Annotated in this window: 51 protein-coding genes, 3 tRNA genes and 1 pseudogene (1 of these 55 only partly in view); 24 read left to right on the top strand and 31 right to left on the bottom strand. The window is 70.3% G+C overall.

The window, feature by feature from the left end; genetic code table 11:
* Positions 1-451 (top strand): annotated as a pseudogene (locus AWC30_RS18065) (IS481 family transposase); the annotation flags it as partial.
* A gap of 45 nt (positions 452-496) precedes the next feature.
* Here the strand turns inward: AWC30_RS18065 and AWC30_RS09750 are convergent.
* Positions 497-582 (bottom strand) — tRNA-Leu (locus tag AWC30_RS09750).
* 236 nt (positions 583-818) lie between these two features.
* Here AWC30_RS09750 and AWC30_RS09755 point away from each other — a divergent pair.
* The 7 genes from AWC30_RS09755 to pknB all read left to right on the top strand — a co-directional run bounded on the left by AWC30_RS09755 (position 819) and on the right by pknB (position 10,590).
* The gene (locus AWC30_RS09755; protein WP_085110006.1) at positions 819-2,450 is read left to right on the top strand and encodes an FhaA domain-containing protein; all 1,632 of its coding nucleotides are present in this window, start codon (positions 819-821) and stop codon (positions 2,448-2,450) included.
* A 123-nt stretch (positions 2,451-2,573) separates the two neighbouring features.
* A complete protein-coding gene (locus AWC30_RS09760) occupies positions 2,574-3,041 on the top strand; it encodes an FHA domain-containing protein FhaB/FipA (RefSeq protein ID WP_085110007.1) in 468 nt (155 codons plus the stop codon).
* The gene (locus AWC30_RS09765; RefSeq protein WP_085110008.1) at positions 3,038-4,525 is read left to right on the top strand and encodes a PP2C family protein-serine/threonine phosphatase; all 1,488 of its coding nucleotides are present in this window, start codon (positions 3,038-3,040) and stop codon (positions 4,523-4,525) included. The genes AWC30_RS09760 and AWC30_RS09765 overlap by 4 nt, the downstream gene beginning before the upstream one ends.
* Positions 4,522-5,937: a peptidoglycan glycosyltransferase RodA gene (locus AWC30_RS09770; RefSeq protein ID WP_085110009.1), complete on the top strand. Its 1,416-nt coding sequence runs from the start codon at positions 4,522-4,524 to the stop codon at positions 5,935-5,937. The genes AWC30_RS09765 and AWC30_RS09770 overlap by 4 nt, the downstream gene beginning before the upstream one ends.
* Positions 5,934-7,409 (top strand): D,D-transpeptidase PbpA, encoded by a 1,476-nt coding sequence (gene pbpA / locus AWC30_RS09775; protein WP_085110010.1) that lies wholly within the window; start codon positions 5,934-5,936, stop codon positions 7,407-7,409. The genes AWC30_RS09770 and pbpA overlap by 4 nt, the downstream gene beginning before the upstream one ends.
* Positions 7,406-8,710 carry a serine/threonine-protein kinase gene (locus tag AWC30_RS09780; protein WP_085110011.1) on the top strand — a complete coding sequence of 435 codons (1,305 nt, stop codon included), beginning with the start codon at positions 7,406-7,408 and terminating at the stop codon, positions 8,708-8,710. The genes pbpA and AWC30_RS09780 overlap by 4 nt, the downstream gene beginning before the upstream one ends.
* Positions 8,707-10,590 (top strand): Stk1 family PASTA domain-containing Ser/Thr kinase, encoded by a 1,884-nt coding sequence (gene pknB, locus AWC30_RS09785; RefSeq protein ID WP_085110012.1) that lies wholly within the window; start codon positions 8,707-8,709, stop codon positions 10,588-10,590. The genes AWC30_RS09780 and pknB overlap by 4 nt, the downstream gene beginning before the upstream one ends.
* A 1-nt stretch (position 10,591) precedes the next feature.
* Here the strand turns inward: pknB and AWC30_RS09790 are convergent, their stop codons facing one another.
* Together AWC30_RS09790 and AWC30_RS09795 are read right to left on the bottom strand one after the other, a co-directional pair.
* Complete coding sequence (locus tag AWC30_RS09790; protein WP_085110013.1) at positions 10,592-11,245, bottom strand: aminodeoxychorismate/anthranilate synthase component II; 654 nt, start codon at positions 11,243-11,245, stop codon at positions 10,592-10,594.
* Between the two features lie 43 nt (positions 11,246-11,288).
* Positions 11,289-12,041, bottom strand: coding sequence for a DUF881 domain-containing protein (locus AWC30_RS09795; protein WP_085110014.1), 753 nt, complete (start codon positions 12,039-12,041; stop codon positions 11,289-11,291).
* Between the two features lie 94 nt (positions 12,042-12,135).
* Here AWC30_RS09795 and crgA point away from each other — a divergent pair, with 94 nt between their 5' ends.
* Together crgA and AWC30_RS09805 are read left to right on the top strand one after the other, a co-directional pair.
* Entirely contained in the window at positions 12,136-12,417 is a 282-nt protein-coding gene (gene crgA, locus AWC30_RS09800) for a cell division protein CrgA (RefSeq protein WP_085110015.1), read from the top strand.
* 118 nt (positions 12,418-12,535) lie between these two features.
* Positions 12,536-12,967 (top strand): PH domain-containing protein, encoded by a 432-nt coding sequence (locus AWC30_RS09805; protein WP_085110016.1) that lies wholly within the window; start codon positions 12,536-12,538, stop codon positions 12,965-12,967.
* Between the two features lie 48 nt (positions 12,968-13,015).
* On the opposite strand, the gene AWC30_RS09810 is transcribed toward AWC30_RS09805, so the two are convergent.
* Positions 13,016-13,546, bottom strand: a complete 531-nt coding sequence (locus AWC30_RS09810) for a peptidylprolyl isomerase (RefSeq protein ID WP_085110017.1) — start codon at positions 13,544-13,546, stop codon at positions 13,016-13,018.
* Between the two features lie 143 nt (positions 13,547-13,689).
* Here AWC30_RS09810 and cwsA point away from each other — a divergent pair, with 143 nt between their 5' ends.
* On the top strand, positions 13,690-14,118 hold the full coding sequence (cwsA, locus tag AWC30_RS09815; RefSeq protein ID WP_085110018.1) for a cell wall synthesis protein CwsA: 429 nt from the start codon (positions 13,690-13,692) through the stop codon (positions 14,116-14,118).
* 25 nt (positions 14,119-14,143) lie between these two features.
* On the opposite strand, the gene AWC30_RS09820 is transcribed toward cwsA, so the two are convergent.
* The 9 genes from AWC30_RS09820 to dnaA form a co-directional block, all read right to left on the bottom strand.
* Positions 14,144-14,216 (bottom strand) — tRNA-Ala (locus tag AWC30_RS09820).
* 156 nt (positions 14,217-14,372) lie between these two features.
* A tRNA-Ile gene (locus AWC30_RS09825) sits at positions 14,373-14,446 on the bottom strand.
* Positions 14,447-14,520: 74 nt separating this feature from the next.
* Complete coding sequence (locus tag AWC30_RS09830) at positions 14,521-15,324, bottom strand: DUF3566 domain-containing protein (RefSeq protein WP_085110019.1); 804 nt, start codon at positions 15,322-15,324, stop codon at positions 14,521-14,523.
* A 23-nt stretch (positions 15,325-15,347) separates the two neighbouring features.
* A complete protein-coding gene (gene gyrA / locus AWC30_RS09835) occupies positions 15,348-17,834 on the bottom strand; it encodes a DNA gyrase subunit A (protein ID WP_085110020.1) in 2,487 nt (828 codons plus the stop codon).
* Between the two features lie 46 nt (positions 17,835-17,880).
* Complete coding sequence (gyrB, locus tag AWC30_RS09840; RefSeq protein ID WP_085110021.1) at positions 17,881-19,911, bottom strand: DNA topoisomerase (ATP-hydrolyzing) subunit B; 2,031 nt, start codon at positions 19,909-19,911, stop codon at positions 17,881-17,883.
* 258 nt (positions 19,912-20,169) lie between these two features.
* Complete coding sequence (locus tag AWC30_RS09845) at positions 20,170-20,721, bottom strand: DUF721 family protein (RefSeq protein WP_264000540.1); 552 nt, start codon at positions 20,719-20,721, stop codon at positions 20,170-20,172.
* The gene (gene recF, locus AWC30_RS09850; RefSeq protein ID WP_085110022.1) at positions 20,718-21,875 is read right to left on the bottom strand and encodes a DNA replication/repair protein RecF; all 1,158 of its coding nucleotides are present in this window, start codon (positions 21,873-21,875) and stop codon (positions 20,718-20,720) included. The genes AWC30_RS09845 and recF overlap by 4 nt, the downstream gene beginning before the upstream one ends.
* Before the next feature lie 16 nt (positions 21,876-21,891).
* The gene (dnaN, locus tag AWC30_RS09855) at positions 21,892-23,091 is read right to left on the bottom strand and encodes a DNA polymerase III subunit beta (RefSeq protein WP_085110023.1); all 1,200 of its coding nucleotides are present in this window, start codon (positions 23,089-23,091) and stop codon (positions 21,892-21,894) included.
* A gap of 480 nt (positions 23,092-23,571) precedes the next feature.
* Positions 23,572-25,023, bottom strand: coding sequence for a chromosomal replication initiator protein DnaA (dnaA, locus tag AWC30_RS09860; RefSeq protein ID WP_085110024.1), 1,452 nt, complete (start codon positions 25,021-25,023; stop codon positions 23,572-23,574).
* Between the two features lie 558 nt (positions 25,024-25,581).
* Here dnaA and rpmH point away from each other — a divergent pair.
* The 9 genes from rpmH (at position 25,582) to AWC30_RS09905 (ending at position 31,730) form a co-directional block, all read left to right on the top strand.
* Complete coding sequence (rpmH, locus tag AWC30_RS09865) at positions 25,582-25,725, top strand: 50S ribosomal protein L34 (protein WP_019735309.1); 144 nt, start codon at positions 25,582-25,584, stop codon at positions 25,723-25,725.
* Positions 25,726-25,728: 3 nt separating this feature from the next.
* On the top strand, positions 25,729-26,082 hold the full coding sequence (gene rnpA, locus AWC30_RS09870; protein WP_085110025.1) for a ribonuclease P protein component: 354 nt from the start codon (positions 25,729-25,731) through the stop codon (positions 26,080-26,082).
* A gap of 65 nt (positions 26,083-26,147) precedes the next feature.
* Positions 26,148-26,414, top strand: a complete 267-nt coding sequence (gene yidD / locus AWC30_RS09875; protein ID WP_234808024.1) for a membrane protein insertion efficiency factor YidD — start codon at positions 26,148-26,150, stop codon at positions 26,412-26,414.
* Between the two features lie 43 nt (positions 26,415-26,457).
* Complete coding sequence (gene yidC / locus AWC30_RS09880) at positions 26,458-27,456, top strand: membrane protein insertase YidC (RefSeq protein ID WP_234808025.1); 999 nt, start codon at positions 26,458-26,460, stop codon at positions 27,454-27,456.
* A 49-nt stretch (positions 27,457-27,505) separates the two neighbouring features.
* Complete coding sequence (locus tag AWC30_RS09885) at positions 27,506-28,033, top strand: Jag family protein (RefSeq protein ID WP_085110027.1); 528 nt, start codon at positions 27,506-27,508, stop codon at positions 28,031-28,033.
* A gap of 72 nt (positions 28,034-28,105) precedes the next feature.
* A complete protein-coding gene (rsmG, locus tag AWC30_RS09890; RefSeq protein ID WP_085110028.1) occupies positions 28,106-28,801 on the top strand; it encodes a 16S rRNA (guanine(527)-N(7))-methyltransferase RsmG in 696 nt (231 codons plus the stop codon).
* The gene (locus tag AWC30_RS09895; RefSeq protein WP_372507271.1) at positions 28,690-29,790 is read left to right on the top strand and encodes a ParA family protein; all 1,101 of its coding nucleotides are present in this window, start codon (positions 28,690-28,692) and stop codon (positions 29,788-29,790) included. The genes rsmG and AWC30_RS09895 overlap by 112 nt, the downstream gene beginning before the upstream one ends.
* On the top strand, positions 29,787-30,779 hold the full coding sequence (locus AWC30_RS09900) for a ParB/RepB/Spo0J family partition protein (protein ID WP_085110030.1): 993 nt from the start codon (positions 29,787-29,789) through the stop codon (positions 30,777-30,779). The genes AWC30_RS09895 and AWC30_RS09900 overlap by 4 nt, the downstream gene beginning before the upstream one ends.
* A 240-nt stretch (positions 30,780-31,019) precedes the next feature.
* On the top strand, positions 31,020-31,730 hold the full coding sequence (locus AWC30_RS09905) for an acetyltransferase (protein ID WP_085110031.1): 711 nt from the start codon (positions 31,020-31,022) through the stop codon (positions 31,728-31,730).
* A gap of 8 nt (positions 31,731-31,738) precedes the next feature.
* Here AWC30_RS09905 and AWC30_RS09910 read toward each other — a convergent pair whose 3' ends face one another.
* The 7 genes from AWC30_RS09910 to AWC30_RS09940 all read right to left on the bottom strand — a co-directional run bounded on the left by AWC30_RS09910 (position 31,739) and on the right by AWC30_RS09940 (position 41,672).
* Positions 31,739-32,953, bottom strand: a complete 1,215-nt coding sequence (locus tag AWC30_RS09910) for an N-acetylmuramoyl-L-alanine amidase (RefSeq protein WP_085110032.1) — start codon at positions 32,951-32,953, stop codon at positions 31,739-31,741.
* A 170-nt stretch (positions 32,954-33,123) separates the two neighbouring features.
* On the bottom strand, positions 33,124-33,465 hold the full coding sequence (trxA, locus tag AWC30_RS09915; RefSeq protein ID WP_085110033.1) for a thioredoxin: 342 nt from the start codon (positions 33,463-33,465) through the stop codon (positions 33,124-33,126).
* Entirely contained in the window at positions 33,462-34,445 is a 984-nt protein-coding gene (gene trxB, locus AWC30_RS09920; RefSeq protein WP_085110034.1) for a thioredoxin-disulfide reductase, read from the bottom strand. Before trxB ends, trxA begins: the two co-directional genes overlap by 4 nt.
* 52 nt (positions 34,446-34,497) lie before the next feature.
* Positions 34,498-35,088 (bottom strand): RNA polymerase sigma factor SigM, encoded by a 591-nt coding sequence (sigM, locus tag AWC30_RS09925; RefSeq protein WP_085110035.1) that lies wholly within the window; start codon positions 35,086-35,088, stop codon positions 34,498-34,500.
* A gap of 64 nt (positions 35,089-35,152) precedes the next feature.
* Positions 35,153-38,509, bottom strand: coding sequence for a murein biosynthesis integral membrane protein MurJ (murJ, locus tag AWC30_RS09930; RefSeq protein ID WP_085110061.1), 3,357 nt, complete (start codon positions 38,507-38,509; stop codon positions 35,153-35,155).
* Positions 38,510-38,574: 65 nt separating this feature from the next.
* Complete coding sequence (locus AWC30_RS09935) at positions 38,575-40,938, bottom strand: DUF6049 family protein (RefSeq protein ID WP_085110036.1); 2,364 nt, start codon at positions 40,936-40,938, stop codon at positions 38,575-38,577.
* Entirely contained in the window at positions 40,935-41,672 is a 738-nt protein-coding gene (locus tag AWC30_RS09940; RefSeq protein WP_085110037.1) for an NUDIX hydrolase, read from the bottom strand. Before AWC30_RS09940 ends, AWC30_RS09935 begins: the two co-directional genes overlap by 4 nt.
* Positions 41,673-41,781: 109 nt before the next feature.
* Between AWC30_RS09940 and AWC30_RS09945 the strand changes: the two genes are divergently transcribed.
* Both AWC30_RS09945 and AWC30_RS09950 read left to right on the top strand, forming a co-directional pair.
* Complete coding sequence (locus tag AWC30_RS09945) at positions 41,782-43,221, top strand: CCA tRNA nucleotidyltransferase (RefSeq protein WP_085110038.1); 1,440 nt, start codon at positions 41,782-41,784, stop codon at positions 43,219-43,221.
* A 24-nt stretch (positions 43,222-43,245) separates the two neighbouring features.
* Entirely contained in the window at positions 43,246-43,755 is a 510-nt protein-coding gene (locus tag AWC30_RS09950) for a pullulanase (RefSeq protein WP_085110039.1), read from the top strand.
* 15 nt (positions 43,756-43,770) lie between these two features.
* On the opposite strand, the gene AWC30_RS09955 is transcribed toward AWC30_RS09950, so the two are convergent.
* The gene (locus AWC30_RS09955; RefSeq protein WP_085110040.1) at positions 43,771-44,544 is read right to left on the bottom strand and encodes a TIGR03084 family metal-binding protein; all 774 of its coding nucleotides are present in this window, start codon (positions 44,542-44,544) and stop codon (positions 43,771-43,773) included.
* A 9-nt stretch (positions 44,545-44,553) separates the two neighbouring features.
* Entirely contained in the window at positions 44,554-45,834 is a 1,281-nt protein-coding gene (locus AWC30_RS09960; RefSeq protein WP_109562010.1) for an MFS transporter, read from the bottom strand.
* Between the two features lie 122 nt (positions 45,835-45,956).
* On the opposite strand from AWC30_RS09960, the gene AWC30_RS09965 reads away from it, so the two are divergent.
* Positions 45,957-46,562, top strand: coding sequence for a YqgE/AlgH family protein (locus AWC30_RS09965; RefSeq protein ID WP_085110042.1), 606 nt, complete (start codon positions 45,957-45,959; stop codon positions 46,560-46,562).
* Here AWC30_RS09965 and AWC30_RS09970 read toward each other — a convergent pair.
* The 3 genes from AWC30_RS09970 to AWC30_RS09980 are packed head-to-tail and all read right to left on the bottom strand — an operon-like array spanning position 46,559 to position 48,877.
* A complete protein-coding gene (locus AWC30_RS09970; RefSeq protein ID WP_085110062.1) occupies positions 46,559-47,545 on the bottom strand; it encodes a bile acid:sodium symporter family protein in 987 nt (328 codons plus the stop codon). The two genes, AWC30_RS09965 and AWC30_RS09970, sit on opposite strands and share 4 nt — an antisense overlap.
* A gap of 8 nt (positions 47,546-47,553) precedes the next feature.
* On the bottom strand, positions 47,554-47,901 hold the full coding sequence (locus AWC30_RS09975) for a hypothetical protein (RefSeq protein ID WP_085110043.1): 348 nt from the start codon (positions 47,899-47,901) through the stop codon (positions 47,554-47,556).
* 25 nt (positions 47,902-47,926) lie between these two features.
* The gene (locus AWC30_RS09980; RefSeq protein WP_085110044.1) at positions 47,927-48,877 is read right to left on the bottom strand and encodes an LpqN/LpqT family lipoprotein; all 951 of its coding nucleotides are present in this window, start codon (positions 48,875-48,877) and stop codon (positions 47,927-47,929) included.
* Positions 48,878-49,080: 203 nt separating this feature from the next.
* On the opposite strand from AWC30_RS09980, the gene leuS reads away from it, so the two are divergent.
* Positions 49,081-51,954: a leucine--tRNA ligase gene (leuS, locus tag AWC30_RS09985; protein ID WP_085110045.1), complete on the top strand. Its 2,874-nt coding sequence runs from the start codon at positions 49,081-49,083 to the stop codon at positions 51,952-51,954.
* On the opposite strand, the gene AWC30_RS09990 is transcribed toward leuS, so the two are convergent.
* The 6 genes from AWC30_RS09990 to AWC30_RS10015 all read right to left on the bottom strand — a co-directional run.
* Positions 51,951-52,616 carry an SDR family oxidoreductase gene (locus AWC30_RS09990; RefSeq protein ID WP_085110046.1) on the bottom strand — a complete coding sequence of 222 codons (666 nt, stop codon included), beginning with the start codon at positions 52,614-52,616 and terminating at the stop codon, positions 51,951-51,953. The two genes, leuS and AWC30_RS09990, sit on opposite strands and share 4 nt — an antisense overlap.
* A gap of 10 nt (positions 52,617-52,626) precedes the next feature.
* Positions 52,627-53,142 (bottom strand): MarR family winged helix-turn-helix transcriptional regulator, encoded by a 516-nt coding sequence (locus AWC30_RS09995; protein ID WP_085110047.1) that lies wholly within the window; start codon positions 53,140-53,142, stop codon positions 52,627-52,629.
* Between the two features lie 35 nt (positions 53,143-53,177).
* Positions 53,178-53,912, bottom strand: a complete 735-nt coding sequence (locus AWC30_RS10000; protein WP_085110048.1) for an amino acid ABC transporter ATP-binding protein — start codon at positions 53,910-53,912, stop codon at positions 53,178-53,180.
* Positions 53,909-55,669: an ABC transporter substrate-binding protein/permease gene (locus AWC30_RS10005; protein WP_085110063.1), complete on the bottom strand. Its 1,761-nt coding sequence runs from the start codon at positions 55,667-55,669 to the stop codon at positions 53,909-53,911. The genes AWC30_RS10000 and AWC30_RS10005 overlap by 4 nt, the downstream gene beginning before the upstream one ends.
* Before the next feature lie 5 nt (positions 55,670-55,674).
* Positions 55,675-56,481: an LLM class F420-dependent oxidoreductase gene (locus AWC30_RS10010; protein WP_085110049.1), complete on the bottom strand. Its 807-nt coding sequence runs from the start codon at positions 56,479-56,481 to the stop codon at positions 55,675-55,677.
* 65 nt (positions 56,482-56,546) lie between these two features.
* Positions 56,547-57,384, bottom strand: the 3' portion of a protein-coding gene (locus AWC30_RS10015) for an inositol-3-phosphate synthase (RefSeq protein WP_085110050.1). Its footprint extends 257 nt past the window's final position; only the last 838 of its 1,095 coding nucleotides appear in the window; its start codon lies off the right edge, out of view; its stop codon occupies positions 56,547-56,549.

Raw genomic sequence — 57,384 nt, forward strand, 5'->3', positions numbered from 1 at the left:
AACGCTTCCACCAAACCCTCAAACGCTGGCTCGCCACCCCCCCCCCCCGGACACACTCGCCGAACTCCAATGCCTACTCGACGACTTCCGCACGATCTACAACACCCAACGCGGCCACCGCGCCCACCCCGGCCACCTCACCCCCCATCAGGCCTACACCGCCCGACCCAAAGCCACCCCCACCAACCAGCCCCACGCCGCCATCCGGCTACGCACCGACACCGTCGACCAATTCGGCAAACTCACCTTGCGCCACGCCAGCCGCCTCCACCACCTCGGCATCGGCCGCGCCCACGCCGGCACCGGCGTACTGATCCTCATCAGCGCCACCACCGTCACCGTCATCAGCAAAACCGGCCACCACATCCTGGCCAGCCACCACATCGACCCCGACCACAACTACTGGCCCAACAAACAGAAAAACCCCGACACAAGCCGGGGTGATCTGTAACCAATGACGCGACTCAGCTGTCACCGATGACGCGACTCATCACATTGGTGGGCGAAGGGGGACTTGAACCCCCACGTCCCGAAGGACACTGGCACCTGAAGCCAGCGCGTCTGCCATTCCGCCACTCGCCCGCGCGACCGGAGGAGACTATCACGGCTGCCCCGGTCGTCCCCAACCGTACCGGGCGCCGCCTCGTCACCCCTCGACACCGGCTGTGAACTGCGTCGATGTCATCCTCAGAGATATTTTGGTGCCGGGAACCCAGCAAATCCCGATACCATCTATCCAGGCGGCGTGGGAAACCCGACACGCCGTGGACGTGTCTGTGACGGCCGGGTTGGTATGGATTCAGTGAGGCGGACGGTGCATGAGCAGCCAGAAGGGGCTCGTTCAGCGCCTCGAGCGCAAGCTCGAGGCAACCGTGGATGACGCATTCGCCCGGGTCTTCGGCGGGTCGATCGTTCCCCAGGAGATCGAGGCTCTGCTGCGCCGCGAAGCCGCCGACGGTGTTCGCGCTCTACAGGGCAACCATCTTTTGGCGCCCAACGAATACATCATTACCCTCAGTGAGAACGATTACGCCAAGGTGAGCGCGGATTCGGACCGCACGTCGAATTCCTTCGCCCGGCACCTGGCCGAGCACATCGCTGAACAGGGGTGGCAAACGTATGGTGAGGTGGTTGTGCGCTTCGAGCAAGCCTCGAATCTGCACACCGGGCAGTTCCGCGCACGCGGTGCCGTCAACCCGGATGCCGCCGACCAACCGACCACTCGCGACGATGCCCCACCACAATCGGACCACGCGATTCCCGCAGAATCAGGAGTGCCACCAATGAGCGACAACCCGAGCTACCGCGGCGGCCCCGGGCAGGGGCACCCCGACGATTACTACGGTCGGCCGCAGGACGATCCGCGAGCCGGTCAGGACCCGCGTGGTCCCTACCCGCCCGAACACGGTGGCCCCGCCGGCCCGCCGCAGGGTGAGCCGGGTTACCCGCCGCAGGGTGGTTACCCGCCGTCGTATGAGCAGCGTCCGCCCGCGCACTACGGACCTGGTGGTCCCGGCGGCCCGGGTGGGCCCGGTGGCCCCGGCGGTCCGGGTGCTCCCGGCGGACCCGGTTTCGACCAGCAGGGCTACGCGCCCGGCGGCCCGGGCGGGCCCGGCGGCCAGCCCGGCTACAGCGACTACGGGCGCGGCCCGGCCCGCCACGACGACGGCGGCTACGGCGCACCGCCGGAACCGCAGCGGCCCGCCTACCCCGATCAGGGTCCGGGCGGCTACGGCCCGCCGCCGGAACAGCAGCGGCCCCCGTACCCGGACCAGGGCGGTGGCTACGGCCAGGGCTACCCGGGTCCGGGGGGACCGCCGTACGGCCAGCAGGAGTACGGCCAGCCGGACTACGGGCAGAGCCCGGGCCAGCCGGACTACGGCCAACCTGACTACGGCCAGCAGGGCCAACCCGACTACGGCCAGCCCGACTACGGGCAGGGCCAACCCGACTACGGCCAGAACTACGCCCAGGGCTACAGCCAACCCGACTACGGCCAGCAGGATTTCGGCCGCTACGACGCGCCCCCGGCCGCCGGCTACGACAGCCCGCCCGGCTACGACTATGCCGAGCAGCAGCCCGGCGGCGGTTACGACTACGGCGACTACGGCCAACAGGGCGGCTACGGCGACTACGGCCAGGGCGGCGGTTACCCGGGCGCCGGGCTGGCGGTCACGCTGCAGCTCGACGACGGCAGTGGCCGCACCTACCAGCTCCGCGAGGGCGCGAACGTGGTCGGCCGTGGCCAGGACGCGCAGTTCCGGCTGCCCGACACCGGGGTCTCACGCCGGCACCTGGAGATCCGCTGGGACGGGCAGGTCGCGCTGCTCTCGGACCTCAACTCGACCAACGGCACCACGGTGAACAACGCCCCGGTTCAGGAATGGCAGCTGGCCGACGGTGACGTCATCCGACTGGGTCACTCCGAGATCGTCGTCCGGATTCACTGAGATCACGTGGGGTCAAGCCGTGTGGCCTGACCCCGCCACGATCACCGTCCAAGTATCGTGACGTTGCTAGCGGGCTCCGCACCGCGGGCGCGATGGTCGGTGCATGGACGGAGAGGACGCCAGATGCAGGGATTGATGCTGCAGCTGACGCGTGCCGGTTTCCTGATGTTGCTGTGGGTGTTCATCTGGTCGGTGCTGCGGGTGCTGCGGGCGGACATCTACGCGCCCACCGGCGCGGTCATGATGCGCCGCGGGCTGACCATCCGCGGCACCCTGCTACCGTCCCGCCAGCAACGCAGCGTCGCGCGGCGGCTCATCGTGACCGACGGCGCCCTGGCCGGTGCGCGCATCACCCTCAGCGGCCAGCCGGTGCTCATCGGCCGCGCCGACGACTCCACCTTGGTCCTGACCGACGACTACGCCTCCACCCGGCATGCCCGACTGTCTCAGCGCGGCACGGAATGGTACGTCGAGGATTTAGGATCGACCAACGGTACTTATCTGGATAAGGCGAAGGTGACCACGGCGGTACGAGTTCCCCTGGGAACGCCGATACGAATCGGCAAGACGGTAATCGAGTTGCGCCCGTGACCCTGGTGCTGCGCTACGCCGCGCGCAGTGACGTCGGGCTGGTGCGCTCCAACAACGAGGATTCGGTGTACGCCGGGGCCCGACTGCTGGCGTTGGCCGACGGGATGGGCGGGCACGCCGCCGGGGAGGTCGCCTCCCAGCTGGTGATCGCCGCACTGGCGCCGCTGGACGACGACGAGCCCGGCGGCGACCTGCTGGGCAAGCTCGACGCCGCGGTCCGACAAGGCAACGCCGCCATCGCCGCCCACGTCGAAGCCGAACCCGAGCTCGACGGGATGGGCACCACCCTCACCGCGATCCTGTTCGCCGGCGACCGGATCGGGATGTGCCACATCGGCGACTCCCGCGGCTACCTGCTGCGCGACGGCGAACTGGGTCAGATCACCAAGGACGACACCTTCGTGCAGACCCTGGTCGACGAGGGCCGGATCAGTGCCGAGGACGCCCACAGCCATCCACAGCGGTCCCTGATCATGCGGGCCCTGACCGGCCACGAGGTTGAGCCGACACTGGTGATGCGCGAAGCCCGTGTCGGCGACCGCTACCTGCTCTGCTCCGACGGACTCTCCGATCCGGTCAGCACCGAGACCATCCTCGAGGCGCTACAGATCGCCGACGTCGAGGAGTGCGCCGACCGGCTCATCGAACTCGCGTTGCGCGGCGGCGGCCCGGACAACGTGACCGTCGTCGTCGCCGACGTCGTCGATACGGATTACGGCCAGACCCGCCCTATCTTGGCCGGCGCCGTCTCCGATGACAGTGACCGGCCTCGCCCCAACACCGCAGCCGGGCGCGCCTCGGCGATCAACCCGCGCCCCAACGTCGTCAAGCGTCGGCTGCCGCAGGTGGACGCCTTCGTCCACCAGCCGCGCTCCCGCACCCGGCTGATCCTGGCCATCGTGCTGGTGATCCTGGTGGCCCTGGCCGCGCTGGCGGTGGGCAAGATCGTCATCAACCGCAACTACTTCGTCACCGCCCACGACGGCAACGTGGCCATCATGCGCGGGGTGCCGGGCACGTTCCTGGGCCGCACCCTGCAGGAACCGTTCCGGCGGGTCTGCCTGGACGCCCGTAACGAACTCTCGCTGGTCGAGTGGACCCAGCCCGCCGAGGGGTCGCGCTGCCGGCCGATGACGCTCGACGACCTGCGACTGTCCGAACGCCAACAGGTCACCGACGGGCTGCCGGCCGGCACCTTCGACGACGCGGTCACCCAGCTGCACAAGCTCGCCGGTCCCGAGGCGCTGCTGCCGCTGTGCTCCACACTCACCACCAAACCCACCCCCACCCACTCCCCGCGCCAGTCCGCGCCGACCGAGTCCGACGCCGCCGAACCGACCACCAGCACGCCGCGCCCGACCCGCGAACCCGGCGACGGACCCAGCACCACCGCGCCCGCCACCCCGACCACCTCCACGCCCCCGGTGACGACCCGGCCCTCCGCTCCACCGACACCGGGAATTGACTGCCGGGACGCGGCATGACGACCCAGCCGCAGCCGGCCGTCACCCCAGCACCCGCACCGCCCCAGCCCGACCGGCGCAACGCCGAGCTGGGGTTGCTGTGTCTGGCCGCGGCCATCACCACCGTGGCGCTGCTGATCGTGGAGGTCGACCAGCACCGTGACCTCGGCTGGGAGATCGTCGGCTACGCCGGCGCCTACCTGGTGCTGTTCGGCGGGGCGCACCTGATGATCCGCCGCTACGCCGCCTACGCCGACCCGCTGCTGCTGCCGGTGGTCGCCCTGCTCAACGGGCTGGGTCTGGTGATGATCCACCGGCTGGACCTGGCCGGCCCACCCGACGGCGGCTCGCAACCCGGCGCCAGCCAGCAGGTGCTGTGGACGCTGGTCGGCGTCATCGCGTTCGCCCTGGTGCTGCTGGTGCTCGACGACCACCGCGAGCTGTCCCGCAACGGTTACCTCTGCGGACTGGCCGGACTGATCCTGCTGGTGATCCCGGCGCTGCTGCCGGCCCGGTTCTCCGAGGAGGGCGGCGCGAAGATCTGGATCCGTTTCCCCGGGTTCTCCATCCAGCCCGCGGAGTTCTCCAAGATCCTACTGCTGATCTTCTTCGCCGCCGTGCTGGTCGCCAAACGCGACCTGTTCACCAGCGCAGGCAAGCATGTCTTCGGGGTCAACCTGCCGCGGCCCCGCGACCTGGCACCGCTGCTGGTCGCCTGGGTCGTCTCGGTCGGGGTGATGGTGTTCGAGAAGGACCTGGGCACCTCGCTGCTGCTCTACACGTCGTTCCTGGTGATCGTCTACATCGCCACCCACCGGGTCAGCTGGGTGCTGATCGGGTTGGCGCTGTTCGTCGCGGGCAGCACCGTGGCCTACTTCGTCTTCGCGCACGTGCGGGTGCGGGTGCAGGCTTGGCTGGACCCGTTCGCCGACCCCGAGGGCACCGGCTACCAGATGGTGCAGTCGCTGTTCAGCTTCGCCACCGGCGGCATCTTCGGCGCCGGCTGGGGCAACGGCCAGCCCGACTACGTCCCGGCGGCATCCACCGACTTCATCATCGCCGCCTTCGGCGAGGAGCTCGGCCTGGTCGGTTTCGCCGCCCTGCTGATGCTGTACACGATCGTCATCATGCGGGGGCTGCGCACCGCGCTGGCCGTGCGCGACAGCTTCGGCAAGCTGCTGGCCGCCGGTCTGGCCGCCACCCTGGCAATCCAGCTGTTCATCGTCGTCGGCGGCGTCACCCGGCTGATCCCGCTGACCGGGCTGACCACGCCGTGGCTGTCCTACGGCGGCTCGTCACTGGTGGCCAACTACATCCTGCTGGCCCTGCTGCTGCGGATCTCCCACGCCGCCCGCCGGCCGCTGGTCGACCCGCCGCCGCAACAGACCACCCCGATCGCCGCCGCGGGCACCGAGGTGATCGAGCGGGTATGAACACCTCACTGCGTCGCGTCTCGATCGCCGTCCTGGCCCTGGTGGTGCTGTTGCTGATCAACGCCACCATCACCCAGGTCTTCTCCGCCGACAGCCTGCGCGCCGACCCGCGCAACCAGCGGATCCTGCTCGACGAGTACTCCCGTCAGCGCGGCCAGATCACCGCCGACGGCCAATTGCTGGCCTATTCGGAGGCGACCGACGGCAAGTTCCGCTTCCAGCGCGTTTACCCGCACCCGCAGGTATCCGCACCGATCACCGGGTTCTACTCGCTGCGCTACTCCAGCAGCGGCCTCGAGCGGGCCGAGGACTCGGTGCTCAACGGCTCCGACGAGCGGCTGTTCGCCCGCCGGCTGGCGGACTTCTTCACCGCCCGCGACCCGCGCGGTGGCAACGTCAACACCACCATCAAGCCGCGGGTGCAGCAGGCCGCCTGGGACGCGATGCAGCACGGCTGCGACCCGGCCTGCAAGGGCGCGGTCGTCGCACTCGAACCGGCCACCGGCCGCATCCTGGCGCTGGTGTCCTCGCCGTCCTACGACCCGAACCTGCTGGCCGCCCACGACCCCGAGGAACAGGTCCGCGCCTGGCAGCGACTACGGGACGACCCGGATGCGCCGCTGACCAACCGGGCGTTGTCCGAGACCTACCCGCCGGGTTCCACGTTCAAGGTGATCACCACCGCCGCCGCACTGACCGCCGGCGCCACCGACGACGACCAGCTCACCGCCGCGCCCCGGATCGAGCTGCCGGACAGCAGCGCCACGGTGGCCAACTTCGGTGAAGCCCGCTGCGGCGACCGGGACACGGTGTCGCTGCGGGAGGCCTTCGCGCGGTCCTGCAACACCGCGTTCGTCCAACTCGGGCTCGACACCGGCGAATCCGCCCTGCGCACCGCCGCCGAGTCGTTCGGCCTCGACGAAACCCCGGCCGCGATCCCGCTGCAGGTCGCCCAGTCCACGATCGGCCCGATTCCCGACGCCGCGGCGCTGGGGATCTCCAGTATCGGGCAGAAGGACGTGGCGCTGACGCCATTGCAGAACGCGCTGGTCGCTGCCACCATCGCCAATCAGGGGGTGATGATGCGGCCCTACCTGGTCGACAGCCTGCAGGGCCCGGATCTGGCGAACATCGCCGCGACCGCGCCCCAGACGCAACGGCGTGCGGTCTCTCCGCAGGTCGCCGCTAAGCTGACTGAACTGATGATCGGCGCCGAGTCATTGACCCAGCAGGAAGGAGCCCTTCCCGGCGTGCAGATCGCATCCAAGACCGGTACCGCCGAGCACGGGACCGACCCGCGTAACACCCCGCCGCACGCGTGGTACATCGCTTTCGCACCCGCTGAGAACCCGCGGGTGGCGGTCGCGGTGCTGGTGGAGGATGGCGGGGACCGACTCTCGGCTACCGGGGGTGCGCTCGCCGCCCCGATCGGACGCGCCGTGATCGAGGCCGCGCTGCAGGGAGGATCATGAGCCCGAAAGTAGGCGCAACGCTGTCCGGCCGCTACCGGCTGCAGCGACTCATCGCCACCGGCGGCATGGGCCAGGTGTGGGAGGCGGTCGACAACCGCCTGGGCCGGCGCGTGGCGATCAAGGTGCTCAAGGCGGAGTTCTCCACCGACCCGGAGTTCATCGAACGGTTCCGCACCGAAGCGCGCACCACCGCCATGCTCAACCACCCCGGCATCGCCAGCGTGCACGACTACGGCGAGACCGAAATGGACGACCAGGGCCGCACCGCCTACCTGGTGATGGAGTTGGTCAACGGCGAACCGCTCAGCTCCGTGCTCAAACGCACCGGCAAACTGTCGCTGCGCCACGCCCTGGACATGCTGGAGCAGACCGGGCGCGCACTGCAGATCGCCCACACCGCCGGGCTGGTCCACCGCGACGTCAAACCGGGCAACATCATGATCACCCCCACCGGACAGGTCAAGATCACCGACTTCGGCATCGCCAAGGCCGTCGACGCCGCCCCGGTCACCCAGACCGGCATGGTGATGGGCACCGCCCAGTACATCGCCCCCGAGCAGGCCCTCGGCCATGACGCCACCGCGGCCAGCGACGTCTACTCCCTCGGCGTGGTGGGCTATGAGGTGCTGTCCGGCAAACGACCCTTCATCGGCGACGGCGCACTGACCGTAGCGATGAAACACATCAAGGAGCCACCCCCGCCGCTGCCCGCCGAACTGCCGGCCAACGTGCGGGAACTGATCGAGATCACGCTGGTGAAGAACCCCGGCATGCGCTACCAAAGCGGCGGGCCGTTCGCCGACGCGGTCGCCGCCGTCCGCTCCGGCCACCGCCCGCCGCGCCCCAGCCGGCTGCCGTCGGCGGGCCGGGCCGCACCCACCGCGATCCCGTCGACCGGGCTCACCCGGGCCGCACCCGCCGCGGCGTCCCGCCCGGCGCCCGCCCGATCCCGCCCGGCGCGCACCGGATCCCATCGCACCCCGCCGCCCCCGCGGCGCGCCTTCACCTCCGGGCAGCGGGCGCTGCTGTGGGCGGCCGGAGTGCTGGTCACTCTCGCGGTGATCAGCGCTGTGCTCATCGTGCTCAACGCGCACAACAACAGTTCGTCGACGACGTCGACGTTCACCGACACCCCGGCCACTCAGACCGATGAGCCGGCGGCCGAAGCCCCGGCCGCACCCACCGAGCCGGCGGAACCCGCCCCGGCCGCACCCGCCGCATGGAGCGGCCCCGTCGCTTCCGACGCGCTGATCCGGGTTGTCCCGGCGACACCCCCACACCGACTCGAGGCGCCGCGATGACGACTCCGCAACACCTCTCCGACCGCTACGAACTCGGGGACATCCTCGGCTTCGGCGGCATGTCCGAGGTCCACCTGGCCCGCGACCAGCGACTGCACCGCGACGTCGCGATCAAAGTGCTGCGAGCCGACCTGGCCCGTGACCCCAGTTTCTATCTGCGGTTCCGGCGTGAGGCGCAGAACGCCGCCGCGCTGAACCACCCGGCGATCGTCGCGGTTTACGACACCGGAGAAGCCGAAACCCCCTCGGGCCCACTGCCATACATCGTGATGGAGTACGTCGACGGCGTCACCCTGCGCGACATGGTGCAGAACGACGGCCCCCTGCCGGTGCAGCGCGCGATCGAGATCATCGCCGACGCCTGCCAGGCCCTCAACTTCTCCCACCAGCACGGGATCATCCACCGCGACGTCAAGCCGGCCAACATCATGGTCAGCAAGAGCAACGCGGTGAAGGTGATGGACTTCGGCATCGCCCGCGCCCTGGCCGACAGCCACAACGTCACGCAGACCGCCGCCGTCATCGGCACCGCTCAGTACCTCTCGCCGGAACAGGCCCGCGGTGAGCCGGTGGACGCCCGCTCCGATGTGTACTCGCTGGGCTGCGTGCTCTACGAGATCATCACCGGCGAGCCACCTTTCGTCGGAGACTCGCCGGTTGCCGTTGCCTACCAACATGTCCGCGAGGACCCGGTTCCGCCGTCCCAGCGGCACAGCGGAATTCCCGCCGGCCTGGATGCGGTCGTGCTCAAGGCGCTGGCGAAGAACCCCGACAACCGGTACCAGACCGCCGCCGACATGCACACCGACCTGATCCGGGTCTACAACGGCGAGCAGCCCGAGGCGCCCAAGGTCCTCACCGACGCCGACCGAGCGTCGCTGCTGAAGAGCTCCGCCGGGTCCGCGGCCGGCGGCCCGCAAACCGACCCGCTGCCCCGCCAGCAACTGGACTTCAGCGGCGACCGCGCCGCCGGGTCATCGGTGGCCCGGTGGCTGGTGGCGGTGGCCGTGCTCGCGGTGCTCACCATCGGCGTGACGGTGGCGATCCAGGTCTTCGGCGGCAAACGCCCTCATGAACTGCAGGTGCCCGACGTGCGCGGCATGGTCTCCGCCGACGCGGTCGCGGAGTTGCAGAAGAAGGGCTTCGAGGTCCGCACCGAGCAAAAAGCCGACTCCGAGGTGCCCCCCGACCACGTGATCAGCACCGAGCCCGGAGCCAACGACATGGCGCGCAAGGGCGACGTGATCATCGTCAAGGTGTCCTACGGTCCCGAGCAGCGCCAGCTGCCCGACGTGGCGTCGCTGAGCTATGAGACTGCGGTCAAAAAGCTGCAGGACCGCGGGTTCAGCAAGTTCAAACGCACCGAGGCGCCCTCGACCCCGGAGCTCAAGGACCGGGTTGTCGGCACCAACCCGCCGGTCAACTCCACCTCGGCGATCACGAACGAGATCGAGGTGATCGTCGGCACCGGGCCGGAAATGAAGGACGTGCCCGATGTGGGCGGGCAGACCGTCGAGTCCGCACGACAGAACCTCGAGGTCTACGGATTCACCAAGGTCACCGAGGTCAACGTGGACAGCCCGCGCCCGGCCGGCGAAGTGGTCGGCACGAACCCGGCCGCGGGGGCCAACACCCCCCTCGACACGGTCATCGAGTTGCAGGTCTCCCGCGGCAACCAGTTCATCATGCCGGACGTGTCGGGCATGTTCTGGACCGACGCCGAGCCGCAACTGCGGGCATTGGGCTGGACCGGCATGCTGGTCAAGGGCGCCGACGTCGACGCGGGCGGCGACTCGCACAACCGGGTCGTCTACCAGAGCCCGGCCGCGGGCAAGGGCGTCAACCGCGACGCCAACATCACCCTGAAATTCGGCCAGTAGCTCAGCCGGCCGCGGCGCTGAGCCGCTGGCGCAGTTCCTGCTCGAGGCGCGACAGCAGCGCCTCGTCGCGGGGCAGGCCGCACTCGGTGAGCCAGTTGGCCAACAGCCGGTGGCCGCCCTCGGTCAGGATCGACTCCGGGTGGAACTGCACCCCGTGGATGGGCAGGTCGCGGTGCTGGACCCCCATGATGACCCCACCGCGGGTGCGGGCGGTGACCCGGAGTTCGGCCGGGAGGGTCTCGGGCAGGATCGTCAGCGAGTGATAGCGGGTCGCGGTGAACGGATCGGGCAGCCCCCGCAGCACCCCGCCGTCCTCGTGGTGGACGCTGCTGGTCTTGCCGTGCAACAACTCCGGGGCCCGGTCCACCGTCGCCCCGTAGGCCACACCGATGGCCTGGTGGCCCAGGCAGACCCCCAGCAACGGGGTGCGCGACTGCGCGCAAGCGTGCACCAGGGGGATCGAGGCGCCGGCCCGCTCCGGGGTGCCCGGTCCGGGGCTGAGCAGCACCCCGTCGACGCCCGCGGCCACGGCGGCCGGGTCGGACAGGTGCGGGTCGTCGTTGCGCCATACCGTCGCCTCGACGCCCAACTGGCCGAGATACTGCACCAGGTTGAACACGAAGCTGTCGTAGTTGTCGACGACCAGGACCCGCATCGTCCCAGGCTACCGGGGCCGCGGGCCGGAACGACAGCGGCGGTCAGTAGCCGAGCGGGCCGGCCGGCTCGGCGAACCGCATCCGTAGCGGGTCGGTGTAGGCCGCGACGGTCAGGTCCGAGGACGGCCGTTCGCTGTAACCCAGACCGAAGCGCACCACGTACTGGCGGTAGAGGATCACCAGCGGCGCCTCGGCCAGCGCCGTGCTCATCGCGTCCGCATCGCCGATCGCGGTGATGGTGTACGGCGGGCTGTAGGTTCGGCCGTTGAGCAGCAGGGTGTTGCCCACGCAGCGCACCGCCGACGTCGCGATCACCCGCTGGTCCTGCACCTGGACGGCCTCGGCGCCCGCGCTCCACATCGCGTTGAGCACGGCCTGGATGTCCTGCTGGTGCACCACCAGGTCGTCGGGGGAGGCGTCGCGGGGGAACCGGCCATGGGCGTCGCGCTGGGCGTCGGTCAGCGTGACCTGCAGCCCGGGACCGCTGACCGCACCGAGGCCGGCGATCGCGGACAGTTGGCTGTCCCGGTCGCGCATCGCGGCCAGCGCCGCGTCCGGTGAACCGCCATGGACCGACTCGGTCGCGGCGGCCAGGGCGGCACGGCGGTCGGTGAGCTCGTCCACCACCGCCCGCTCCTCGTGCACCATGTCCACCAGCCGCGGTGCGTCGCTGCCGCGGATCTCATCGCCTCCGGAGACCCCGTGGGTGGCGGCCAGCAGCAGCCCGGCGGCCAGGCAGACCACCGGGACACCGACCGACCACGGCGAGCGGCGCCGGGCGACCGTTGTGGACATCGGCTCTCCGTTCTGTGCATGCGACCCTGCGTTAGGCTCGGTGGCAACGAATGTTCGCAGGTGTACCCCCGCCCGCTCAGTATCCGAGGTTCTGATGCCCAAGTCCAAAGTCCGTAAGAAGAACACCTTCGCCGCCAGCTCGGTGAGCCGCACCCCGGTGAAGGTGAAGGCTGGGCCGTCCAGCGTGTGGTTCGTCGCCCTGTTCATCGGGCTGATGCTGTTCGGGCTGGTCTGGCTGATGGTCTTCCAGTTGGCGGCCACCGGGTACGACGTGCCCAACGCGCTGATCTGGATGGCCGATCTGGGCCCGTGGAACTACGCGATCGCGTTCGCGTTCATGATCACCGGCCTGCTGCTGACCATGCGGTGGCGCTGAAAAGTCACGGTCAGGTCACGATCCGTTGTCCCGGCCGCAACCGAATCGTGACCCAATCACACGCGTGTGATTTATCCCCACTGTGGAAAACGCCTGTGGATAACTCGGAGGTGTGGGGATGACCGGGCCTGAGGAACCGACGGTCTGCTGGGCGCCGCCCACCGCGGGCATCGTGGCCGCAGGCGGAGCCGGGCTGGTCCTGCTCACCCTCGGCCTGCTGGCCGTCACCGACGCGCCGGGCCGGGTTCTGATCACGCTGGCCGGTCTCGGCCTGCTCGGTTTCGCGGTGCTGTCCTGGCGGGCACGGCCGCGGCTGGCCGTGGCAGGCGCGGAACTGGTGGTGCACGGCTGGTTCCGCACACGGCGGCTGACCCGGGAGGCGATCGCGCTGATCCGGATCACCGAGTTCCAGCGCATCGGCCGCAAGACACGGCTGCTGGAGATCGAGACCACCGACGACGATCTGGTGGTGTTCTCGCGCTGGGACCTGGGCACCGACCCGGTGGATGTGCTCGACGCGCTGACCGTCGCCGGCTTCGCCGGCCGCTGAGGCGTCCCCGCGCCGGGTCGGCGCGGCGTCAGGCCCCGTCGGGTCTCGTCAGGCGACCGTGATCGACTCGATCACGACCGGCTCGGTGGGCCGGTCGCCGCTGTCGGTCACGGTGTTGGCGATCTCGTCGACGACCTTCTTGGAGTCGGCGTCGCGGACCTCACCGAAGATGGTGTGCCTGCGGTTGAGGTGCGGGGTCACGCCGACGGTGATGAAGAACTGCGACCCGTTGGTGCCGGGACCGGCGTTGGCCATCGCCAGCAGGTAGGGCCGGTCGAACTGCAGTTCCGGGTGGAACTCGTCGCCGAACTGGTAGCCCGGACCGCCGCGGCCGGTGCCGGTGGGGTCACCGCCCTGGATCATGAACCCGCTGATGACCCGGTGGAACACCGCGCCGTCGTAGAACGGGCCGGTCGAGCCGCCGGAGGCGTTGGTGGTCGAGTAGTCCTTGCTCCCCTGGGCGAGGCCGACGAAGTTGTCGACGGTCTTGGGGGCGTGGTTGCCGAAGAGCGCAATCTCGATGTTGCCGCGGTTGGTGTGCAGCGTGGCGCTCGCGGTCTGCTGAGGGCTGTTGGTCACGGAATGACAGTCTGCCCGATGGCCGGTACCGCCCGGACGCCCGGGTGCCCCCGGCACCGGTTCTGTGCGCCCAACCGCCCCGCGGCGGGCCCAAAGATGGCAGGCTTAGCAAAGTCCGGACCCGGCAGGCGGAGAGGTGGCAGATGAGGGCGAAGACGGAAGCGGCGCTGACCCCGCGACAGCGGCTGGGCCGCGGGCTGACCTACACCGCGGTCGGTCCGGTCGACGTCACCCGCGGTGTCGTCGGATTGGGGCTGAACAGCGCCCAGGCCGGGGTGAACAGTCTGCGCCGCCGCTACCGTGAGGGCCGGCTCGCCCACGAGGTGAGCGCCGCGCAGGAGGTGCTGGCCGACGAGTTCGCGGCGGCCCAGGAAGTGGTCGCCGGGCTGCCGCAGGCCCTGCGGGAAGCCCGCCGGTCCCGGCGACGGACACCTCGTCCGTGGGTGATCGGTGTCGCGGCGACCGCGGTGGTGGCCGGCGGTGTTGCCGCCGTGGTGATCGTGCGGCGAGCCGGCCGCACCGAGGAGCCGTCGCCGCGGCCGCCCAGTGTCGAGGTTCAGCCGCGCCCGTAGCCCGCGCGTCGCAGGTCGAGATCTGTGGAGCCTAGGGGAATCGAACCCCTGACACCTGCCTTGCAAAGGCAGTGCTCTACCAACTGAGCTAAGGCCCCTGGCTGCCGGTCAGCCGGTCGGCTCGGGAAGCGTGTGCCAGACCTCGCCGCTCCGCCCGGAGCGCACGGCCAGCACGGCTATCGCCGCAACCAGCGCCAGCACCAACCACCGCACGCGTCGCACCTTTCTCGGTGGGCCGGGACCGGCCGGCTCGGTGGGCCTAGGAGGACTCGAACCTCCGACCTCTTCGTTATCAGCGAAGCGCTCTAACCGCCTGAGCTATAGGCCCGGATGTTGTGGACGACCGAGCGACGAGATTACCGCACCCGGCTGCCGGCCCCAAACTACCCGATCCGCCGCCCGCTACTCGCGGTCGGCCAGGGTGACCTCGACGCCGCCGACCAGGTCGGCGGCGAGGTTGTAGACGAACGCGCCCAGCGCCGCCATCGCGGTGAGCAGCACGATGTTCACCAGGCCGATCAATGTGGCGGTGCCGAAGATCGAGCCGGCCGAGATCATGTCTCCGCCGGTGCTGACGCTGGTCTGTTGCAGCAGGTCACCGACGGTGTCGTTGAGCTTGCTCCAGACCCCCATGGCGCCGAGGATCAGATAGAGGAAGGCCACGGCGATCATCCAGGCGAAGAACAGCGCCACCGACAGGATCAGCGACGCCTTGAGCGTCGTCCACGGATCGATCCGGCGGATCTGCATGCTGGCCCGGACCGGCCCCCCGCCGCGGCGACCGACCTGGATCGCACTGCTGCCGGTCGACGGCGCGGGGCGTTTCGCCGGTGCGGCCGGCGCGGCGGTCTTGCGGGGCGTGGTGCGCGCCGGCCCGGACAGGTCCGGGAGCTCGCTGCCGTAGGAATCGGTGTCCGGGCGGGCCGGCTCCACCCGCGTCGCGGTCGGGTCGGACTGCGCCGGCCGTGGCCGCACCGCCGATCCGGACAGCACCCGCTCGCCGGCCCGGCCGTCGCCCGGCCCGGTCTTGGCCGACTCGGGCGCGGGACCCGTCGACGCCCGCCGGGCTGCCCCGCGCTGCCAGGGCGGCGCGACTTCGCCGGAGGTCCCCCCGCGGGCGGGTTCCGGACCGGTGCGGCCCGGGCTCGCCGGCTCCGGCGCGGCGGCGCCCGGTCCGGTCTTCTCCGGCTCGTGTGGCGATGTCACCGGTGGACTCCTTAGCCGTCGGGTTAGCTGCCCGACTCGTCATCGACTATGTCGGCATTGCGCGCGATCGCTATCAGTGTGTCGCCCTCGCCCAGGTTCATCAACCGAACGCCCTTGGTTTGGCGGCCGGCCTTACGGACCTGGCGTGCCTTGGTGCGGATCACCCCACCGGAGGAGGTGATGGCGTACACCTCGCTCTCGTTGTCGACGATCAGCGCCCCCACCAGCCGGCCGCGGCGCCGGTCGTACTGGATGGTCAGGATGCCCTTGCCGCCACGACCCTGGGCGGTGTACTCCTCGATCGCGGTGCGCTTGGCGTAGCCGCCGGAGGTCGCCACCAGCAGGAAGGTGTCCTCGCGCACCACGTTGAGTGACAGCAGGTAGTCGTCGGCGTTGAAGCGCATGCCCTGCACGCCGGAGGTGGCCCGGCCCATCGGCCGCAGTGCCTCGTCGGTCGCGGAGAACCTGATCGACTGGCCGTTGGCCGAGACCAGCAGCAGGTCGTCCTCGGCCGAGCACAACATCGCGCCGACCAGTTCGTCGCCGTCACGCAGGTTGATCGCGACGATGCCGCCGGAACGGTTCGAGTCGAAATCGGTCAGCTTGGACTTCTTGACCAGCCCGTTGCGGGTGGCCAGCACCAGGTAGGGCGCGTCCTCGTAGCCCTGGATCTGGATCACCTGCGCGATGCGTTCCTCGGGCTGGAAGGCCAGCAGGTTCGCGACGTGCTGGCCGCGCGCGGTGCGCGAAGCCTCCGGCAGGTCGTAGGCCTTGGCCCGATACACCCGGCCCTGCGTGGTGAAGAACAGGATCCAGTCGTGGGTGGAGCAGACGAAGAAGTGCTTGACGATATCGTCCTGCTTGAGGCCGGCGCCCTGCACGCCCTTGCCGCCGCGCTTCTGGCTGCGGTACAGGTCGGTGCGGGTGCGTTTCGCGTAGCCGGTCTCGGTGATCGTGACGACCACGTCCTCGCGGGCGATCAGGTCCTCGTCGCTGACGTCGCCGTCGGCCGGGACGAGCTTGGACCGCCGGTCGTCGCCGTACTTCTCGACGATCTCGGCCAGTTCGTCGCGCACGATCGCACGCTGGCGCTCCGGCTTGGCCAGGATGTCCTCGAGGTCGGCGATCTCGGCTTCGATCTTGGCGAGGTCGTCGATGATCCGCTGCCGTTCCAGGGCGGCCAGCCGACGCAGCTGCATGTCCAGGATCGCCTGAGCCTGGATGTCATCGATGTCGAGCAGGTCGATCAGGCCCTGCCGGGCGATGTCGACGGTCTGCGAGGCCCGGATCAGTGCGATGACCTCGTCGAGGGCGTCAAGCGCCTTGACCAGGCCGCGCAGGATGTGGGCCCGCTCGTTGGCCTTGCGCAGCCGATAGGTGGTGCGCCGGACGATGACGTCGAGCTGGTGGTCGACGTAGTGGCGGATCATCTGGTCCAGCCGCAGGGTGCGCGGCACCCCGTCGACGATCGCCAGCATGTTGGCACCGAAGCTGGTCTGCAGCTGGGTGTGCTTGTAGAGGTTGTTCAGCACCACCCGCGCCACCGCGTCGCGCTTGACGTCGATGACGATGCGCAGGCCCACCCGGTCACTGCTCTGGTCCTCGATGTGGGCGATGCCGGCCAGCTTGCCGTCGCGCACCTGCTCGGCGATCGAGGTGATGAAGTTGTCGTGGTTGACCTGGTAGGGCAGCTCGGTGATGACCAGCGAGTTGCGCCCCCGGGAGTCCTCCTCGATCTCCACCACACCGCGCATCCGGATCGAACCGCGCCCGGTGGTGTAGGCGTCGTGGATGCCCTGGGTGCCGACGATCAGGCCGGCGGTCGGGAAGTCCGGGCCCTTGACCCGTTCCATGACCGCGGCGAGGGTCGCCTCCTCGTCGGCGTCGAAGTTGTCCAGCGCCCAGTACACCGCCTCGGCGAGTTCGCGCAGGTTGTGCGGCGGGATGTTGGTCGCCATCCCGACGGCGATACCGCCGGAGCCGTTGGCCAGCAGGTTGGGGAACCGGCTGGGCAGCACGGTCGGTTCCTGCACCCGACCGTCGTAGTTCGGGATGAAATCGACTGTCTCCTCGTCGATTTCACGCAGCATCTCCATCGCGAGCGGGGTGAGCCGCGCCTCGGTGTAACGCATCGCGGCCGGCGGGTCGTTGCCCGGCGAACCGAAGTTGCCCTGCCCGTCGACCAGTGGGTAGCGCATCGACCAGGACTGCGCCATCCGGACCAGGGTGTCGTAGATCGACGAGTCACCGTGCGGGTGGTAGTTACCCATCGTCTCGGCGACCGAACGCGCCGACTTCGCGTGGCTGCGGTCCGGGCGGAAGCCGGAGTCGAACATGGCGTAGAGCACGCGCCGGTGCACCGGCTTGAGACCATCGCGGACTTCGGGCAGTGCGCGACCGACGATCACGCTCATCGCGTAGTCGATGTAGCTGCGCTGCATCTCCTGCTGGATGTCGACCGGTTCGATGCGGTCGGCGGCGTCTTCGGGCGGCAACGTCGTGTCGGTCATATGGTCCCCGTTCTTCGGTCAGGAAAGTCGAATCCGGCGCACAGCGTCAGACATCAAGGAAACGAACGTCTTTGGCGTTGCGGGTGATGAAACTGCGCCGAGCGCCGACGTCCTCACCCATCAGGATGGAGAACAGCTCGTCGGCGGCGGCGGCGTCATCGAGTGTCACCTGGCGAAGGACCCGAACCGTGGGGTCCATCGTGGTCTCCCACAGTTCCTTCGCGTTCATCTCGCCAAGACCCTTGTACCGCTGGATCCCGTCGTCCTTGTTGATCTTCTTGCCGGCCTCTTGCCCGCGCTTGAGCAGGCCGTCCCGCTCGCGGTCGGAGTAGGCGAACTCCGCCGGCTCGTTGCGCTGCCACTTCAGCTTGTACAGCGGCGGCTGGGCCAGATAGACGTGGCCGTTCTCGATCAGCGGGCGCATGAACCGGAACAGCAGGGTGAGGAGCAGCGTGGCGATGTGCTGGCCGTCGACGTCGGCGTCGGCCATCAGCACGATCTTGTGGTAGCGCAACTTCTCCAGGTCGAACTCGTCGTGGATACCGGTGCCCAGCGCGGTGATGATCGCCTGGACCTCGGTGTTCTTCAGCACCCTGTCGATCCGGGCCTTCTCGACGTTGATGATCTTGCCGCGCAGCGGAAGAATCGCTTGGTACATCGAATCGCGCCCGCTCTTGGCCGAGCCGCCGGCCGAATCACCCTCAACCACATACAGTTCGGATTTCGTCGGGTCGGTGGACCGGCAGTCGGCGAGCTTGCCGGGCAGGCCCCCGAGGTCGGTTGCGCTCTTGCGTCGCACCAGATCCCGTGCCTTGCGGGCGGCGATGCGCGCCTGCGCGGAGGACAGCGCTTTGTTGATGATCAGTTTGGCCTCGGCCGGGTTGGATTCGAACCAGTGGCCCAGTTGCTCGTTGCAGACCCGTTGCACGAACGATTTGACCTCGGTGTTGCCGAGTTTGGTCTTGGTCTGCCCCTCGAACTGCGGCTCGGCCACCTTCACCGAGATCACCGCCGCCAGGCCCTCGCGGATGTCGTCACCGGTGAGGTTGGAGTCCTTGTCTTTCAGCAGTTTTCGGTCCCGGGCGTATTTGTTGACCACCGAGGTCAGTGCGCTGCGGAATCCCTCCTCGTGGGTGCCGCCCTCGGCGGTGTTGATGGTGTTGGCGAAGGTGTGCACCGAGTCCTTGTTGTAGCCGTCGTTCCACTGCATGGCGATCTCAACCTCGTGGCCGTCGCCCTTGCCGGAGAAGTCGACCACCGACTTGTGGATCGCGGTCTTGGTGCGGTTGATGTGCTTGACGTAGTCCACGAGCCCACCGGGGTAGTGGAACTTGCGTTGCTTGAGCTTCTGCGGCGCGGCGGATTCGGCGGCCTGCTGCTCCGCGGATTTCGGCGCGTCGGCGACCTCGCTGACCACCTCGTCGACGACCTCGGCCTTGGTCACCCGGGTGTCGGTGAGGTTGATGACCAGTCCCTTGTTGAGGAACGCCATCTCCTGGAGGCGTCGGGAGACCGTCTCGAAGTCGTATTCGGTGGTCTCGAAGACCTCCGGGTCCGCCCAGAACCGCACCGTGGTGCCGGTCTTCTTGGTCTTCTCGCCCTGCTTGAGGGTGCCGGGGACGGAGTAGTCGTAGACCTGGTACCACTCGTGCCCATTGCGGCTGATCTCCACCTCGAGCTTGGTGGACAACGCGTTGACCACCGACACCCCGACGCCATGCAGGCCGCCGGAGACCGCATAGGAATCCGAGTCGAACTTGCCGCCGGCGTGGAGCTGGGTCATCACGACGTCAACGGTCGGGACACCCGAGGCGTGCATGCCCACCGGGATCCCGCGCCCGTCGTCGCGCACCTCGACCCCGCCGTCCTCGAGCAGAACCACGTCGATGGTGGTGGCGTAGCCCGCCATCGCCTCGTCGACCGCGTTGTCCACGACCTCCCAGACCAGGTGGTGCAGGCCGCGCTCACCGGTGGAGCCGATGTACATGCCGGGGCGTTTGCGGACGGCCTCCAGGCCCTCCAAGATCGTGATCGACTCGGCGCCGTACTCGTCTTTTTTCTTCTTCGGGGCAGCCACGGTCGGAACGGTCTCCTCGGGGTGTCACGTGCGGGGCGGTTCAGCCACCGCAGCAGGTCGTCGACTCAGTCTACCGTCAACCACCGACGGCACCGGTTTTCTGGGTGCGTTTCCACCTATCTAATTGCGTCGTGTGCTGAATATCTTGATTTCGGGGGTGTCCGCACGCTGGACAGGACGCTTCACTCGATCCTGGCGGCTGTCAGCCCATGCCCGCGCTGTCTACTGTGCCCCGGTTATCCATCTACTGTGCCCCGGTTATCCATAGGTGTCGCGCGGGCCGCGGCCGCGGACGTGCCGGGGTCCCTTCCGCCAGGATGGCGCGACCGGCCCGGTGATCTTCAATGCGGTCACCACCCCGTCGCCGACCGCGGCGGCGATCTTCGCCAGCAGTTGGTTCTGGATCATCCGCAGCTGGGTGGCCCAGGCGGTGGAATCCGCCGACACCGACAGCACTCGTTCCCGCAATCCGGTCGGATCGGCGTGGTCGGCGATCTGGTCGCCGACCACCGCGCGCCACTGGGCGAACAGGGTGCCCTCGGCGACCCGCGGCGACCAGCCGCGGTGGCGGGCGAGATCGCGGGTGGCCGCCCCCAGCGGCTGCGGGTCACGGTGATCCGGCCCCGGCCCCGACCAGCGTCGCCTGCGTCCGCCGGGCCGCATCGGCCGGGCCGGGCCGCGTTGTTGGCCGGTGTCTTTTCCCTGGCTGCGCGCGGCGTGCCGGGCCTCCTCCAGGGTGCGCCGGACCAGGTCCATTCCGGGCAGGCCGGCGAGTGATTCGGGGGGGCCGGCGTCGTCGGGTCCGGTCACGACTGCACCACCGAGGTCTGGATCTCGGCTCCGTCGGCCAGGCCGATCGCTACGCGCCGGGCGTCCCAGTCCGGCGGTACGTCGTCGGCTACCGCGGCGGTCACCAGCACCTGTTCGGCGTCGGAGGCCACCGCGGCCAAGGCGTTGCGTCGCGCCTTGTCCAACTCGGCGAAGACGTCGTCGAGCAACAGCACCGGTTCCCCTCCGTCCAGACGGAGTAATTCGTAGCCGGCCAGCCGTAACGCCAGCGCCATCGACCACGACTCGCCATGGCTAGCGTAGCCCTTGGCGGGCTGGTCGCCGAGGCGTAACTCGAGGTCGTCGCGGTGCGGCCCGACCAGGCACACCCCGCGTTCCAGTTCGGCGTTGCGCCGCCGCGCCATCTCCTCGATCAGCACCTCTTGCAGTTGCGGCTGCCGCCCGGTCGGATCGGCCCACATCTCGGCGGTCAGCTCGACTCCGGCGCGATAGCCGATCGCCGCCGGCCGCGAGGCCGGGGCCAGCAACCGGTAGGCCTCGGCGACCTGTGGCGTCAGGTCGTTGACCAGCTCCATCCGGGCCGCCATCAAGGCGGCGCCGTGTTCGGCCAGATGGCCGTCCCAGACGTCGAGGGTCTCCAGCATGCCGCTGTCGGCCCGGTGGCGGGACGGAGCGCTTTTGAGCAACGCGGTGCGCTGGCGGACCACCTTGTCGTAGTCGGCTCGAACCGCCGCGATACGCGGCCGGCGCTGGGTGGCCAAATCGTCGAGGAACCGGCGCCGCTCGCCGGGGTCACCGCGGACCAGCGCCAGGTCCTCCGGGGCGAACAGAACGGTCCGCAGGACCCCGATGACCTCACGGGCACTGCGCACCGGAGAGCGGTTCAGCCGGGCCTTGTTGGCGCGACCGGCGTTGATCTCCAGGTCGACGGCCAGTTCCCTGGCGTCGTTGACCACGATGGTCGACACGAGCGCGCGTTGCGCGCCGGCACGGATCAGCGGAGCGTCGGTGGCGACGCGATGCGAGCCGAGGGTCGCCGAAAACCACAGCGCCTCAAGCAGGTTCGTCTTCCCGTAGCCGTTGGGACCGATGAACACGGTACGACCGGGCTCCAGTTCCAGATCGACCTCGGCCCAGGAACGGAAATCACGGAGGCCCAGGTGACGCACATACATCGGTTGATGCGCTACCTCAGCCGGGCAGACGGACCGGCATCAGCAGGTAGACGTAGTCGGTGTCGACGGCCGGGAACGGTCCCGGACCTGCAGGTGTGGAGTCGTCGGCCGTGGCGGGCCGCAACACCGCCGGCTTGTTGGAGGTGGTGAATCCCAGCCACACCTTCTCGGTGTGCACCGAGCCGAGCCCGTCGCTGAGATAGCCCGGGTTGAACGCGATCGTCAACGGCTCGCCGGTGAAGTCGACCGACAGGTCCTCCTCGGCGCGGCCGACGTCGTCGGCGCCGGCCGAAAGACGAAGGGCGCCTTCGGAGAATTCCATCCGAACCTGCGCACCCCGGTCGGCGACCAGCGCGACACGCTTGATCGCGTCGGTGAGCTCGGCGACGTCGACCACCGCCACCGCGGTGTGCTCGGTGGGCAGCAACTGGCGGAACTTGGGGAACTCCGCATCCAGGAGCCGGGTGGTGCTCTGCTTGCCGTCACCGCTGATACCCAGCAGGCCGTCGGAGCCGACCTCGGTGCCACCGCCGAGCGACAGGTGCACGTCAGCGCCGTGGATCCCGGTCTTGGCCGCCTCCGCCAGGGTCTTCGCCGGCACCAGCACAGCCGCCTCCAGGTCGGCCGTCCCGGCCGACCAGGTGAGCTGGCGGACCGCCAGCCGGAATCGGTCGGTGGCCGCCAAAACCACAGTGGCGCCGGAGATCTCCATTCGGATACCGGTCAACATCGGCAGGGTGTCGTCCTTGCCCGCGGCCACCGCCACCTGGCTGATCGCCTCGGCGAACAGGTCGGCGGACAGACTGCCGGTCTCATCGGGAAGCTCCGGCAGCGACGGGTAGTCCTCGACGGCCATCGTCGGGAGGGAGAATTTCGCGTTCCCGCAGGTCAGTGCGACGCGGGTGCCCTCCACCTGGACGTCGACAGGCTTGGCCGGCATGGCTCGGGTGATGTCGGACAACAGCCGACCGGACACCAAAACACTTCCGGGGGTAGCGATCTCGGCTGGAACCCGGACCACTGCGGAAACCTCGTAGTCGAATCCCGAGATGGTCAGACCGTCGTCGGAACCGGTGAGCAGCACGCCGGCCAGCACCGGGTTGGGCGGACGGTTCGGCAGGTTCTTGGCCACCCAGGCCACCGCGTCGGCGAAGTCCTCACGAACCGCACGAAACTTCAGATCGGTGAGGTCAACGTTGGTCGCTGCCACGTCCATAGGTCCCTTCATCACCCCTGTTGAGTAACTCCATCGGCGACTACCGCGGCGACGAACACCTGGCCGTGCAACGCCACGACGACAGTAGCGTCGTCAAACCACAACCGTAGAGGTTTCGGTGGGTTCTTGAAAGTCGCTCGCAGAGCACCGTCAAGGCCGCTGGACAGCGATGAACGGCCCTGGACGGCATTGTCCCCAGCGACTGTGTTCAATGACTTTACCTGGAGAGATAGATCAGTATCAGTAGTAGGCGTTGTGGAGTCTGGGGATAACCGGTGATCGCTGCTGCTGGGAGCGCGGATCGCCTTGGGGAGCACCCGGTGGATGGTTTGTGTGCGGCTTGTGGACGGTTGTGGATCGTTTCCGGTTGTGGACGACGGTCCCAAGGTTGTGCGCCGTGACGCGGGTTCGGTCCACACGTTGTGCACAGCGTTCCACTGTGGCCGGTGGTGGGGGAGTGACAGAAAAAAGTGGGCCGGCTCAGGCGCGGGAGCGCTGCCGGATGCGGTTGGTGAGCTCTTTGACGTGATCGAAGACCTCACGCCGTTCGGCCATCTCGGCCAGGATCTTGCGCTGGGCGTACATCACGGTGGTGTGGTCGCGGTCGAAGGACTGCCCGATCTTGGGCAACGACAGGTCGGTGAGTTCGCGGCACAGATACATGGCGATCTGGCGCGGTTGGGCCAGTGCCCGCGACTTACCCGGCCCGCGCAACTCCTCGACGGTGGTGTCGAAGTATTCGGCGGTGGCGGCCATGATCGTGGCCGCGCTGATCTGCATCGTGCTGGGATGCGAGATCAGGTCTTGGAGCACCAGCTCGGCGAGTGCGGTGTCGATGGGGCTCTTGTTCAGCGAGGCGAAGGCGGTCACCCGAATGAGGGCGCCCTCGAGTTCGCGGATGTTGCGTTCGATGCTGCTGGCGATGAGTTCGAGCACGTCGCCGGGCACATCGAGCCGGTCGGTCTGGGCCTTCTTCCGCAGAATCGCGATGCGGGTCTCCAGTTCGGGCGGCTGCACGTCGGTGATCAGGCCCCACTCGAACCGGGTGCGCAGCCGCTCCTCAAGGGTGGCCAGCTGTTTGGGTGGCCGGTCGGAGGAGATCACGATCTGCTTGTTCGCGTTGTGCAGGGTGTTGAAGGTGTGGAAGAACTCCTCCTGGATCCCTTCCTTGCCCTCGATGAACTGGATGTCGTCGACCAGCAGCACGTCGATGTCGCGGTAGCTGCGCTTGAACGCGACCCGCCGGTCGTCGCGCAGTGAGTTGATGAAGTCGTTGGTGAACTCTTCGGTGGAGACGTATTTGACCCGCATGCCGGGGAACAGCCGCTGGGCGTAGTTACCGATCGCGTGCAGCAGGTGGGTCTTGCCCAGTCCCGATTCACCCCAGATGAACAGCGGGTTGTAGGCGCGGGCCGGCGCTTCGGCGACGGCCAGGGCCGCGGCGTGGGCGAATCGGTTGGACGACCCGATCACGAACGTCTCGAAGGTGTACCGGCGGTTGAGGGTGTTGGTTTCGCCGTCGTCGGGTTCGATCGGCCGTTCGGCGAAGTACGACGGCCAAGTCTCGCCGCTGACCAGTGTCTCGTGGTCGTCGTCGGCGGCATCGCGGGTGTCCTGGGCGGCGACCGGCTCGGTTGTCGGCGGCGCGATCCGCACGCCGAGCTCGATAGGTTCGCCGAGGCGCCGGCTCAAGACGTCGGTGATCCGGGTGCGCAGGTGCCGCTCGATTTCGTTCTGCACATAACTGCTGGGTACCGACAGCAACGCGAAGCCTTCGGCGACGGTCAACGGTTCGACCAGGTTCAACCAGGCGCGCTGCTGCGGGCTCAGTGGAGCGAAGGTGCCGGACGTCGGATTGTGACCGTCGCCGTTGAGTTCGGCGACGACGTCGCTCCAGATGGCACTGAATGCGCGACCCGGATCCTCAGTCAACGAAGCACCCCCTCCTGTGGGCCGAACCGGAGGCGCTGCGGAAACGCGCCGACCTCTCCACAGAAGTTATCCCCAACTGTGGATAGGGCGAGCCTTCGGTGCCACAGCACCAGGCTGCGTCACCAGCAATCGGCGCGCAAGCCAGTTCCCGGCGGGCCGGAGTGGCGACTGACTCGCTATCCGCGCTTCGTTGTCGAGCGCCGTTCCAGACCGAAACGACACGGCCAGAAGCTAACAGTTTTCGGCCACCGCGACCAACTGTTTGAGAAATCTCGGTGGTGACCAGGCAACGACGGCGCCCGGGCTGGCACGGGTGGGTCGGGGGAGGCGCAGGCCCGGGCTCCGGGGTCGGCGCCCGATGCGGAAAAAGTCCAGGTTTGACCCGGCGAAGGCGGCTCAGTACCCTCAAACAGTCGCCCGAACGTCGGCGATACGGCTGCGACCCGGCCCGGGGACCGCGCCGGTTACCAGCACGACACAGACCTTAACGACGGCCATCGAGTCCAACCACCGTGCATGGACAAGGGTTGCGCCGCCAGGTAGCGAGGAGAACGAGCCGTGGCCAAGGGTAAGCGGACCTTCCAGCCGAACAACCGCCGCCGTGCGCGGGTGCACGGCTTCCGGCTGCGGATGCGGACCCGGGCCGGGCGGGCCATCGTCTCCGGCCGGCGTCGCAAGGGCCGTCGCTCGCTGACTGCTTGATCCGTGCTTCCCGCGCAGTACCGTATGCGGCGGTCGACGGAGTTCGCTGACACCATCAAGCGGGGTACGCGCAGCGTCCAACCCGATCTCGTCGTGCACGCGCGACGCACCGGTTGTCCGGACGGGCCACGGATCGGCCTGGTCGTCAGCAAATCGGTAGGAACCGCTGTTGATCGCCACCGGGTGTCCAGGCGGCTACGTCATGTGGCCCGGGATCTGTTGGGGGAGTTGGACTCCGCCGATCGCATCGTGATCCGGGCCCGTCCCAGCAGTAGAGAAGCCGTCTCTGAAAGCTTCAACCGGCAACTGCAAGCCGGGTTCAAGCACGCGCTGCGTCGCGCCGGGGTTCCGCGGTGACGGCCGGTCGGATCGGTGCGGCGCCGGTGCGGGCGCTGATCTTTCTGATCCAGCTCTACCGGCACATGGTGTCGCCGCTGCGGCCGGCGACCTGCCGGTTCATGCCGACCTGCAGCCAGTACGCCGTCGACGCGCTGAGCGAATACGGGCTGGTGCGTGGCGGTTGGCTGGCCGCGGTCAGACTGGCCAAGTGCGGACCTTGGCACCGGGGCGGCTGGGATCCGATCCCGGAGCGGCCCGGCACGGACGATCACGGCTCGCGGCCCGACGAAGCCGCCGACAGCTGGCAGAGCCCAGCACAGCGAGGGGAGAGTGAGCGGCTTGTCGTTTAATCCGGTGAGTCTGGACTACATCTATTATCCGGTCTCGGCGATCATGTGGGTCTGGTACAAGCTGTTCGGCGTGCTGCTGGGCCCGACCAGTTTCTTCACCTGGGTGCTGTCGGTGGTGTTCCTGGTGTTCACCCTGCGGGCGCTGCTGTACAAGCCGTTCGTCAAGCAGATCCGCACCACCCGGCAGATGCAGGAACTGCAGCCCCAGATCAAGGCGCTGCAGAAGAAGTACGGCAAGGACCGTCAGCGCATGGCGCTGGAGATGCAAAAGCTGCAGCGCGAACACGGGTTCAACCCGCTGCTGGGGTGTCTGCCGATGCTCGCCCAGATCCCGGTCTTTCTGGGCCTGTTCCACGTGCTGCGCTCCTTCAACCGCACCGGCACCGGCATCGGTCAGCTGGGACTGTCGGTGGAGGAGAACGCCTCGGTGGGCAACTACGTGTTCAGCGCCGCCGACGTCGGCAACTTCTTGAACGCGAAGCTGTTCGGGGCGCCGCTGGGAGCGACGATGACCCAGCGCGGGCCCACCCTGGAGGCGTTCGGTGACGACTTCAGCCGCGGTGCGCTGATCGCGGTCGGAGTGCCGGTGATGATCCTGGCCGGGATCGCGACCTACTTCAACAGCCGGGCCTCGGTCGCCCGACAGAGCCCGGAGGCCGCCAGCAACCCGCAGACGGCGATCATGAACAAACTCGCCCTCTACGTCTTCCCGCTGGGCGTCGTGGTCGGTGGCCCGTTCCTGCCGCTGGCGATCATCTTCTACTGGTTCTCCAACAACATCTGGACCTTCGGCCAGCAGCATCTCGTGTTCGGGATGATCGAGAAGGAAGAAGAGGCCAAGAAGCAGGAAGTGCTTGAGCGGCGAGCGGCGAACGCGCCGGCTCCGGGCGCCAAACCCAAACGCAAGGGGAAGAACGCGCCGGTGGCTACCGAAGCCGAGTCCGGTGGCGCCACCGAGAGCGCGGAGCCCGCGGCCGTCGAGCCCGCCGCGCGCAGCACGGCTCCCCGCCCGGGCGCGAAGCCCAAGAAACGTAAGCGCTGAGCGGGTGGCGACCACACGGTCGCGACCCGGTGACAAAGGAGAGACAACGATGACCGAGGCCGACACCACCGAGGACGCCGAGACCACCCAGCCGGGCAGCGGCGGCGATGACCTCGAGGAGCGATTGGTCGCCGAGGGCGAGATCGCCGGCGACTATCTCGAGGAGCTGCTGGACCTGTTGGACTTCGACGGCGATATCGACCTTGACGTCGAGGGCACCCGCGCGGTGGTGAGCATCGACGGCGGCAAGGACCTGACCAAGTTGGTCGGCCGGGACGGCGAGGTGCTCGACGCCCTGCAGGAGCTGACCCGGCTGGCCGTGCACCAGAAGACGGGCGAGCGCAGCCGGCTGATGCTCGACGTCGCGGGCTGGCGGCGGGGCCGGCGGGCCGAACTGACCGAGCTGGGGGACAAGGTGGCCCGTCGGGTCGCCGAGAGCGGGGAGCGCGAGGAGCTCGCCCCGATGACCCCGTTCGAGCGCAAGATCGTCCACGACGCGGTCGCCGCGGTGGAGGGTGTGCACAGCGAGAGCGAGGGCGTCGAGCCCGCGCGCCGCGTGGTCGTCCTGCCCGATTGAGTCCGGGCCGGCCGAGCCCTCACCGCCCGGGCGGAGTTACAGCGGTGTAGTTCTGCGGAAGGCTGGTTTCACGTGAAACACGACGAGCCCGGGGAACCGCCCGAGGGAGCCGTCGCCGCGTTCGGCGACCGGCTCGAGATCGCCCGGCGGTATGCGGGGCTGCTCGCGGACGCCGGCGTGCAGCGGGGTCTGATCGGACCGCGCGAGACGGGGCGGTTGTGGGAACGGCACCTACTGAATTGCGCGGCGCCGGCGGAATTGCTCGGCGAGGGTGAGCGGGTCGTCGACGTCGGCAGCGGGGCGGGCCTGCCCGGTCTGGTCCTCGCGATCGCCCGACCGGATCTCTCGGTGACGTTGGTGGAGCCGTTGTTGCGCCGGACCCGGTTCCTGGACGAGGCGGTCGAGATCCTCGGGCTCGAGGTGGCGGTGGTCCGCGGCCGGGCGGAGGAGCCCGCGGTCCGGCAAGAGGTCGGTGGTGCGGACGCGGTGGTCTCGCGCGCGGTGGCCGGACTCGACCGGCTGACCCGATGGAGCCTGCCGCTACTACGGGAAGGGGGCCGGATGATCGCGCTGAAGGGCGAGCGAGCGGCGGATGAGGTCGCCGAGCACCGGCGTGGGATGATCGGCCTGGGAGCCGTCGATGTCAGGGTGAAGAAATGTGGCGTGGCGTTTTTGGAAGTTCCCGCGACCGTCGTGGTGGCGGAGCGCGGCCAGCACAAGCCGCCCCGGCGACGACCGGGACGCACACAGGGCAGGAGAGCAAGATGAACGCGCCCACCGGCCGGGAGCCCTCGACGCCATCCGGCCCGACGGACCGCCCCGCCGCCCGCCCGGTTTCACGTGAAACCACACCGCGGCCGGTTTCACGTGAAACCGGCTTCGAAGCGGACACCCCGATCGGGGCCGCCGCGGAGCGCGCGATGCGCGTCCTGCACACCACGCACGGTCGGCTCCCGCGACCGGCGCGACGGCGGGTTCTCACCGTCGCGAACCAGAAGGGCGGCGTCGGTAAGACGACCACCGCGGTGAACCTCGCGGCGGCCCTCGCGGTCCAGGGCCTCAAGACCCTCGTCATCGATCTCGACCCACAGGGCAACGCCAGCACGGCGTTGGGCATCGGCGACCGACAGTCCGGGACGCCGTCGTCCTACGAGGTGCTGCTGGGGGAGATTCCGGCGCGGGCGGCACTGCGCCAGAGTCCGCACAGCGACCGGCTGTTCTGCATCCCGGCCACCATCGACCTGGCCGGCGCGGAGATCGAGTTGGTCAGCATGGTGGCGCGGGAGAACCGGCTGAGCCGCGCGCTCGCCGATCTCGACGATGCCGACTTCGACTACGTCTTCATCGACTGCCCGCCGTCGCTGGGGCTGTTGACCATCAACGCGTTGGTCGCCGCCGCCGAGGTGCTGATCCCGATCCAGTGCGAGTACTACGCGCTGGAGGGGGTGTCCCAGCTGATGCGGAACATCGAGATGGTCAAGGCGCACCTCAACCCGCGACTCGAGGTGAGCACCGTGGTGCTGACCATGTACGACGGGCGCACCAAACTCGCCGACCAGGTTGCCGAGGAGGTGCGCCATTATTTCGGGGACAAGGTGCTGCGTACCGTGGTGCCGCGCAGCGTCAAGGTCTCCGAAGCGCCGGGCTACAGCATGACGATCATCGATTACGATCCGGGTTCACGGGGAGCGATGAGCTACCTGGACGCCAGTCGTGAACTCGCGCAGCGCGTCGCACCGCAGAAGGGACAGCGATGAATCAGCAGGCACGCAAACGGGGCGGCCTCGGCCGCGGTCTGGCGTCGTTGATCCCGACCGGACCGGCGGCCGGGGAGGACGACGCCGCCGACCTCGGCCCGCGGATGGGCGACAGCGCCGCGGACATCGTGCTCGGACGCAGCGGTGCGGCACCGGAGACCGCGGTGGGTGACGAGGTCGGTGCGGTCTACCGCGAGCTCGATCCGGCGCAGATCGGTCCGAACCCGCGTCAGCCGCGCCAGGTCTTCGACGAGGAGGCGCTCGCGGAGCTGGTCCATTCCATCCGCGAGTTCGGCCTCATGCAGCCCATCGTCGTCCGGGAGGTGCCGGGGGAGGACCCGCCGTATCAGCTGATCATGGGGGAGCGGCGGTGGCGTGCGGCGCAGGAGGCCGGCCTGACCGCGATCCCGACGATCGTGCGGGACACCGGGGACGGAAACCTGCTGCGCGACGCGCTGCTGGAGAACATCCACCGCGTGCAGCTGAACCCGCTCGAGGAGGCGGCCGCCTACCAGCAACTGCTCGACGAATTCGGCGTCACCCACGACGAATTGGCCGCGAAGCTGGGCCGGTCACGACCGCTGATCTCCAACATGATCCGGCTGCTGCGGCTCCCGGTCCCGGTGCAGCGTCGCGTTGCCGCCGGCGTGCTCTCGGCGGGCCACGCGCGCGCCTTGCTGTCACTGGAGGCGGGTGCGGACGCCCAGGAGGAGTTGGCGGCGCGCATCGTCGCGGAAGGTCTTTCGGTGCGAGCGACCGAGGAAGCGGTGACACTGGCCAACCGGGCCGGGTCGCCGACCCCCGCGCCGCCGAAGCGCAAGCCGATCCAGATGCCCGGGCTGCAGGACGTCGCCGAACAGCTCTCCGACGCCTTCGACACCCGGGTGACGGTGAGCCTGGGCAAACGCAAGGGCAAGATCGTCGTCGAGTTCGCCTCGGTGGACGACCTGCAGCGCATCGCGGCCTTGATGATCGCCGCCAAGGCGTGACCCGCCATCCGCCGCCGTTACGTCACTGTGACATATCGCGGTCCGGAATCGCGACGGGCGGTGCGTTCAACGCGAAACCCGTTGGGAAGCAGGTAGTTTCACCGCGATAGCGGGTGCAGCGCTCGGTGTGGGCGGAGCGGGGGCGGAGGGTGCGCGGAGCGCGGGCGGTTCCGGGCGATCTCTCCTATTCTGGAGGGGCCGCAGTCCAGTGGTAACAACGCGCGGAGGCCCGGGAAGCTAGTGTCCACTCAGATCACACCGCTGAGGCTCGAGGCGTTCGAACTGTTGCCCAAGTCGGCGCGCCGGTGCGTGTTCTGGGAGGTCGACCCGGCCACCCTCGGCGAGGACGCGCACCTCAGCGATCCGGAGTTCGAGAAGGAAGCGTGGCTGTCGATGGTCATGCTGGAGTGGGGTTCGTGCGGGCAGCTGGCGACGACGCCCCCGATCCGGGGCGGGTCCGGCGAGACCCGTTGTCTGGGCTATGTGTTCTATGCGCCGCCGCGTGCCGTGCCGCGCGCCCGCCGGTTTCCCACCGCGCCGGTGTCCGCGGACGCCGTGCTGCTCACCTCGCTGGGCATCGAACCCGGCTACGAGGCCGACAGGCTCGCGCAACAACTGATCGCCCGCGTTGTCGACGACCTGGTCCGGCGCGGGGTGCGCGCACTGGAGGCGTTCGGGCGCACGGCCGCGGTGCCGGAGCCTCCCGACGACCGGGACGCGGAGACGGCGACGGTGCTTGAGGCGGTGGGGGACTGCCCGCCGGGTCACTGCGTGGTCGATGCCGAGTTGCTGGAGAACGCCGGCTTCGTCGTGGTCGCCCCGCATCGGTACTTCCCGCGGCTGCGCCTGGAGTTGGACAAGGGCCTGGGCTGGAAGGCGGAGGTGGAGGCCGCCCTGGAACGGCTCCTGGAGAGCGCGCCGCTGCGGCAGACCGTGGGTGTGCCGGGTTGAGGAGGTGGCTAGGCGCCGCCCGCCCGGCCGGCCTGTTCGACGGCCAACTCGTGGGCGAGTAGCTCGGCGAAAGTCAGTGTGCCGGTGGGCCGGTCATTCTTCCCGAGCAGATACAGCCGCTTGACCGCGGCCAGGATGCCCTCGGCGAGCGCATCCCGCGCCGCCGGGTCGACCACCATCGCGCGATCCCGCGGATTGGTGAGGTATCCGATATCGACCTGCACGGTGGGCATCCGGGTCAGCCGCAGCAGGTCCCAGGTGCGGCTGTGGCTGCGACAGTTCGGCAACCGGGTGCGCGCCACCAGCTCCCGCTGGATCAGGTCGGCGAGACCGCGGCCCAACGGCGAGAACGAACCGTGGGCGTTGCCGAAGTAGAACGACGCGATACCGGTGGCCGCCGGGCTGGTGTGCGTCGCGCAGCGCAGGCTGATCATGAGGTCCGCGCCGATGTTGTTGGCGGTGGCGGCCCGCTCCACGTCGGACGGGCTCGCCTCGACCGACCGGGACAGGAAGGTCTCCATCCCGATCGCGGTCATCCGTCCCTCGAGCCGACGAGCCAAGTCCCACAACAGATCCGCCTCGCTCACCGGGCCTTGCGGTGTCTGGGTCAGCAGACCCGGCGCCGCGCCGCCCAGGCCCGGATCCAACACGATCCGGCGTCCGGAGAGCTTGGGTCCGGAACTGCGGACCGACTCCTCCTCCCGGATCGCGTGCGGCGAACCGCCGGTGACGCGGGAGCCGAGGAAGTACAGCGAGCGCAGCGTCTCCGGGCCGCAGATCCCGTCGGAGCGCAGCCCGTACTCGCGCTGGTAGGACATCAGCGCATTGTGGGTCTGCAGACCGAAGTGTCCGTCGACCAGTTCGGTGTAGAACCCCAGATCCTGCAGGCGCGCCTGCAGCGTCACCACGTCGTCGCCGTACATCGGCGCACCGAACTGGTGGTGCAGGATGCGTTCGCCGAGTCGGTAGGACGCCTCTTTGAGGGCGCGGTAGGTGGCCTCGCCGACCACCCCGTCGACCAGTAGGCCGCGGCGCTGCTGGAAGGCGCGTACCGCCTGGTCGAGTTCGGTGTCGAACACGTCGAGCGCCACCCGCTGGCCGGTGTTCAGGTCGGCGTCGGGACTCTCGACGAAACCCAGGTTCAGCAGGGCGGCGCGGATCTCGGTCACCGCGGCGCTGCGGTCGCCGAGACGCAGCGCGTCACCGCGGCGCGAACTCGACATCACAGGAATCCTCCGATTACGCGTCAGCCGTACACACCGCGCCGACGTTTGCTGGTCAGGCTGGGCAGTATTGTCTCAGACCCGACCCGGATGCGGAAAATTCCCGGTCAGCGTGTGGGCGAAGACATACCACGACATACCGCGACATACCGCGACGAACCGCGCGGCGATCAGCCCGGCAGGGCGTCGGCGAGCTCGCGGAGCAGGGCGGCTTTGCCCTTCGCGCCGACGACCCGCTTCACCGGCTCACCGCCGACGAAGAGGATCAGCGTCGGGATGGAGACGACCTGGTACTGGCGTGCGGTCTCCGGGTTGGCGTCGACATCGAGCTTGGCCACGGTGAGTTCGCCGGCCTTCTCCGCCGCGATCTCTTCGAGCACGGGCGCCACCATCCGGCAGGGCCCGCACCAGGTGGCCCAGAAGTCCACCAACACCGGCGTGCTGCTCGACACGACGTCGGCGGCGAACGAGTCGTCGGTGACCACCGTTGTGCCCGTGGCGTTTTCACTCACTGCGGCGCTCCAATCAGGTCGGGGCTGGTGGCCGAGGATTCGGCCAGCCAGCGTTCGGCGTCGATGGCCGCGGCGCAGCCGGTGCCCGCCGCGGTGACCGCCTGGCGGTAGGTCCGGTCCACCAGGTCGCCGGCGGCGAACACGCCCTCCACCGAGGTCTGGGTGGTCGGGGTCCGGACCTGGACGTAGCCGTCGGCGTCGACGTCCAGCGCGTCGCGCACCAACTCCGAGCGCGGGTCGTGACCGATGGCGACGAACACACCGGAGACCGCGACGGTGGATTCCGCCCCGGTGACGGTGTCGCGGACCTGCAGGCCGGTCACGGTGTCGGAGCCCTCGACGGCGACCGGGACGGTGTTGGTGAGGAACCGGATCTTCTCGTTGGCGCGGGCGCGCTCCAGCATGATCGCCGAGGCGCGGAACTCGTCGCGGCGGTGCACGATGGTGACGCTGCGGGCGAACCGGGTCAAGAAGGTGGCCTCCTCCATCGCCGAGTCGCCGCCGCCGATGACCGCCACGTCCTGGTCGCGGAAGAAGAACCCGTCGCAGGTGGCACACGAGCTGACGCCCCGGCCGAGCAGTTCCTGCTCGCCGGGGATGTGCAGGTAGCGGGCGGCCGCGCCCATCGCCAGGATCAGGGCGCGCGCCCGGTAGGTCTCGCCGTCGGAGGTGACGACCGACTTCACCGGCCCGGTCGGGTTGATCTCCTCGACGTCGGTCATCCGCAGGTCGGCCCCGAACCGCAACGCCTGCTCGCGCATCTGGTCCATCAGTTCCGGGCCGAGGATGCCGTCTTTGAAACCGGGGAAGTTCTCCACATCGGTGGTGGTCATCAGCGCACCGCCGAACGAGGTCCCCTCGAACACCAGCGGGTTCAGCTGCGCTCGGGCGGTGTAGAGCGCCGCGGTGTAGCCGGCGGGGCCCGACCCGACGATGATCACGTCGTGAACCGGGCTGTTCTCGGTGGTTGACGGGGACATACGCGCCTTTCCGCTAGTGCCGGGGGTGGCCACAGGAGCTACCAACGCCAGCCTAATCCCGGCTGTTCCCCGCCCCGCCACGGGCGGCCCCGACCGCGTCGGTCAGCAGCGTCGCCAGCCGGTCCCGGCCGCGCGCGCAGCGGCTCTTGACCGTGCCCTCGGCGACACCGAGCGCGCGCGCCGTGTCCGCGACCGACCGGTCCAGCAGATGCACCGCGACCACCGCCTCGCGCTGCGCCACCGGCAGGCACAACAGCGCGCGGCGGACCACCACCGCGGTGTCGACCTGCGCGGTCCGGTCGGCCACCGCGACGGACGCCGCACCGGTGTCCTCGAGCGGACGGGTGTCCTGGGCATGGGTGCGCAGCCGGTCCCGGCAGGCGTTGACCACGATGCGGTACAGCCAGCTGCTCACCGCCGCGTCCGAGCGAAACGACCCGGCGGCCCGGTGCACCGCCAGCAGCGCGTCCTGCATCGCGTCGGCGGCGTCCTCCGGGGAGCGGCTGCAGCGCCGCGCCAACCGGTGCAGCCGCCCGTGGTGGCGGCGGATCAACTCGGCGAACGCCGCCGGGTCGCCGCGCACATGGTCGGCCAGCAGGTCGGCGTCGCTGCGGTTGGGGCGGCCGCTCTCCGGAGGGTTCACGCCGCGGACGTTAACCAGCCGCGCGGGCCCGGGCACTTCACCGCGGGAAGTTACCCACAGGCGCTCAGGAGGCCGCCCGGACGGTGATCTCGGAGATGTCCGCCCGGCTCTCGCCGTTGGTGGTGCCCAGCTTCGAGATCCACACCAGCAGCGTCGACGTCGACTCCGACGAACTGACCTCGATGGTGTTCTCGCCGGGCTTCATCTTCTTGGCCGGGGCCAGCTCGGTGGTGTCGTCGAGCTTGGTCGGCGACGACGAGGACGCGGCCCGCAACTCGATCTCGGTGCCGGTGCTCGACACCGTGATGGTCACCGCGCCGACGGTGGTCGGTTCGGGCAGCTGCAGCAGCAGCCCCACCCCGCTCTTGAACCCGGGGAACGGGGTCGGGTCGGTGTAGATGTCGGTCTTCCAGGCGGTGGTGCGGTCACCGTCGATGGCCAGGCCGGCGTCGCCGGGATTGTCGGCGCCGCCGTCGGGGGAGAAGACGGTCGCGCTCACCGGGGTGACGACACTGCCCGCCGGAGTGGTGGGGCGGTTCTCGGCCCCGGACTCGGCGGCGGCCGACGGGGTGTTGAGCCCGAGCCGGTCCTTGTCCAGCCCGCCGCTCACATCGCCGAACATCCGATTGAGCACCGAGGCCAGCACGATCAGGAACACCGCGATGATGGCGACGCCGATCCCGGCGCCGATCAGGACCACCCGCCTGCGCTGCGCGAGCGCCTCGGCGTCCGGCGCCTCCGCGCGCGGTTCGACGTTCACCGGCGCGAGCAGATCGGTGTGATCGGCCACCACGGCGGCCTGCTTGAGCAGGTTCAACAACGTCGCGGCGCTGCGGATCCGGCCGGTCTGCCGGACCGAGTGCTGCGCGGCCGTCGAGATCTGGAACGGGATGTCGGGGTTGATCGTGGCGGGTTCGAGCGGCTGGCCCGAACGGTCCCGCTCGGCGGGTGGCAGCCCGCTGGCGGCCCCGCGCTCGTCCAGCGGCCACCGGTTGACCAGCAGCGCATAGAGCACCGCGCCGATACCGCCGATGTCGGACTCGGGGGCGGCGTCGGGCATGGTCGCCGGGAAGGCCAGCGCCACCTGGCCGTCGATGCTGACCCGCACCCGGCCCGGGTGGTCGATCGAGAGCGCCACACCGGCCCGGTGGGCGGCCTCGGCGGCGCCGGCCAGCGACTGGACGGCCCGGGTGGCGCCGATCGGGGACGGGGCGGTCTCGGCGACCTCGCGCAGCGACCCGCCGCGGATCCATTCGGCGACCACCAGCCCGCCGGCACTGGTGTGGGCGACGTCGAGGATGCGCGCGATCCCGGGGTGCTCGATGCGGCTCAGCCGCAGCGTGCGCGACAGGATGGTCTCCCGATCCTCGTCGGACAGCGTGTTCTCCGGGTCGACGAAGGTCAGTGCGACCTGCCGGTCCAAGGCCGTGTCGAGGGCCTGCCAGAACTGCAGCCCCGGCGGGCCGCCGTGGAACACCAGCAGCCGGTACCGGCCGCCGATCACGCTCGTGCCGGGCACCAGCTGCTGGTCATCGTCGGTATCGGTGACCGCCCGCCCGGGCACGTCGGAAACGGCGGGATCACCGCTGCCGGAGCGGCGCTGCGCCGCCACATCGGGTTGGAACGCATCGGCGGAGGAACCGCCCTCGGCCTGCGCCGAGCCGCCCGATGCCGTCGAGGAACTCTCGGTCACCTCCGGTCCTTTCGGTGTTCCGGCCCCGGCGCGCTCACCGGGAGGCACACGCCGAATGCCCGGCGATGGCGAATTGGTGTGTTCAGGGTACGCGAATGCGGGCTGCCGGGCGGGCCGGTCGGCCGGAAACGGGGCCGCGACGGCGGCGTCGCCACGGCCCAGCCGGCGCCGCACCGCATCGACCGCGGCCAGGGCGTCGGGCACCCGCGCCTGCACCAGGATCAGCGCCACCAGCGGCAGGATGAGCACACTCAGCACAGTCAGCCGCAGCAGCGACCCGATGCCGCCCAACTCGGTCCAGCGCGCCAGCCCCGCCAGCCGGTCGACGGCATGGGCGAGGGTGCCCGCCAGCAGCGACGCCGCGATCGTGACCAGCACCGTGCGAACCACCGGCAGCGCGATCAGCCGCCCGCCGGGCGGACGCAGGCGCCGGCGCAGCAGGATGTGCCCGACGATCGCGCCGGCCAGGAAACCCAATCCGTTGGCCAACCCGAGGAACCCGGCCACCATGTCGGGGTTGTCGGTGACGTGCGGCGCCAGCACCGATCCGATGATCTTGACCGTGGTGATGATCACGATGATGGCGATCGGTGTCCACGGTTGCTCGCGGGCGTAGAAGACCCGCAACTGCAGCAGCACCAGGGCGTAGGGGATGAGGGTGAACGCCGACAGCGAGATCGCCGCACCCAGGTAGCCGGCGTCCACCGACCCGAAGTTGCCGTAGGCGAAGAGTGCGCTGCCGATCGCCGGTCCGCCGACGGTCATCACCGCGACGATCGGGATCAGGGTGAGCATGGTCAGCCGGGTCGCCAGCGACAGATCGTCGAGCACCGCGGGGATGTCGTCGGCGGCGGCGTTGCGGCTCAACCGGGGCATCACCACGGTCAGCACCGTGACCCCGATCATCCCGAACGGCAGCATCAGCACCAGCCAGGTGTAGGTGTAGATGGCCGGCCCGGACGCCGCGGCGGTCGACGCGATCTGGTTTCCCACCACCAGTCCGATCTGGCTGATCAGCACGTAGAGCACCATCGCGGCGGCCATCGCACCGAACCGTTTGAGCCGGTCGTCGATGCCCCACAGTGGGCGCAGGCTGATCCGTTCGCGGCCGATCGCCACCAGCAGCACGGCGGCCTGGGCGACCACGCCCAGCGTGGTGCCGATGCCCAGGACCAGCAGTTTGGCGTTGCCCATCCGGACCGGGTCCACCGACAGTTCGCCGGGCATGATCAGGTACAGGACCAGGGTGGCGATGGCGATCACGTTGTTGACCACCGGCGCCCAGGCGGGCGGGCCGAAGATGTTGCGGTTGTTCAAGATCGCCATGAACACCGACGACAGGCCGTAGAAGATCACCTGGGGCAACAGCAGATAGGCGAACGCGGTGGTCAGCGGTTCGTTGACCTGCGGGTCGCCGCCCAGCATCAGCCGCACCAGCAGCGGGGCGGCGGCGACCGAGGCCACCGTGGTGACCAGCAGCAGGCTGGTGGCCAGGGTGACCAGCCGCCGAACGAAGGCCGCCCCGCCGTCGGGGTCGTCGCGTTCGGCGCGGGCCAGCACCGGCACGAAGATCGCGGTGAACGTCGCCTCCAACACCAGCGCCGCGATCAGGTTGGGCAGCTGGTTGGCCACCGAGAACGCGCTGGACAGCGCCGCACCCAGGATCGCGGCGAGCAGCACGATCCGGATGAACCCGGTGACCCGGCTGACCAGGGTCGCCAGCGCCATCCCCCAGGACCGGGAGACCACCGCGGCGTCGGTCAGTTCGGGCCGCGGTGCCGGCTTGGCGTCGCTCACCGGGCCGGCCCCGAGATCTCCTCGCCGGCGCGCGGCTCGGGCAGATCCGCCGGGTCGGGCTGGCCGCGGAACCGGTGCCACAGCCGGCGTCCGGCCAGGACGATCAGCACCGCCGCCGCCGACAGCGTGATGGCGAACAGCACCTTGCCGTAGGCGTTCGCGTGCACCGACAGCCGGACCGTCTCTCCCAGCGGCATGCCGTCGGGGGTGCTCAGCGCCGCATCGACCGCGACCCGCTGGTTCAGCCGCACCTCGATCGGCACCCGCAGCGGTAGATAGCCGGGCGGCAACTCGATCTCACCGGGGTCGGTGACCGTCATCCCCGGCGGGGTGTCCAGATGCAGCCGCACCCGGATCGGCACCGCCAGATCGTTGCGCAACGCCAGCGGCAGCGGGCTGTGCTCGGTGGCCAGGGTGTAGGAGCCGCCCGGGTTGACCACGGTGACCCCGCCGAGCAGGTTGGCGATGGTCACCCCGACCGCGGCCAGCCGGTCGCGGGCCAGGTTGTTGCGCTCGGCGGGCGGTTCGGCCTGGCTCAGCGCACGCAGCATGTCCTCGCGCAGCGGCGCGGTGTAGGCGGCCCCGGTCAGCCCGGTGCGCGGGTCGGTGGTCAGCGCGGCGGTCAGGCCCCACAGCGGACGGGTCTGCTCGGCGATCTCGGTGGTGACGGTGTCGTCGATGCGGCCCCGGTCGGCGCGGTCGGTCCGGGGCGGATAACCGGGCGCGGGGACCGACGCGGTGGCGTGGGTCTCGGCGATCAACTCCGGCAGGGTCCGCGGCACCGCGAGACCCGCACGCAGCGCGGTGCCCAGGGTGGACAGCAGCGCATGCGCGTCGTCGGCCTCCAGCGCCCAGGTGGCCGGTGGCAGCAGGATCTCGGCGTGCGGTCCCGGGTCGGGCTGCAGGGCGCGCCACAGGATCGCGCCGAGCGCGTCCTGGCGGCGGGCGACCAGCGAGTCGTGCTGCAGGTTCTGTTTGAGCTTGCGGAGGGTGCGGGTGTCCAGGTACGGCGGCGAGGTGGGCCGGGTGCCGACCGCGGCCAGCGCCGCCCCGACCGCCGGGTCGAACGGCGCGGTCACCACCCGGGGGGACAGCCGCCGCGGGGTCAGGTCGGCGTCGGGGGCCCCGTCCTGGGCGGTGCCGTCGGGTGCGGCGGCGGCGGCCGGCGCCGGCGTGACCGCCACCGTGTCGGCCTGCCCGGAGAGCAGGTCCACGGCGCGCTGGGTCAGCGGTCCGTCGCCGAGCGGGGTCACGCCGCGCACCGACGTGACGCCCAGTATCTGGTCGACGACCTGGCTGGCGCCGCTGGTGGCGATGGTGGCCATCCCGGTGTCGCCGACGCGCTGCAGCGCGGTGAGATCGGCCTGGGCGTAGGGCAGGGCGGTCACGCACATCCGGGCGGCCAGGCTGCGCAGCCGGTTCAGCCAGGACGACGCGGCGGCCTGGCCGACGCCCGGGCGGGCCGGTCCGCCCGGGTCGGCGGTCTCGGTCACCAGGTAGTCCCCGGTCATGGCGTTGACGGTCACCAGCAGGTCCGGGTCGACGGCCAGGCACAGTGACCGGCCGAGCAGCGCGTCGGGGTCGGCGCCGGGGCTGGTCGCGAACTCGACGGTCGACAGCAGCACGTCGAGGCGCCCGCCGGCGGCCAGTTCGGTGGCCAGGTCGTCATCGGTCAGCCGGATCGGGGTGGTGCCGCCGGGGAACCCGGGCGCCAGCCGCGGCCGGTCCGCCAGCGGCCACAGCATGGTCACCGGCATCGGCCCCTGCTCACCGGCGGCGCCGGCATCCGGGCTCGGTGCGGCCGCGGCCGGCTCGGACGGCAACGCCAGCACCGGCAGCAGGAACCGGGCGTCGTCGAGGCGGGCCGGGACACCGTAGTCGGGGGTGGCGTTGACGTTGACCAGCAGCGGGTAGATGCCGGGGCGGTCGATCGCCAGTGCCGAGGCCGCGTCGGGGTCCAGCGGCGCGGACAGCGAGAAGCCGACTTCGGCGCCGCGCGGCAGCCCCGAGGTCACGTCGCGGAACTCCCCGACCGGGTGGAACTGGTCGTGCTGGCCGCGCAACGGGGTGCGCAGTTCCTCGGCGGTGGTGACGGCGGGTGCCTGCTCGAGGCGGACCGACACGTCGCGCACCGGCCGGTCCCCGATGTTCTTGACGCGCCCGGTGACGGTCAGCCGGGGCTCGCTGGCGCCGGTGATCACCGCGGGGGTCACCGAGTCGATGCTCACCCGGATGAACGGCGCGGCGTCGGGTGCGTCGGCGGCGGCCGGGGGCGCCGCGCCCGGCGCGGCGAGCAGGGCGACCAGTCCGAACGCGAGGGCGGCGGCGACGAGGCGGCGCACCCGGGACGGGCGCCTCACGGGCCGGGACCGCGACCGTTCTTCCGGCCCGGTGTGCGGTTGTCGGGACGGTGGCTGCGGGCGTGGGAGTGGGTCTGGGGCCGTCGCCGCGGCGTCGAGGGCGGCAGCGGCGGCAACGCGTCGGGCCCCTCGGACTGCAGGGTCACGATGAGCTCGTCGGCGACGTCGGCGAGCCGGCGTTCGTCGGCGTAGGCCAGCCGGGAGCGCAGTTCGGGGATCGGCACCCAGGCCACCTCGGCGACCTCGACGTCGGCGTCGGAGAGCTGCCCGCCGGAGAACCGCAGCAGGTAGTGGTGCACGGTCTTGTGCACCCGGCGGCCCTCGGTGACGAACCAGTAGTCGATGCGGCCCAGCGCGGCGAGCACCCGGCCGTGGATGCCGGTCTCCTCGGCGACCTCGCGGATGGCGGTCTGCTCGGCGGTCTCGCCGACCTCGATGTGGCCCTTGGGCAGCGACCACAGCATCCGGCCGCGCCGGTCGAGGCGCCCGATCAGTGCGGCCCGCTGGGCTTCGCGGGGCCCGTCCAGGCCGGTGACGACCAGCCCGCCGGCGGAGGTCTCGTGCACGGTGCGCAGCCGGTCGGGGCGGCGCCGCGGGCGCGGCTTGCCCGGCGCGGCGTCCGGTGCGGTGCTGCCGGTGTTGGCTCGGGCGGGGGTGTCGGCGGGGTCGGCGACGCGTCGACGGCGCCGCCGATTACGGCGCCGCCGTGGCTTCGCCTGTTCGCCCTCCGACACCTCAGCGATAGTAGCTGTCCAGGTCGCGCCGCCCGGGGACGTCCCGGCCGGGTGGCACCGGGCTGTGCGCCTGATCACCGCGCGACGGCGGTGACTAGGCTCGGTCAGCGTGCCCGACGCTACTCAGGACAGCGCGCTGCTGGCCGCCGCCGTCGCGCTCAACCGGCATGCGGAGCTGCTGCGGGATCTGGGTGCGCGGTTCGGCGACCGCGGCCATCAGCTGTATCTGGTGGGCGGTTCGGTGCGCGACGCCCTGCTGGGTCGGCTCAGCCCCGACCTGGACTTCACCACCGACGCCCGACCCGAGCAGGTGCAGCAGATCGTGCGGGGCTGGGCGGACGCCGTCTGGGACACCGGCATCGAGTTCGGCACCATCGGCGTCGGCCGCGGCGAGCACCGCCTGGAGATCACCACGTTCCGTGCCGACAGCTACGACCAGGTGTCCCGCAACCCGCAGGTGCGCTTCGGCGACTCGCTGGACGGGGACCTGGTGCGCCGTGATTTCACCGTCAACGCGATGGCGGTGCGCATCACCGCCGACGGCCCGGGGGAGTTCCTCGATCCGCTGGACGGTCTCACCGCGCTGCGCGCCGGGGTGCTCGACACCCCCGCGGCGCCGGAGGTCTCGTTCGGCGACGACCCGCTGCGGATGCTGCGGGCGGCGCGGTTCGTCGCCCAGTTGGGCCTGCGGGTCGCTCCCCGCGTGCAGGCGGCGATCGTGGCGATGGCGCCGCAACTCGGCCGGATCACCGCCGAGCGGGTGGCCGCGGAGCTGGACAAGCTCATGGTCGGGACGGACCCGGTCGCCGGAATCGACCTGATGGTGCAGACCGGGATGGGCGAGGTGGTGCTGCCGGAGATCGGCGGGATGCAGATGGCCATCGACGAGCACCACCAGCACAAGGACGTCTACCAGCATTCCCTGACCGTGCTGCGCCAGGCCATCGCCCTGGAGGACGAGGGACCCGACCTGGTGCTGCGCTGGGCGGCGCTGCTGCACGACATCGGCAAACCCGCCACCCGTCGCCACGAACCCGACGGTGGGGTCAGCTTCCACCACCATGAGGTGGTCGGGGCGAAGATGACCCGCAAGCGGATGCGGGCGTTGAAGTACTCCAAGCAGATGGTCGAGGACGTCGCCCAGCTGGTCTACCTGCATCTGCGTTTCCACGGCTACGGCGACGGCAAGTGGACCGATTCGGCGGTGCGCCGCTATGTCACCGACGCCGGGCCGCTGCTTCCCCGGCTGCACAAGCTGGTCCGCGCCGACTGCACCACCCGCAACCGGCGGCGGGCGGCGCGGCTGCAGGCCAACTACGACGACCTGGAGGCCCGGATCGCCGAACTGGCCGCCCGCGAGGACCTCGAACGGGTCCGCCCCGACCTGGACGGCAACGAGATCATGGCGATCCTCGACATCCCGGCCGGCCCGGTGGTGGGCCAGGCCTGGCGGCACCTCAAGGAGCTACGGCTGGAGCGCGGCCCGCTGTCCCGGGAGGACGCGGTCGCCGAACTGCACACCTGGTGGTCGGCGCGCGGGAACCGGTAGCGGCCCGGCACCGTCTCACCCGGTATGGAGTTCTGTTTGGGTGATGGCGACGGCACGGCCTCGATCTGGGACGCAGCCCCCGACGTCGACCTCGACGGTGACGGCGAACCCGACGGCATCGCGCTCGACCTCGACGGTGACGGCCTGCCCGACGACGCCCTGGTCGACCTGGACGCCGACGGCGTCGTCGACCACGCCCTGCTTGACCTCGACGACGACGGGGTCGCGGAGAGTTCCTTCGTCGACGACGGCGCCGGGATCTGGGCGGTGCCCGCGCACGGGCTGCGGTGGCTGGATCTGGACGGCGGGGAACACAGCGGGCCGTCGCTGGTCGACTTCGACGGCGACGGCGCGACCGACGACCGGCTCCTGGACACCGACGGGGACGGCCTGGCCGACCGGGTGTTGCTCGGCGACGGCGCCGGCGGGTTCGACGGGGCCTATCTCGACACCGACGGGGACGGCCGGTGGGACACCACGCTCACCGACGGTGACGGTGACGGTCGCGCCGACAGCGCGGCCGGGCTGGGCTGAGGACCGCGGAGCCGGTCAGCGGCCCGCGCCGGGCGGTCCGGCGAAGGCCTGGGCGATCTGCAGCCAGCGCCGGGCGTCGTCGCCGTCGGCGCTGAGATCGAGATCCGCCCGCGCGCGGCGCTGGGTGACCAGGCAGCAGAAGTCCGCCGCCGACCCGGTGACCCGCTGGGCGGCGTCGTCGGGCCCCCAGGACCAGAGTTCGCCGTCGGGGGCGCGCAACTCCACCCGGAACGGCTCGGTGGGCGGGGTGAGTCCGTTGACGACGAAGGCGTAGTCCCGGGTGCGCACCCCGAGGTGGGCGATCGAACGCAGCCGCGGCGTGGCGGGCCGGGTGACCCCGAGCGCGTCGGCCACATCGAGCCCGTGCGCCCAGGTTTCCATCAACCGGGCGGTGGCCATCGAGGCGGCGCTCATCGGCGGCCCGAACCAGGGCAGCTTGCGGCCGTCGGGGACGGTGCCCAGGGCGTCGTGCAGCCGGGCGCGGGTGCGCCGCCAGTCGGCGAGCAGGTCGGGTGCCGGCATGGCGGCCAGTTCGGCGGCACCGTCGTCGACGAAGCCGGTGGGGTTGGCCGCCGCGACGCCGAGGGTGTCGGCGAAGGCGTTCTCGTCGGTGATCGAGAGCAGCGAGATCCGGTCGGTCCACAGCAGGTGGGCGATCTGGTGGGCGATGCTCCAGCCGGGCGCGGGGGTCGCGGCGGTCCAGGACTCCGGCGGCAGCGGTGCCACCAGCGCGTCGAGGGCGTCGCTTTCGTCGCGGAGGTCGGCGATGATCGGACTCGGATCGGCCATCGCCTGAGCCTAGCGGCGTGACGCCGCGGTGGCCGACCGGCCGAACCCGGCGTGGCTGGCCAGCCCGAGCAGGTAGCAGCCGGCGGCGGCCGGGACCAGCCCCGGCGCGTGGCCGTCGGCGGGCATGACCGAGGCGGCCGCGGCGATCGCGGCGACGAACGACACCCAGAACAGCGCGTCCTGCACGGTGAACACGTGCCCGCGCAACGAGTCGTCGACGTCGATCTGCATGGCCGAATCGGCGCACAGCTTCACCGTCTGGCCGGCCATGCCGAGCAGGAAGCCGCAGCCCAACAGCACCGGGATCTGCAGGCCCAGGCAGGCCAGCTGGATCAGCGCCGCGACGGCCAGCGCACCGGTGCCGGTGGCGTAGCGGCCCCACCGGCCGATGAGCACCGGCGTCGACAGGGTGGCGAGGAACGAGCCGCCGCCGGCCGCGGCGCCGAACAGCGCCGCCAGCCCCAGCCCCGCCACCCCCTCGGCGTTGCCGTGCCGTACCAGCATCAGGATCAGCAGCGTGTTGATCCCGAACGCCATCCGGTGGGCCACCAGACCGGACAGCGTGGCCGCCACGGTGGGGTAGCGGCCGAACGCACGCAGGCCGGCGGCCCAGCCGGTGGTCACCGCGAAGAACACCGACCGGTCCGGGGCCGGCCCGTCGGGGCCGAGCACCCGCGGCGGGAACCGCAGGGCGAGCCAGAGCGCGGCGGCGACGGGTGCGGTGACCAGGAAGATGATCGTCGCCGCTCCGGCATCGCCGGCACCGAACAACTGGCGCGGCACCAACATGAAGTAGGCGCCCAGGAAGGCGGCGACCGCGCCGGTGGCCACCGCCACCGAGTTCATCGTCACCACCTGCCCGCGCGGCACCACATGCGGCAGTGCGGCGGACAGCCCCGAGCTGACGAACCGGGTGAAGCCGTTGGCGATCAGCGCCGTACACAGCACGGCGACCTCGCCGGCGCCCACCGCGAGCAGCGCGCCGATCCCGACGACCAGGGCAAGCCGCGCCGCGTTGGCGGCGACCAGCACCAGCCGCCGGTCCCAGCGGTCCAGCAGCGCCCCGGCGAACGGGCCCAGCAGCGAGTACGGCAGGAACAGCACCGCGAAGGCGCCGGCGACCTCCCACGGGTCGGCGACCCGTTCCGGGTTGAACAGCAGTGCGCCGGCCAGCCCAGCCTGGAACAGCCCGTCGCCGAACTGGCTGGCGGCGCGCAGCGTCAGCAGCCGCCAGAAGTCGGGCAGCGCGCGCACCGACCGCCACAGCGTGCGGGGCGCGTGCGTCTGCATCACCGAACCTGCTTCCCGACCGGGGTGACACGGTGGACACCGACCCCGACCACCGTACAAATTATGGGAATAGACCGAGCGGGTTCACCGCCCGTCCGGCGGCCGGGTGTCATGATGGGGAAATGGCCCAGCCCGAAGACCCCGAGGACTACGCCGCGCCCGCCGCGCACCGGCTGCGGGCGGGCACCTTGCTGCTGGCCAACACCGATTTGCTGGAGCCGACCTTCCGGCGCAGCGTCATCTACATCGTCGAGCACAATGACGGCGGGACCCTGGGGGTGGTGCTGAACCGGCCCAGCGAGACCGCGGTCTACAACGTGCTGCCGCAGTGGACGCAGGTGACGGCGCGGCCGAAGACGATGTTCGTCGGCGGGCCGGTGAAACGCGACGCGGCGCTCTGCCTGGCCACGATGCGCATCGGGGTGGACCCGGCCGGGGTGCCCGGACTGCGCCACGTCACCGGCCGGGTGGCGATGGTCGACCTGGACGCCGAACCGGAGCGGATCGCCCCGCTGGTCGAGGGGGTGCGCATCTTCGCCGGTTACGCCGGCTGGACCATCGGGCAGCTCGAAGACGAGATCGAGCGGGACGATTGGATCGTGCTGTCGGCGCTGCCCACCGACGTGCTCGCCGAACCGGGCACCGACCTGTGGAGCCGGGTGCTGCGCCGCCAGCCGATGCCGCTGGCCATGCTGGCGACCCACCCGATCGACGTCAGCCGCAACTAGGCCGGTCCGGCCGCCGCGTCGGCGGTACGCGCCAGCCGGCCGGCGATCACCGCGCAGACGATCAGCTGGATCTGGTGGAACAGCATCAGCGGCAGCATGGTGATCCCCACGGTGGCGGCCGGGAAGAGCACCAGCGCCATCGGCAGGCCCGAGGCCAGGCTCTTCTTCGAGCCGCAGAACAACAGCACGATCCGGTCCGCCCGGGAGAATTCGGCCAGCTGACCGGCCACCACGGTGATCGCCATGACCAGTGCCAGCAGCACCGCGCTGATGACCGCGACCGCCGCCACCCGCCAGGGCGTGACCGTGGTCCAGATGTGGCGGGTCATGCCGATCGAGAACGCGGTGTAGACCACCAGCAGGATCGATCCGCGGTCGACGACCCGGGTCAACGCGCCGTGCCGGGCGATCCAGTCCGCGACCCAGGGCCGCATCAGCTGGCCGGCGACGAACGGCAGCAGCAACTGCACGACGATGTCGCGGATCGCGGTCGGATCCATTCCCGGCACCCCGCCGGTGTGCATCAGCAGCATCACCAGCAGCGGGGTCACCACCACCCCGACGATGTTGGAGACCGACGCGCTGACGATCGCCGCCGAGACGTTGCCGCGGGCGATCGAGGTGAACGCGATCGACGACTGCACGGTCGAGGGCACCAGGCACAGGAACAGCAGCCCGGTGTAGAGGTCGATGGTCAACACCGTCGGCACCAGGCTCCGCGCGATCAGCCCCAGCACCGGGAAGACGACGAAGGTGACGGCCAGCACCAGTAGGTGCAGCTGCCAGTGGCGCAGGCCCGCCAGCGCCTGCTGCGGCGACAGCCGGGTGCCGTACAGCCAGAACAGCAGCGCGATCGCGGCCTTGGTCACCACCGACAGCACGTCGGCAGCGGTGCCTGCGGCGGGCAGCACGGTCGCCACCGCGACGGTCGCCAGCAGCGCCAGCAGGAACTTGTCGATCGGGAGCGCAGACAGCCGCCGCAGCATGACGGTCAGTGACAGGGTTGGATGCAGGCCGTGCAGCTGCCGCCGCAGCCGCCACCGGCCGCGGGCTGCGGTTGGCGCGCGGCGAAGCGCGCGGTGTGCCAGAGCCCCGCGACGACGGTGCCGGCCGCGCCGAGGACACCGACGATGAGCACGACCAGTGCGGTGCTGCGGGGGGCGACGAAGGCGGCCGCACCGCCGGCGGCCAGCATGCCCGCGGCGGCCAACTGGGTGGGCGCCACGGCACGCAGCACCTGCTGCACCGGGTCACCGGCGTCGGCGTGGGTGAGCACCCACAGGCCGCGGGCCGCCACGGCGACGGCCGCCACGCAGCACAGCACCCCGGCGATCAGCATGGAGACCAGGATACGAGGCCGGTCCTCAGTTGATCGGGGTGGGCTGGATAACCGGCTGGTTGGGGGCCGCCGGAGCCGCCGCGACCGGCGGCGTGGCCGGTGCCGCGGGCGCCGGGCCGGGCCTGCTGGGCACCGCCCCGGGCGCGGCGGGGGTGAGGCCGGGCGTGGCGGGCCGGGTCTGCGGGACCGGCCCGGGCGGGCGGGCCGGCGCGGGCGGGCTGACGGTGAACCCGGTGGCGATGGCGTCGGTGGCCGCCGCCTCGGCGATGGCGACCGACGCCTCGGTGGTCACCGCCAACGACACCAGGTAGCGGTCGGCGCCGGAGGTGGCCAACACCGTCCGGCGTGCGGTGTTGAGCGTCATGTCGTTCTGCCGGTAGGTGCCTTCGATGCGGGAGCACGGAAAGCCGTTGGCGTTCTCCAGCGCCTGATCGGTGGTGCGCCAGGCCGGCAGCTGCTGGGTTTTGACGTTGCCGTGCGCGATCGCCGCCGCCGTGTCGAAGTCGCCGACCAGCTTGTAGACCACCAGTTGAGCGTTGGAGGTGTAGATCGAGTTGGTGGAGCGGTCGGCGAGCACCACGAACGCATCCGGGACGTTGGGGTCGGGGACCTGCGTCCAGCCGGGCGGCACCGGCAGGGTGATGTCCAGGGCCTCGAAACCGTCGGCGACCTGCGGCTGGAATTCGACACCCTTGGCTTCGAGGAACTCGCGCAGCGTCTCGGCGGTGGCCGGGGCCAGCGCCGGGGCGGGCGGCTGCGCCGCGGGCGCGGCGGTCGGCAGCGCGGCCGGACCGGCCGGGGGGAGGGTGGCCGGGCCGACCGGGCCGCGCTGGGCCAGCGCATCGGGGGCCACCGGCGCCGGCGACGGGGACGGCGGGAGCGGGTCGGCCGCCGCGACACCGGCACCGAACCCGATGGCGACGGCACTGACCGCCGCCACCACCGGCCAACGACGGGTGCTGCGCGTCCTCGTCATCGATGCCTCCCCACCAGTGCCCGGACCGGGCCGGAATGCCCGCTGAGCCGACCCTAAGCACCGCGCCCGGCCTACTCCAGCGGTGGAACCCAGCTGGTATCAACCCGGGACCGTCTGCTGACCGGCCCGCAACCCAACCGAGACCACCGCCGCCGACACCAGGTGCCCGGGACACCCCGTCGGGTGCTTATACCCTGTTGAGCGTGACCGAGCCGTCGACCACCACACCGGACCGCAGCCGCGACGACGATGCGGCGGCGCCGCTGCACCGCTACACCGCGACGCTCGCCAACCGGATCGAGGGCGCCTGGCAGCAGGAGTGGGACCGGCGCGGCACCTTCCACGTCGCCAACCCGGTCGGCGAACTGGCTGCGGCCGACGGCGCACCGCTGCCCGCCGAGAAGATGTTCGTCCAGGACATGTTCCCCTACCCGTCCGGTGACGGGCTGCACGTCGGTCACCCGCTCGGCTACATCGCCACCGACGTCTACGCGCGCTACCACCGCATGACCGGCCGCAACGTGCTGCACGCCTTGGGGTTCGACGCGTTCGGGCTGCCCGCCGAGCAGTACGCGATCCAGACCGGCACCCACCCGCGCACCCGCACCGAAGCCAACATCGTCAACTTCCGTCGCCAGGTGGGCCGGCTCGGCTTCGGCCACGACACCCGGCGCAGCATCTCCACCACCGACGTCGACTTCTACCGGTGGACGCAGTGGATCTTCTTACAGATCTACAACGCGTGGTTCGACGAGCAGGCCGGAAAAGCACGGCCGATCGCCGAGCTCGTCGCCGAACTCGACTCGGGTCGGCGCACTCTCGACGACGGCCGGGACTGGTCGGCCCTCGACGCCGGGCAGCGGGCCGACGTCATCGACGCTCAGCGCCTGGTCTACCAGTCCGATTCGATGGTCAACTGGTGTCCGGGGCTGGGCACCGTGCTGGCCAACGAGGAGGTCACCCCGGAAGGCCGCAGTGAGCGGGGCAACTTCCCGGTTTTCCGTAAGCGGTTGCGGCAGTGGATGATGCGGATCACCGCGTACTCCGAGCGGTTGCTGGAAGACCTCGACGTGCTGGACTGGCCGGAGAAGGTCAAAGCGATGCAGCGCAACTGGATCGGTCGTTCGACCGGCGCTGCGGTGCTGTTCGGAAGCGACGCCGGCGACATCGAGGTGTTCACCACCCGCCCGGACACGCTGTTCGGCGCCACCTACCTGGTGCTGGCGCCGGAGCACCCGCTGGTCGATGCGCTCACCGCGCCGGCCTGGACCGACGGCACCGACCCGCGCTGGACCTACGACGCCGCGGACCCGGCCGCCGCGGTGGCGGCCTACCGCGCCGCGATCGCCGCGAAGTCCGACCTGGAGCGCCAGGAGAACAAGACCAAGACCGGGGTGTTCACCGGCGCCTACGCCACCAACCCGGTCAACGGCGCCGCGGTGCCGGTCTTCGTCGCCGACTATGTGCTGATCGGCTACGGCACCGGCGCCATCATGGCCGTGCCCGGCCACGATCAACGCGACTGGGAGTTCGCCACCGAATTCGGTCTGCCGATCGTGGAGGTCATCGCCGGTGGTGATGTCGCCGAGGCCGCCTACGCCGGCGACGGCACCCTGGTGAACTCCGACTACCTCGACGGGATGGGTGTCGCGGACGCCAAAGACGCGGTGGTGCAGCGGTTGGCGGCCGACGGTCGCGGGACGCCGCGGGTGCAGTACAAGCTGCGGGACTGGCTGTTCGCCCGGCAACGGTATTGGGGTGAACCGTTTCCCATCGTCTACGACGTGGACGGGCGGCCGCACCCGCTCGACGATTCGGCGTTGCCGGTGGAGCTGCCGGACGTGCCCGACTACTCGCCGGTGCTGTTCGATCCGGACGACCCGTCCAGCGAACCGTCCCCGCCGTTGGCGAAGGCGACCGACTGGGTGCACGTCGACCTCGACTTCGGCGACGGCCTCAAGCCCTACACCCGGGACACGAACGTGATGCCGCAGTGGGCCGGCAGTTCCTGGTACCAGCTGCGCTATATCGACCCGCGTAACCGGGATGAGTTCTGCGCCAAGGAGAACGAGGCGTACTGGATGGGGCCCCGGCCGGCCGAGCACGGCGCCGCCGATCCCGGCGGTGTCGACCTGTACGTCGGCGGTGTGGAACACGCCGTGCTGCACCTGTTGTATTCGCGTTTCTGGCACAAGGTGCTCTACGACCTGGGGCATGTCACCTCGCGCGAACCGTATCGCCGGCTGGTCAACCAGGGCTACATCCAGGCGTACGCCTACACCGATCCGCGCGGTAGCTATGTGACCGCCGACGAGGTGATCGAACGGGATGGGTCGCACTACCTTCCGGGCCCCGACGGAGAGATCGAGGTCCGGCAGGAATTCGGGAAGATGGGTAAGAGCCTGAAGAACTCGGTCTCCCCGGACCGGATCTGCGACGACTACGGGGCCGACACGCTGCGCGTGTACGAGATGTCGATGGGTCCCCTGGAGGCCTCCCGGCCGTGGGCCACCAAGGACGTCATCGGTGCACACCGGTTCCTGCAGCGGGTCTGGCGCCTGGTGGTCGACGAGGAGACCGGTGCCAGCCGGGTCGCGGAGCACGAAGCCCTCGATGACGCCACCTTGCGCGCGATGCACCGCACGATCGCCGGGGTCACCGAAGACTTTGCGGCACTGCGGAACAACACCGCGGTGGCGAAGCTGATCGAGTACACCAACCACCTGACCAAGGAGTCGGTCAGCGCGCGCGGCGCGATCGAACCGCTGGTGCTGCTGCTGGCACCGCTGGCGCCGCATGTGGCCGAGGAACTCTGGCGGCGGATCGGGCACGACGCGCCGCTGGCGCACGGGCCGTTCCCGGTCGCCGACCCGGCGTATCTGACGGTCGACGAGGTGCAATACCCGGTTCAGGTCAACGGCAAGAAGCGTGGGCTGATCACCGTTGCCGCCGACGCCGATTCGGCGACGCTGGAGGAGACCGCCCTGGCCGACGAGAAGGTCGCGGCGTTCCTCGCCGGCGCCACCCCGAAGAAGGTCATCGTGGTTCCGGGCCGGCTGATCAACCTGGTCGTCTAGCGGGGGCGCACCACGATCTCGTGGACATGGCCGTCGGGCGGCGTGGCCACCGCGTCGGCCACCAGCCCGGCCACCGTCTCCGGTCGCAGGAACCGTGCCGGGTCGTACTCGCCGCCCTCGTAGGCGACCAGACCACGCTGCATCGCGCTGTCGGTGCGGCCGGGATGCACCGAGGTGACCCGTAACACGGGTTCGTCGGCGCGCAAGGAATCGGCGAACGCGCGCAGGGCGAATTTGCTCGCCGAGTAGGAGGCCAGCCCCGGCGAGGAGCGGAAGCCGGATCCGGAGTTGATGAAGACCACGTGCCCTTCGGCGGCGCGCAGGGCGGGTAGCACCGCCAGGGTCAGCGCCACCGGTCCGATTATGTTGACCGCCATGGTGTCCCGCCACTGGGGCACCGTGGATTCGGCCACCCGGGCCGGCAGTGCGACCCCGGCGTTGTGCACCAGCACGTCGAGGCGGTCGGGCAGCCGATCGTCGACGGCGATCGCCTCGGTGTCGTGGAGGTCCATCGGCCAGGTGGCGGCGCCGAGTTCGGCGGCCACCGCGGTGAGCCGGTCGGAGGGGCGCCCCGGTAGCAGCAGATCGTGGGTGGGGGCCAGCGCCCGGGCGATGGCGGCGCCGATACCGGCGCTGGCGCCGGTGATCAGTGCGGTGGGCATGGCTGCTCGGTCAGTCCTCGGTCGCATCGGCGTCGGCGGGTGGCACCGTCGGCGGGTCGCTGCGCACCGGATCGGCGGCCCCCAGGCGCTTCAACGGGGCCAGCGCCTTGGTGAGCGCCTCGCGCTCGGCGGCGCTGAGCTGGTCGAGCATGCCGGCCAGGGCGGCCTGCCGGTTGCTGAGCGACTCTTGGTGGACGGCCAGCCCCTCGGGGGTGATGTCGACGAGCACCGCGCGCAGATCGGACGGGTCGCGGGACCGTTTCACCAGGCCGATCTTCTCCAGCCGCCGGATCGCCACCGTGGTGGTCGGGGTGCGGACCCGCTCGTGGGCGGCCAGTTCGGTCATCCGCATCGGTCCCTGGCACAGCAGCGTGTAGAGGATCGACAGCTGGGCGAGGGTGAGGTCACCGGTGGCGTCGCGGCTGGTGTCGCCGCGGCGCAGGATCGCAAACAGCTTCGTCAGGGCTCGGTGCAGCCCTTCCGCCAGCTCCGCCACCTCCGGTGGGGCGGCATCGCTCGTCGCCATAGTTCGCCAGTCTAACGTGTTGGTGATCGTGCAGGTCAGAGAACCTGGGACAGGAATCGGCGCAGCCGGTCGGTCCGGGGATCGCCGAACAGTCGTTCCGGGGGGCCGGATTCCAGCACCGTGCCGTGGTCGATGAAGACCACCCGGTCCGACGCCGACCGGGCGAACGCCATCTCGTGGGTGACCACGACCATGGTCATCCCGTCGCTGCCCAGATCGGCGATGAGGGCCAGCACCCCCTTGACCAACTCCGGATCCAGCGCCGAGGTCGGCTCGTCGAAGAACATCACCTGCGGCGACATCGCCAACGCCCGGGCGATCGCCACCCGCTGCTGTTGGCCGCCGGAGAGTGCACCGGGCCGCACGTCGGCCTTGTCCTTCAACCCGACCCGGTCCAGCTGCGTCAACGCCAGTTCGCGGGCCGCATCCGACGGCAGCCGCAGCAGCCGGCGCGGCCCGAGCATCACGTTGGCGGCCACGGACCGGTCCGGGAACAGGTTGAACTGCTGGAACACCATGCCGATTCGGCGCCGCAGCAGGTCGGGATCGTCGGCGAGGACCGAACGGCCGTCGAGGCGGATGTCGCCGCGGTCCGGCTCGTGCAACCGGTTCAGCACCCGCAGCAACGTCGATTTGCCGGAGCCGGACGGCCCGATGACCGCCGCGGTGCTGCCCGCGGGCACCTCGAGGTCGATGCCGCGCAACACCGGCTGCCCGGCGAGTGCCAGGTGCAGGTCGTCGGCTGCCAGCGACACCGCGGTTCCGGTCACGTCATCTCCTGTCCCGCAGTGAGGGTGATCAGGTCGTCGCGTCGCCGCCGGGTCCGGCCCTGGCGCATCCGGGTGTCGATGACGTTGACCAGGTGGGTGAGCGGGACGGTCAGCGCGAGGTAGAACAGGCCCGCGGCCACCAGCGGGGAGAGGCTACCGGTCTGGGCGTTGAGGTCGCGGCCGACCTGGAACAGCTCCCGCTGGCCGACCAGCAGGCCCAGGAAGTACACCAGGGCCGAGGCCTTCAACAGCGCGATGAACTGGTTCATCAGCGCGGGAAGCACCCGCCGGATGCCCTGCGGGACAACGACGAGTCGCATCGCGGCCGGATAGGAGAAGCCCAGCGCCCGGGCCGCCTCGAGCTGCCCGGGGTCCACGCTTTGGATCCCGGAGCGGAAGATCTCCCCGACGTAGGCGGCGGCCATCAACCCCAGCGCGAGGATGCCCAGCGGGTAGGGGTTGCTGTGGGTCACACCGCTGACCACCGGACCCAGTCCCAGCCCGATCAGCAGGATGATCACCACCTCGGGCAGGCCGCGGAAGATGTCGGTGTACACCCTGGCCGGCCAGCGCAGCCAGCGCCGCCGCGACAGCGCCGCGACGGCCAGCGCCATACCCAGGACCACGCCGATGGCGGCCGCGCTGACGGTGAGGATGAGGGTGTTGGGCAGGCCGGTGGTCAACAGCACCGGGATCGCCTGGCGGTACATCTCCCAGTCGAAGAACGCGGCCCGCAGTTGGGCCAGGGTGGAGGCCGGCGCCGACACGGTCGCGGCGGGACGGCGCGGGTGGTCGGCGGCGATGGCCGCGAAATCGGGCAGGTCGGGCGCCGGGGCGGCGCGCGAGCCGGGCTTCCAGCCCGGCGGGAGTTCGCGGGGCACCCACTCGGAATACAGTCGCGCCCAGGTGCCGTCGGCGATCACCGCGTCCAGACCGGCGTTGAGCGCGTCGATGAGCGGCTGATTGGACTGGGCCACCGCCCATCCGACGTAGGTGTCGATGCTGATGGTGTTGGCGGTGATCACCGCCGGGTCGCCGGGCTGGACCAGCTGTCGGGCCTGATGCGCCGGCGCTACCCAGGCGTCGATCTGGCGGGTCTTCAGGCTGGCGTAGACGGTGTTGAAGTCGGGGAACTTCACCGGCTGCAGGCCGAGCACGTCGACGACGTAGGCGTCCTGGATGGTGCCCTGAACCACCCCGATCCGGTCGCCGGCGCTGAGCCCGTCCATGGCGGTCAGCGGTGAGCCGGGCGGGACCACCAGTGAGTAGTAGCCGAAGTCGTAGCCGTTGGTGAAGCCGACGGTGCGTCTGCGGGCGTCGGTCGCCGCGACCGAGGCCGACGCGACGTCGAAGCGGCCGGCGGCGACCTGCGCGAGCAGCCCGGAGAAATCGGTGCCGACGAAATTCACTGCCAGGCCGAGTTTTTCGGCAACCGCGCGCAGCAGCTCGTCGTCGAACCCGCTGTACTGGCCGGCGGCGTCGATACAGCTGGTCGGCGGCGCGTCGGACAACGTACCCACGGTGAGGGTGCCGGGCACCGCCAGCCGCAGCGCGCCGACGTCGATGTCGGCCGGCGCCGCGGCGCCGGCCGTGGTGTGGGTATCGCGATCCGGCACACCGGGGGTGTTGGTGAGGTTCGTCGGCAACGGGGTGGCGCTGTCCGGTCCGGGCGGGGCGCACTGGTCGGGCACGGCGGCGGCCGACGCCGGCCAGCACAGCGCGGCCAGGGTCAGCAGCGCCGCGAGCAGGACGCGCATGCCTTTCACCGGGTGTCGCGCCAGCGGCACAGCGCGGCCGCACCCGACAGGTCGTAGTCCGGCCCGGCCGTCGCCACCGTGAACAGCGTGACACCCGCGTCGGCGAGCGTCTCGGCCTCGGCCACCAGTGCGGTCGTGTCGCGGCCGCCGGTGTCCCCGCCGACCGCGGCGGACCATTCGATCTCAGCCGGGTCGCGGCCGACGGCGGCGCAGTGTTCGTCGAGTACGGCCACCTTGCGGCGGTGGGTCCCCGCGTCGGCGAAGCTGTGCCAGATGTCGGCGTACTCGGCGACCAACCGCAGGGTCTTGCGCTCACCGCCGCCCCCGATCAGCACCGGCAGCCGCCGGACGGGCGGCGGGTTGAGCCGCTGTAGACGCCCGGTGATGCGGGGCAGGGACTCGGCGAGATCATCGAGCCGGCTGCCCGGCGTGCCGAACTCGTAACCGTATTCGCGGTAGTCGCGCCGGTTCCAACCGGCGCCGAGGCCCAGGATCAGCCGGCCCCCGGCGATGTGGTCGACGGTGCGGGCCATGTCGGCGAGCAGGTCGGGGTTGCGGTAGGAGTTGCAGCTGACCAGTGCGCCGATCTCGATCCGGGCGGTCTGCTCGGCCCAGGCGCCCAGCATCGTCCAGCACTCGAAGTGCGGGCCGTCGGGATCGCCGTAGAGCGGGAAGAAATGATCCCAGTTGAAGGCGATGTCGACGCCGAGATCCTCGCAGCGGGCCACCGCGTCCCGCAGTAGGCCGTAGTGCGGGGCCTGCTCGGGTTGCAGCTGGACACCGATGCGCAGCGGACGGTCGGGACGGGACATACCCCGACTCTACGAGCCGAAAGCGACCGTGCCGGTGCTCCGCCCCGCCGCGCGGGTGGAGATCGTCAGCCGATGATGAACTCTTCGAGCTGCGCCCGGGCGACGTCGTCGGGGAGCTGCTGCGGCGGGCTCTTCATCAGGTAGGCCGAGGCCGGCACGATCGGGCCGCCGATACCGCGGTCCTTGGCGATCTTGGCGGCGCGCACGGCGTCAATGATCACGCCCGCCGAGTTCGGCGAGTCCCACACCTCGAGCTTGTACTCCAGGTTCAACGGCACGTCGCCGAAGGCGCGGCCCTCCAGCCGGACGTAGGCCCACTTGCGGTCATCGAGCCAGCCGACGTGGTCGGACGGGCCGATGTGAACGTCCTTGGTCTTGAACTCGCGCTGCAGGTTGGAGGTGACCGCCTGGGTCTTGGAGATCTTCTTCGACTCCAGCCGCTCGCGCTCCAACATGTTCAGGAAGTCCATGTTGCCGCCGACGTTGAGCTGCATGGTGCGGTCGAGTTGCACGCCGCGGTCCTCGAACAGCTTGGCCATCACCCGGTGGGTGATGGTGGCGCCGACCTGGCTCTTGATGTCGTCGCCGACGATCGGGACGCCGGCGTCGGCGAACTTCTTGGCCCACACCGGGTCGGAGGCGATGAACACCGGCAGCGCGTTGACGAACGCCACCCCGGCGTCGATGGCGCACTGGGCGTAGAACTTGTCGGCCTCTTCCGAACCCACCGGCAGGTAGGACACCAGCACGTCGACCTCGGCGTCGCGCAGCGCCTTGACCACGTCGACCGGGTCGGTGTCGGAGACCTCGATGGTGTCGGCGTAGTACTTGCCGATGCCGTCAAGGGTCGGGCCGCGCTGCACGATCACATCGGTCGGCGGCACGTCGGCGATCTTGATGGTG

Source organism: Mycolicibacillus trivialis (genome assembly GCF_002102395.1).
GTDB classification, from domain to species: domain Bacteria; phylum Actinomycetota; class Actinomycetes; order Mycobacteriales; family Mycobacteriaceae; genus Mycobacterium; species Mycobacterium triviale.

Excerpts from the sequence above, each read along its gene's own strand:
- recF (WP_085110022.1), bottom strand. The coding sequence starts at position 21,875 with ATGTATGTGCGTCACCTGGGCCTCCGTGATTTCCGTTCCTGGGCCGAG.
- cwsA (WP_085110018.1), top strand. The coding sequence starts at position 13,690 with ATGAGGGCGAAGACGGAAGCGGCGCTGACCCCGCGACAGCGGCTGGGC.
- AWC30_RS09760 (WP_085110007.1), top strand. The coding sequence starts at position 2,574 with ATGCAGGGATTGATGCTGCAGCTGACGCGTGCCGGTTTCCTGATGTTG.
- AWC30_RS09995 (WP_085110047.1), bottom strand. The coding sequence starts at position 53,142 with ATGGCGACGAGCGATGCCGCCCCACCGGAGGTGGCGGAGCTGGCGGAA.
- AWC30_RS09805 (WP_085110016.1), top strand. The coding sequence starts at position 12,536 with ATGACCGGGCCTGAGGAACCGACGGTCTGCTGGGCGCCGCCCACCGCG.
- AWC30_RS09955 (WP_085110040.1), bottom strand. The coding sequence starts at position 44,544 with ATGGCCGATCCGAGTCCGATCATCGCCGACCTCCGCGACGAAAGCGAC.
- crgA (WP_085110015.1), top strand. The coding sequence starts at position 12,136 with ATGCCCAAGTCCAAAGTCCGTAAGAAGAACACCTTCGCCGCCAGCTCG.
- AWC30_RS09910 (WP_085110032.1), bottom strand. The coding sequence starts at position 32,953 with ATGTCGAGTTCGCGCCGCGGTGACGCGCTGCGTCTCGGCGACCGCAGC.
- gyrA (WP_085110020.1), bottom strand. The coding sequence starts at position 17,834 with ATGACCGACACGACGTTGCCGCCCGAAGACGCCGCCGACCGCATCGAA.
- AWC30_RS09900 (WP_085110030.1), top strand. The coding sequence starts at position 29,787 with ATGAATCAGCAGGCACGCAAACGGGGCGGCCTCGGCCGCGGTCTGGCG.
- trxB (WP_085110034.1), bottom strand. The coding sequence starts at position 34,445 with ATGTCCCCGTCAACCACCGAGAACAGCCCGGTTCACGACGTGATCATC.
- AWC30_RS09790 (WP_085110013.1), bottom strand. The coding sequence starts at position 11,245 with ATGCGGGTCCTGGTCGTCGACAACTACGACAGCTTCGTGTTCAACCTG.
- AWC30_RS09965 (WP_085110042.1), top strand. The coding sequence starts at position 45,957 with ATGGCCCAGCCCGAAGACCCCGAGGACTACGCCGCGCCCGCCGCGCAC.
- AWC30_RS09895 (WP_372507271.1), top strand. The coding sequence starts at position 28,690 with ATGTGGCGTGGCGTTTTTGGAAGTTCCCGCGACCGTCGTGGTGGCGGA.
- yidC (WP_234808025.1), top strand. The coding sequence starts at position 26,458 with ATGTGGGTCTGGTACAAGCTGTTCGGCGTGCTGCTGGGCCCGACCAGT.
- AWC30_RS09770 (WP_085110009.1), top strand. The coding sequence starts at position 4,522 with ATGACGACCCAGCCGCAGCCGGCCGTCACCCCAGCACCCGCACCGCCC.
- AWC30_RS09950 (WP_085110039.1), top strand. The coding sequence starts at position 43,246 with ATGGAGTTCTGTTTGGGTGATGGCGACGGCACGGCCTCGATCTGGGAC.
- AWC30_RS09960 (WP_109562010.1), bottom strand. The coding sequence starts at position 45,834 with ATGCAGACGCACGCGCCCCGCACGCTGTGGCGGTCGGTGCGCGCGCTG.
- AWC30_RS10005 (WP_085110063.1), bottom strand. The coding sequence starts at position 55,669 with ATGCGCGTCCTGCTCGCGGCGCTGCTGACCCTGGCCGCGCTGTGCTGG.
- AWC30_RS09990 (WP_085110046.1), bottom strand. The coding sequence starts at position 52,616 with ATGCCCACCGCACTGATCACCGGCGCCAGCGCCGGTATCGGCGCCGCC.
- AWC30_RS09795 (WP_085110014.1), bottom strand. The coding sequence starts at position 12,041 with ATGTCCACAACGGTCGCCCGGCGCCGCTCGCCGTGGTCGGTCGGTGTC.
- AWC30_RS09780 (WP_085110011.1), top strand. The coding sequence starts at position 7,406 with ATGAGCCCGAAAGTAGGCGCAACGCTGTCCGGCCGCTACCGGCTGCAG.
- AWC30_RS09980 (WP_085110044.1), bottom strand. The coding sequence starts at position 48,877 with ATGACGAGGACGCGCAGCACCCGTCGTTGGCCGGTGGTGGCGGCGGTC.
- AWC30_RS09975 (WP_085110043.1), bottom strand. The coding sequence starts at position 47,901 with ATGCTGATCGCCGGGGTGCTGTGCTGCGTGGCGGCCGTCGCCGTGGCG.
- murJ (WP_085110061.1), bottom strand. The coding sequence starts at position 38,509 with ATGGCGCTGGCGACCCTGGTCAGCCGGGTCACCGGGTTCATCCGGATC.
- AWC30_RS09885 (WP_085110027.1), top strand. The coding sequence starts at position 27,506 with ATGACCGAGGCCGACACCACCGAGGACGCCGAGACCACCCAGCCGGGC.
- AWC30_RS09755 (WP_085110006.1), top strand. The coding sequence starts at position 819 with ATGAGCAGCCAGAAGGGGCTCGTTCAGCGCCTCGAGCGCAAGCTCGAG.
- AWC30_RS10010 (WP_085110049.1), bottom strand. The coding sequence starts at position 56,481 with ATGTCCCGTCCCGACCGTCCGCTGCGCATCGGTGTCCAGCTGCAACCC.
- pbpA (WP_085110010.1), top strand. The coding sequence starts at position 5,934 with ATGAACACCTCACTGCGTCGCGTCTCGATCGCCGTCCTGGCCCTGGTG.
- pknB (WP_085110012.1), top strand. The coding sequence starts at position 8,707 with ATGACGACTCCGCAACACCTCTCCGACCGCTACGAACTCGGGGACATC.
- yidD (WP_234808024.1), top strand. The coding sequence starts at position 26,148 with ATGGTGTCGCCGCTGCGGCCGGCGACCTGCCGGTTCATGCCGACCTGC.
- dnaN (WP_085110023.1), bottom strand. The coding sequence starts at position 23,091 with ATGGACGTGGCAGCGACCAACGTTGACCTCACCGATCTGAAGTTTCGT.